Origin of the sequence: Sphingobacterium sp. UBA5789, from assembly GCF_002418355.1 — a bacterium.
Taxonomy (GTDB): Bacteria; Bacteroidota; Bacteroidia; order Sphingobacteriales; family Sphingobacteriaceae; genus Sphingobacterium.
Window position 1 is genome coordinate 230143 of sequence record NZ_DIDX01000003.1, and the last position, 57201, is coordinate 287343.

Here is a 57201-nt window from a genome sequence, read left to right on the forward strand (position 1 = left end):
CTTAAATCTTGATCCAAAGATGGCAGATTTACTTTTCAAAGGTAATGCAACTTCAACCGCGACGACCAAATTTGAAGCGGCTATTGATAGTACTACAGCAGTAAATCTTGCTGTTCGCGTTACAAGTAAACCTTGGGATGGGTTTAAGATGGTTTTTGTAATTCTTAATGGATCCGTAATTGGAAGAATTGAGAATGCTCTTACCAAAGATGGAGATGCATTCCTGGCTTTGGGCTTCACTGCAGAAGCACAAGCTGTAAGTGATACTGATGGAGATGCTGTTTCTCCATGGTATTATGAAAAAGTAGCAGTTGCATAAAAATACAACCCCGAAATCCACTTTGGTTAGCTGGAAAGTAGGGGTTTATTCATCTAACCAAAAAGAAAATGACACAACAAGAAATTGCTGATACATTTATCGATTCTCCTACTAACATTGGGTCTATTGTATTGCCCAAAGGGGGATTACTTAATAAAATATTGAAACGAACTCATTCAATTAATATTGAAGTGGGACCGATTCCTGTTGGTAAAGTGCAGCAGATAGGAGTTTTGCTTAAGCAAATGACCAATTTTGAATCAATTCAAAAGTATTCCCAGGCAGATCAGATCAACATTTTATTATCAGATAATATCAATCCCATTCTACAAATTATCGCGATCGCGATTAGTAAAACAAGACGATTCGAAGTTGAAACTTTGACAGCTATTTCTGAGCAATGGAGTATGTCGTTAATTTATAAAGCTTTTATTGAAGTCTACCGGAGGTTAGACTTATCGTCTTTTTTCGACATTATGGCTTTATCCAAGAATCTGACTCTAAACCTTTTCCCGGATCCGGAAGCCCTTGGGCAAGTGTAATTAGCGCTGCAATAGCAAGTAAAGGCTGGGATGAGGATCACATAAAATGGAAGATCTCATATGTAAACTTAATGTTATATGGGTTATGCATACCATCTTACTCAAAAGATGAAAATACACCTAACAGTCAAAAGGAAGTTGATATGTTCCAAATGTTTAGTAACAGATAAGAGGATGTTGACAATTGTCAATTGTCAATAACAGTTTCTGTTTTACGCATATAAGAAACTTTATTTTTGAGCTATCACATCTGAGGATAGTTCATGGCTGATTTAAGATATAAAGTAGTATTAGACGATACAGAAGCTCGCAAAAAATTACGCGAGCTTCTGTCGAATACTGGTGTGGGATCTTCCTCCAATCCTAAAGAAGATTCTAAAAAATCAACTACTAGCGTAGATGATGTTCGCAATGCCACCTTGAGATTAAAGGTGGCGCAGATTGCAAACATTGAAGCTATTAGACAGGCTCGTTTAGAACAGGCAAAGCAGAAACAAGAGCAATCTGAGTTAACAACGAAGTTCAAAGAGGGACAACTTACTATGCAAGAGTTTCGTCTTGAACAAGGGAAGCTTAATGCTGCAAGAAAAGAACAATCAAGAATTGAAAGGGAGCTAAAGAAGAATCTTGCTGATAATAGTGAATATGCTCAGCTCTCAAAAGCATTAAATAATGTTAGAAGAGAAACCAAAGATCTACTTGCTGAGATGTTTAAATTAGAGCGTCAAGGTCGATCTAGTTCCGCTTCTTATGAAATGCTCAAAAGGAAATCAGAAGCATTAACAAAGCAAACTCAATATTTAGATAAAGCAATAAAGCGTATTGATGCTACAGTCGGCCAGCATCAGCGTAATGTTGGTAACTATGCGCAGGCATTAGAAAATATGTCTCCAATCATAGCCCGACTAAATATGAACCTTGCGCTGATGGGGACTTCAGTAAGTGAATTAGCTGCTAGGGGAGCTGCCGGGTTCAGCACTTTGCTATCAAGCGTAAAATCATTAGGAGCTGGACTTGCATCTTTTCTTTTAACTCCTGTAGGAGCAGTTATTGCATTGCTTGCTACGTTGTATAGTTTAATTCGCGCTGGTGGATCAGTAGTTATTGGATTCAATTCTCGTCTAATGTCTGTTTCTAAGACTACCGGATTAGCAGGCGCAGAGCTTAATAAGTTTGGTGATGCAATAGTAGAGTTATCAAGAAAACTGCAGGTTGTTAGCACAGATAAATTACTTGAATATGCTACTGTCGCCGGGCAACTAGGTGTTAAAGGTAGAGCCAATCTACTGGCTTTCGCCGAAGCATTAGCAAAGTTAGAAACAGCTTCTGATATAAAAGGCGAAGAAGGAGGTACTTCTATAGCAAGAACATTGACGCTTGTAGATGGTGGTGTTCAGAATGTGAAGGACTTTGGTGATGAAATTGTAAACCTGGGAAATAATTTCGCAGCAACTGAAGCTGAGATCCTTTCAAATGCCGAATCAATTGCACAGAATACTGGGGTATATAAAGTTGGTAGAAGGGACGTTCTTGCGTATGCTGTAGCTACTAAAGCTGTTGGGCTTGAAGCTGAGGTTGTTGGCTCTACCTTCTCTAGAACTTTAGGAGAGTTTGAAAAGATGATCAGGACAGGAAAAGGTGTCGCTGATCTTTCTAAAGTTATTGGTAAATCTTCTCAAGAAATCTCGGATCAATTTAAAAAAGACGCTTCTTCTGTTTTTAAAGATTATATAAACGGACTAAACAGAATATCGCTTTCCGGAGGATCAGTAAACGAAGCGTTGGAAAGAACAGGGGTAATCGCTGTTCGAGATCAAAGGGTTATTGCCACTCTTGCAACTAATGGTTATGCTACTTTAAGTGACGCGTTAGTGAAAGTTGGAGAGGCAGCAGGGGCAATGGATAGGGAGTTTGAAACCGGAGCAAGCAAACTGGAACAACAATTAAATAGAATTGGAATAGCCTGGGACAACTTCATCCTATCAATTGAACAAGGGGATGGTGTACTCGGCAAAGCTGCGGTAAGTATAGCTAATCTCGTCGCTAATTATGCTGACTATATGTCAAAAGTCATTACTCCCTCTTCATTTCAAGAATGGACATCAAGAATATCTTTTAACAATAAGGAAGCAGATGCTATTAGAGAGGTGACATTAGGTTATAAAGATGCTGCAGAAACTTTTGCAGGTCTATCTGGTTTCAATGTTTCTACGGCTAATTATGATAAACTCAAAGAAAAATATGAAGAAGTAGGATCATCCATTCAGGCTTTACAAGTTACTACTGAAAAATATAAAGCTTATGTAAAAGACGGATTATTAACAGAGGGAGGTAAGAGAAAAATTGAAGACTATACTAAGTTAATTCAAAACCTTAGCGGTTCAATGTGGCAAATTGAACTTTTCATGAAATCAAAAGCTCCTCAGGCTACAGAAAAAATAGATTTTGAACAATCAGAGGAGGAGAGAAGAAAAGCTGAACGAGAAGCAGAAGCAGCACGAAATAAAGCGGAACGAGAAGCAGAAGCCCGTCGCCAAGCTATGGAAAGGCAGCGAGCATTGCAGTTGTCTATTGATCAACTTAATGAGCAATCGCTACGAGGGCAGTTGTCTCGAGATGAACAGGAAGTAGCTTCTATTCGTGATAAATATGCTAAGATCAGAGAAGAAGTCAGAAAGTTTTATGCTGATCCTAAAAATAAGGGTTTAAGAGTTGATACAGGGAGTCTTCAAGGGAATGAGGATTTTGAAATCTCTGAAGCTAACAAAAGAATCGACACAAGATATCTGATTGATAATCTCAATCAGCAAAAATCTCTATACGAGCAATTCGAGCAGACAAAACTTCAAATTGGTGAGGAAAAAGCACGTGAAAGATTTTCAAAAGAACTTGATCTGAGTAAAACGTATGGTCAGTTAATTGAAAAAGAGATGGGTGAACTCGCTTCAATAGATACTTCAAAAAGAACCGCAGCAGAAAGGGAAAGACTTGATTACTTAACAAATGAACAGATCGCTTACGAAAAGAAATTGAGAGATGCTGATTTAGCTCGATTTATTCAAGCTATGGATTTGGCTAAAACTCATTCTGATAAGTTGAAGGAAATTGACAATAAATATCAATTAGCTTTCAAGCAATTAGAAGAGAATAAGACAAGTATTACCCGAAAGGAATATGAGGAAAGAAAAGCTATCCTTTTAAAAGGATTAGAAGAGGATAAAAAAGAATCAAACCGTCAGTTCATAGAATCAAACTCTGATTTTAAGAAATCTATGAAATTCATAGAGGAAGCTGGTGCATTTGTTTTGCCACAAGCACTAAAACTTGGAAGAGAAACAATAAAAAACATTCTGAACGGTATGCAACTTACCTCATCCCAGAGGAAGGAATTAGAAAAATTATTGGATGAACCTCTACGTAAAGCTAGTGTTGAGGCAGATATGGGCCTATATGACAATGTTGCAAATGCACTACAAGGTTTCGATCAGTTAATAGAATCTGCCTTACAACTGGAAGGATCTCTTGGCAAATCGCTAAAAACTATAAGTAATATGGTTCTACAAGCTGGTCAATTATCCCGAACCTTAGGAGAATCATTAAAAGGAGAAAAAGAATATGAAAAACTGAGCCAAATCTTAAGTAAGGTTGGTAAGGTCTCACCTCTTGTTGGAACGGTTGTAGGTGTATACTCCACCCTCACAAGTATGTTCGATAAAGCTAGAGAGAAGCGCAATCAGGATAGACAGGAAGAAATTGAAAAGCAAAATGAACTTCAATTAAAATCTACAGAAGCAATTACTAAGCTACTGGAAAGACAGCTTGAGTTGATTAATGACATTTATGGAGTTGCCCGAATTGAAAAGTATGCATCCTCATTAAATTCTATTAAAGACAACTATGCCGAGATAAATAAACAATTATCTGGAAGATATCTGATGAATTATGATGACTTCACAAATGATATTCTTAGACGAGTAAATAATGGTGAGTCTGCTAAAGAAATTCAAAAGTCGTTTAAGACAGCTTCTGTAGAAGGGGTAAAAGCCTATGAGGTTTTAAAGAATCTTTCAAGGTATGCAAAAATAGATTCTATTTCTGACTTCACTAAAGACATTTCCAAAGCCCGGGAAGAACTCCAAGCATTACAGCTACAGGCCGATTTAGGAAAAACTGATGACTTTACTAGAAGTCTGATTGAGCAGCTTCAAAATCAAATTGACTTATATGTCAACACTATGAATAAGCTGCGCGAGGAAACCACCGGTACATCTTTTCAGAGTTTATTAGGCGATGTTAAAAATCTATTTCTAAATAGTGGGGAGGATGCTGCAGAGGCTTGGTCGAAAGGGTTTGATAAAATTATGGAAAACTACCTGATGCAAAGGTTTTCTCGTGAATATCTTGAAGAGTCTTTACAGGGATGGTATGAAGCGTTTGATGTTATGGCTAAGGATGGAATCACATCTGATGAAAAAGATGCTTTAAAGCAAGCTTGGGACAAAATTAATAAAGATGGCCAAGAAAGATTAAGTGCAATTAAGGATGCAATTGGTTTCGATTCCAATAAAAATGAAAATTCAAATTCCCTAAGCGGAGCTTATGCCAGAGCAAGCCAAGAAAGTATTGATCTGCTTGCTGGGCAAACGGGTGCAATGAGAGCACATTTGTCAGAATTAATTCAGCTTCAAAAAAACACGGACATGACCTTAAAGCAATGTGTAGATGCAGCTCAATCTCATTTGACACAGCTGATTCTCATTGAACGAAACACACGTGTTACAGCAGATAATGCAAGTAACTATTTACCCTATCTCAAAGGTATTGAATCTAACACAAAGGGAAACTTAGACATGCAGTTAAGGGCTGCAGGAAAATTTGGATTTTAATGGAAGAGCTTAAAAAATACATATTGGCATCATTGAGTTGCGACTTTGGAGTAAATGGGGTGAAGATCGCAAATAGCGTTCAGGATTTAATTTCATTACTCAAATCTCCGCAAGGGATAGAGTTCTGTATGGAAAATAGCTTTCCATCATTAGAAATCCTGAAGGCATATGAATCAGAACTACTTGCTTCCGGAGTATACCTGCAAGGTAAATACAGTCTTGATAATCCAAACTTAGTAATTGCCTTTGGAGGTACAATAGGCATTCATTTAGATGGTTACACCGTATGCCAGGTATATGGCACAAACGATGTTCAGATAAATGTATTTGGAAATGATAGTTCTATAGCAATGGTGGAAATTCACGGTGATGCCAATGTATTTGTGCAGCAGCTTGATGAGTCTTCAATTAATGTATTTCAGAAATAATGACCTCACAATACAAACTAAATAATAACGACCTGTATACAATCTTCGGAGTTGTGGTTGAAGGAGGAAGTAATTCCTTCCTTGCATATCCTTCTCGGAAAGACTCCATGACTCATGATTTTACTGATAAGAATGGGTTGGATATTGATTTGCAGGACCCGCGGTTTAATTCGCGTGAGTTCACGCTAAATTGTGCGTTAACCGCAAGTTCGGTTGAGGACTTTTGGACGAAGTACAATGCTTTGTTTACTGAGCTTTCCAATAGTGGAACTCATAAACTATCAATCACAGATCTAGGTAAAGATTATAGGGTGTATTATAAAGAGCAGCGTAACATTCGCAAGCTCACTCCATTATCCGGAAAACCGGAAGTATGGATAAAGTTTGATTTGGTGTTTGGAGAGGCTAACTGGACAGACAACATTGAAGCTGTTTACCTGATTGATCACGATGGCAACTACCTAATTCAGTAAGACATGATAACGATTAAAAGAGGTATATCAATTATTGCTGTGGTAGAGCCGATGGATACGGTTACTCAAGAGAAAGAAGTATCAGGAGGAAATTTCATTAATCTTTCTTTTGAGCTGCCATATTATAGAGAGTTCAAAAGGATGGACTATGCAGAGATCCTTGGAGAAACATATTACTTAACTCAGATTCCAGCAGTTAGCAAAGAAGGGAAAAGGGATTACCAATATACGCTATCTATGGAAGGTGAACAGTGTAAGCTTGGCCGGGTTGAATTTCTCCAAAGCAATCTGATTGGTCAGTACTTCAAAAATCCATTTTTCATTAATGATAAGGCAGAAACATTCATGACTTTGCTTTGGAGAAATATAGAAAGAGTTTTCCCTGATGAAGGTTGGAAACTTGGGTATGTTGTAGATAGCGAAATAAAGAATATTTCCTTTGATAATCAAAACTGCCTTGAAGCCTTATCTACCCTGGCGGAAGCGTTCGATACAGAATGGTTAATTGAAGGGCGGACGATCCATCTATACAGAAAACAAAGTGCAACTGGCTTAGTGATGAAACAGGGAGAAGGAGAAGCTCTCTATTCTCTTGAAAAGAAGCCTCAGGATAACAGCAATATTGTAACCCGGTTATATGTATATGGCTCAGATAAAAACTTACCTAATCCATACAGAAGAGGTCTGACAAGGTTAACCGTTGGAGATCTTCCTTATATAGAAAGACAAACAGAGCAATATGGTATCTGGGAAGATAGTATGACTTTTGATGATGTATTTCCAATGAACTTAGGGACAATCACGTCAGTGGATTCGGGGAATATCCTAAGGTTTACAGATGCTAATTTTCCTTTTGATATTAACTCTCAATTGATCTCGGAAGTTAAAGCTAAGCTTTCATTTCAAACAGGGCAGTTGGCGGGATATGAGTTCGAAATCAGTAGCTATAATCATACCTCCAAAACCTTTACGATAAATAAAAATACACAGGATAAAGCTTGGGAAGTTCCAAATGCTGATATAAAGCCGGAGGTAGGAGATACTTTTTTTGTATTCGATATCAGAATGTCAAACGCATGGGTTACCGCTGCGGAACAGGCGCTGAGACAGAAAGCTATTGAATATATGGACCAACGTAATGATCCATCAGAAAATGATACATACTCTGTAGTCTGTAACCCTCTTTATTTCAAAAGAACAGGGAAAACTTTAAGAATTGCAGACAGCGTTACAATTGAAGAACCTGATATGGGAATATTGACACAAAAGAGAATAGTAAAGTTATCGAGAAATGTCAGACAGCCTTTCATATATACATGTGAACTGGCTAATAAACCTAAGAAAAATGTAATGGTAAAACTTTTACAACAACTATAAAATGGCAGATGAACATGTAAAAAAGAAGCTCATTGAGCTGGAACCATATCCATTAGACCAAAAAATCAAGTCTGATGACATGATCTATGTCTGGAATACAGACTCTGCAAAGCTACAGAAAGCAAATGTTAGTCAAATGCCTTTCGGATCAGGCGGAGGTGGCGGTGGCGTCACAACTTTAGTCGGCAGTCCTTTTAAAGTATCTCTTGGAGATGACCAGGTAACTATTGAAGGGTCAAACACCATCATATCAGATGTTCGTTTGCTGGGTAAAAAGGACTATCCAATTAGCACCACACAACTTCAAAATGCGACCTTCAGAAAAGGTGAAGTAGCATATAATGAGATTGATGGAACGGTTACTATCCTTGATTTTAGATTAAACGCAGGAGAGGAAGTTGTTTTATACCCTGATGGCATGCAAGGATCCGGTGGTGGTGGTGGAAATCTTCAGCCAATCATGGATAGGCTTACAGAAATAGAATCTATAGTGTCAGTTTTTAAACCTACAGTTAGTGGGACTAATAATGCACGGATATGGTGGGTTGGTGGTTTACCGCTTCCGGCCGGATGGGAAGAGGACGCCGAATGGAGAGATTACCTTCCACTAGCTGTAGCTCCATCCGAGTCAGGAAAAGTATATGGATCAAACTCTGTGACTTTAAAGTCTAATCAGCAAGGCAGTTTTGGAGTTAAAGCTGTAAGTGATCGATCTGCAGGGAGTTCACGAAATAACACAATTTGGAACTTATCATTTCTTTCTAATGGTATCTGGAGAATGTTAACAGGTGGCTCAGGAGCTAATGTTGATATAGGGCCTATTACGGTTAATCTATCGGATGCATCCACGCCAATAGATATTAGACCTAAGAGTAAAGGTGGAATGTGGATTAAATATGTAGGAGGATAATATGGCCTTAGAAGAATATAATAGATTTTCAGATCAGGACAGGATTGCAAGAGATGCCAATTTAGAAATAACAGAAGCATTTTTTCCACCTTATTTTGAAAGCTTGCAATTGTTGGATATCGGTGATAACGATCCGGCCAAAGTAGGCGCAATAGCTACATTCAAAGACGGAACAGCCACGAGTCTAGCTATATATCAGGGTGCTGGTTTTTGGAAAGTCGGCACAGGATATACAGACGCTGAGATCGATGCAATGATTACAGCAGCTAAAAATCGGGCTAATCACACAGGTACTCAGGCCATCAATACGATTGAGGGGCTCGAAGCTGCATTGGCTGCGAAAATATCTACAAGCGAAAAGGGAGTTTCAAATGGGGTCGCTACTTTGGATGGCGGCGGAAAAGTCCCGGCTAATCAACTTCCTAATTCAGTAATGACAGTCGAGGGACCATGGAATGCTGCGACTAACACACCAACGTTAAGCAATGGTACGGGCAATGCAGGAATGGTGTATGAAGTTACAACTGCAGGTACTGTTAACCTAGGAGATGGAAATATTACTTTCAAAGTTGGGGATTGGGCAGTATACGGTGCCGATGGCAAGTGGTATAAGTCCGTTAACAGCAATGAGGTTACATCTGTTAATGGTAAGACTGGATCTGTTATTATTGCACCTGGAGATCTTGATGTTTCCAATGGACTTTTTATTGTGGGTAATTCTTCCGGTAAAGGCGGAACCAGGAAGATATTACCTAGCGACATGGGTTTAACATCAGGAGGTGTATTATACGCTCTTAGTCCTTCAGTCTGGAGCGAACTATTTGCATCAGATAATGCTACGCCCAGCACTGTTGCTATTCGATCTGCAGCGTCATCAAGTTCCCCTGGAGAAATAAAAGCAGGTCCCGCTATCAATCCGGAAGGTCTTGTTCGGTTAGATCAGATGAATACGGCACTGGCTGGGAAAGCCAATTCAGACGGTTCTAATGCATCAGGAACATGGCCGATTGCTATCAGTGGTAATGCGCCAATTTGGGGAGGACAACAATATTCATCAGATGAAGTGCCAATTAACAATTATATACTTGCATATGGTGCAGACGGCAAATGGCATCCTTCTAATAAAGAGAGAGTGAATGCTTTTCTTGGAGCTCCTTCGACTGGTGAAACGCTCCAATCAGTGACTGATAGAGGCGCTGCTACAGATAAAGCATTAAAGAGCTCTGGTTTAGGAGTTAGCAATATTCTTAGTTATACCGGTACAAGTGGTGTTATTGGAACAGAATCAAATCATGACCTTGAATTATGGGCTAACGCTACCGCTCAAGTCAAGATATTAAAAAATGGAAATGTAGGTGTTGGAACTACAGCACCATCAACTAAATTAGATGTCAATGGAGTCGTGACAGCAACTGGTGGTAATTCAACTCAATGGAATACAGCGTATACAGACAGGGTTGATTTAACAGCTAATCAAACAGTTGATGGCAACAAGACCTTTGTGAACTATTTGCGATCAAATCAAGGGTTTACAGCATACGCCTCTGTAAACAGTCAGGCCACGTATAGACCAACTGGCATAACATTTAACCCAGCAGCGAATACATACGCTACTATAGATGTTAACACCAGTGGGGGGCTAACTATCCGCACAGCTGATGGTTCTGCAACCGCACAAATTCGTATGACCTTCTTGACTCCTAATGGAGCAACCGCAAGATCAGTAATGCTTTCGGGGCGTGCTTATTATGGAGGCGATTATACGGGTGCGTTTGAAGCCAACGATTTAATTCCAAAAAAATATGTTGATGATAAAATTCAGCTCATCACATTGCGTGCAACAATTAGCGCTGGTGTGGCCGTTTTGGATGGAGGTGCTGTTGCTTCGGGATATAGATATATCGTTCAAGGAGCATGCTTATATAACGGTACAACGCCTGAATTTTTATCGCTTTCAAAACTTGCTATTCATGCAGGAACAACGGGTAATATTGTAGCGCAATATGAAACCACATCCGTAGACAATGGGAAAGATGTAGAGGTATTGATTTTGAAGATTAAAATATAAGGAGTGAACATGGCAGATATAAGATTGCAATATGCGGATGAGATAACCTTAGCAAGAATTGAGCTTATGCATCCAAAAATTAGAGAGGAGGTAAGAGAAATATATCTCCAGATTAATACAGCCTTACCAAAAGGGGTTAGATTAAGATTGTCTCAGACTCTCAGGACATTCAAAGAACAGGATGAATTATTCAGCAAACGTCCTAAAGTCACTAATGCAAAAGGAGGACAGAGCATTCATAATTACGGATTAGCCTTTGATATAGTTATTCTATATGACAAGGATAATAATGGATCTTTCGAAACCGCAAGTTGGGCTTTAGACATAAATTTTATGAAGGTTGTTAATTTTTTTAAATCAAAAGGCTGGACATGGGGTGGAGATTGGAAAAGCTTTAAAGACTACCCACACTTTGAAAAGACATTTGGTAATACATGGCAATCTTTGATTGTGAAAAAAAGTGCAAAAGATAGTAATGGTAATTATTATGTGATTTTATAATGAAAGAAAACGAAGACTACATCGGGAATAGGGTAAACGACTTAGGTAAGATTTATAAATGGATTAAGGATAATCCTATGGCTTTCTTGTGTTCTGTTATGACGGTAATTGCTTTCTTATTCATTTGGCTATTCGTAGACGCTAAGAATGAGAATATCCGCATAACACAGCAGATGAGCAAGCAGATAACCGATGAAGTCAGAAGACAGGTACCTATATCTGTGAGGGAGCAATTGCAGCCGATTAAAGATAGCGTGGATAACACCAAGTCTAACATAGATAAATTAATAGAAAGGGTGACAAAATGAAGAGAATAGCATTGTTTATAATCGTAATGGCAGCCACTACGGTAATGATATCATCTGGAACTGCTGGTGAATTGGAAAGAAGTTCTAATGTAGAGATGATAAAAAGTATGAATGAGCTTAAAAACTCTGTTGATTCATTAACTAGAATATTGAACCATGAGTAGTAAGTTATTGATATTATTGGCCATGCTCACACTTTCAGGGTGTGGCCTATTCCGTAAGTCATCAAAGAAATCTGAAAAGGTATCATTTGAAGTATCTCAAAAAAAGGATAGCATTTCTAGAGAAAGTATTAAGACTGATTCGATAGGCAAGAACTTATCTATCGATAAAGGGACGATAGTTACTGAAACTGAGAGAACGACTATTACCGAAAAGAAAGGCGGCACTATCAAAGGATCAATTCCATTAGAGAGAATTCCTAAGGGCTTAGAAATATTACTGAAAGATTCGGCTGGCACAAAAATATCATTAATGTTAGATTCAATATCAAATCAATTGAATGTCCGAGTTGATCAGCCGGGAGAAAAAACAACAATATCTGAAAAGATTCACCACACTGAGAATAAAAATAAAACAGATCAACAGGAAAGCAAAACTAATAATGAAATCAACAAGGAAGCTACTGTGAATAGCCAAGACAGAAAGAAGGTGTCGGTATCACAGGTTAGTAAAGAAAGTGAACCGGATAACTGGAGTTTTATATTTTGGTGGATTGGGATAAGTTTAGGGGTTGTAGTTGTTGTTTGGGTTTTGAGTAAGAAACTATTTGGTAATTGATAGTTTTAATTATATATTAATTGATCTTGAAAAATCACGTAAATCTAATGATATAGATCTTTTTCAAGATCAATTAATTCTAAATCTCAGTTATTAATTCTGATTTTGTTTGACGGTATTTTTTTAACGGAAGTAACCAGTCCTCATCAGCTTTGCGTTTACCTAAAGCTAATAATAAAACCGATCTCAAACCTTTTTCTTTTAATCTTAAATACTCCTCTATTCCTTGTTTATCAAAACCTTCCATAGGTGTTGCGTCTACACCTAATTGTGCTGCGGCTACGATAGCAACTCCAACTGCAATGTGAGCTTGCTTGGCAGTATGATGATATTGCTCTTCCTCAGAAAATGTACTAAACAAATTTTTGAGATTTAACTCCGTCTGGCTAGTTGTTTCTATAGGTAAATTGCGTAGCTCATTCATAGCTATATGTACTCTTTCTATAGTTTCATTAGTTATCTTATTCCATGATGTAAACACCAATAAATGAGAAGATTCTACAATTTGAGGCTGTCCCAATGCAAGAGGTAGAATTTCTGATTTAACTTTAGGATCAGAAATTACATAAATATGTATAGGTTGTAAGCCGGCTGAACTTGGTGCCAATCGAATTGCTTCTATTATCTGATCAATTATATCTTTTTCCAGTTTTTCTCCGGTCATTCGCTTTGTCGCGTATCTCCAATTCAATGCTTCTATAATATTCATTTTTTATAGATAAAACTTATTTTAATTTTTGTATTCGATTTATAGCAAAAAACAATATAATTTACAAACGCTTATCTAAGCATTATTTCTCTAATTTCTATGCTTCCACCTGCTTTTAAGATAGGGTTAGAACTGGCAACTTCTTTTGCAGACTCTAAATTCTCGGCTTTAATGACTAAATAGCCGGTAAGAAAATGGCTTATTTCTGAGAAGGCTCCTTCTCTAATCGAACCATCAGCAAATATAGTTGTAGCCATAGATGGAGAAGGAGGCATTGTTCCGCCCAAATTAACAACGATATTTTTTTTTTGGATCTCTTCAAGCCATTCAGCCCTTAATTTGATTTCTTGAGAATCGAAGAAAGCTTCAGCTGACATATTTGTATTGGCTCTGAGTAATAAAACAAAGTTTTTCATTTCGATAAGTTTATATTTAAATTTTAAATAATTCTGTCATAAAAGAATCCAAAGACGCTGTCTTCCTTCCCAAAAGTTCTTCTAAAGTTTTGCTTTCTATTTCATACTGGTGCGTTTTTATATCGTAAATTGTACCTGAATGTAAGAAAATAACAAAATCAGGTAATCCAGTTTCCTTCAAGTTTGACTTGAAATTGTCATCTGTGATATTATTATATAAAACTGTTTTACCACTTAACTTAGAAAGTTCAGAAGCAACCTCAGCATAACTAAAGCTTTTTGAACCTGTGAAATCGTAAGTTCTGTTTCCAAGTCCTTCTTGCAGTAGTAAGTTGGCTGTTGCTTCGCCCATTTCCCGACGTAAAGCATAAGGTACTTTTCCATTTCCTCCAGGAATATTAATTCCTTTTTCTAAAACATTAGGTCCTAGTATTTGAAGTAAAGCATCAGCATACATAGTATTTCTCAATATAGTATACACCAACCCACTTTCTTTAATATAATCTTCTGTTTGAAAATGGCTAATCATTAAATCTTTAACTCCAGAAGTTTGTATATCTCTTATTGCCAGACTGGTATATACTATGTGAAGTACGCCTTGATTTTTAGCTGCATCTATAACTTTTTTATGTTGTTCAAAACGAGATTTATCCATTGTTGAAATCAGCAACAATTTCGTTATACCTTTAAAGGCAATATCTAATGTTTTTTGATTATTAAAGTTTGCCAAACGAGCTTTTAACCCTTGAGAAGTAAGTAATTCTACTCCTTCTTGATTACTTGATGTAACAATGAAATCTTCATTTGAAATATGTTTTTTAAGTTGTTGTACAACACTACTACCTAAATTTCCTGTCGCTCCAGTTACTAATATCATATGTATAATTTTTATTGTGGATCATTGCCTCCGTACTCCTCCGGTAGAGCAGAGGTTGCAAATTCTTCCATTTTTGATATTAAACCATTTGTTACTGTATATATTTGTACCCATGAATTTTTAAGGTGTTGACCATTTTCTTTGGTGATGAAATGTTCATTGCCAATAATTACAACATTATTATCTTGTTCTATAAATTTATTTGCATTGAAGAATACAACTTCCAATGCATTGATATTAAATTCGAAAAACATTTGAGCTCCATCTTTTCCTTTAAATCTAGCTGCAGGCATTGTCTTTGTTCCATGATATATTAATACTGCGTCCTCCGAAAATGCATCTACTACTTCTGGAATGTTTTTTTTGCGAAATGCTTCAAGCATCTTGTCAACAATTTTTCTTGTGTGTGTTGCCATAGTTATTATTTATTTTAAGCTAATTACTGATGACAAAACTAGCAACATGTTATTTTACGATTACTATCACTTTCCTATTGGAAAGTACTATCTTGTTGGAAAGTAGGTGATTAATCGGTCGATCTTTAAGGTATATTTGCATAATTTTAAACTATGAAATCAAATAATCAAGCTCCTGCATTTTGTCGATTTCGAACAAATGCAGTGAAAGATAGCATGTCAATAATTAATGGTAAATGGAAAATTCATATACTTGGTACTTTACTGTACGGAGGTAAGATGCGATTTATGGATCTTCAAAGAGAAATCGATGGAATTGGTGCTAAAATGTTATCGAAGGAATTACAAGATTTAGAAATTAATCAGCTTATAACACGGAAAGTCTTAAATACAAAACCCATAACAGTTGAATATGAACTTACAGAATTAGGACGTACTCTAGAGCCTACTATTGATGCTATTGCTCAATGGGGGATTGATTATAGAGAACATCAATTCGGTCAAAAAATTGATAATTTAAAATAGTTTTGATAAAACGTAATTTAAAAAATAAGTTTATCAATTAGCTATAACTTATCCGAATGGTGTTCATGGAGCCAACTAATCATTTGATCTACTATTTCATTAAGTCCATCAAGCGGGAAAGTACTGTACTCAAACAACATAAAATGATTTGTTCTATTGAAATTCAGTTCTTTGAATTGACAATAAACTCCTGAATCTGGATGAATGCAAATCCACAATCTATCTGTCGTATTGTATTCAATTATAAAATGTTGCATATAAGAGCTTTTTTAGGCTAAAAGCTCTTATCAAAACTATATTAGACATAAAAGTTTATATAGTCCCATTATCGGACATTTAGAATATGCTGGCAATATAGCATAATTAAAACGTAATTTATAGAATTTTTATAATAATAGCGAAGTGGGCGCCTCGCTATTAATGTAATCAATAAAAATGCTAAATTAGGTAGATGTTACATTAAGTAAGATATAAACAATTCTAATTTAATAAAATTTTACCTTTTCTCCAATGCTTCTTTCAACTTGATCAACATCAAATAAGAAGGGCATCTTTCTATTTCTTTTTTCCAACTTTCACAAGCATTAATACTCACTCTTAGGAATCCAGCTACATTAGTGACATACATGTGCGGTGCAATTCTGATCTCTGTAGGGAGATCTTGGGATTCGAAGTATTGTTTAAGTTCTTCTAAAGATATCATAATATTAAAGGAAAGCGAGGAGGGTTAGATCCTCGCTTAAACACTAACTATAAGCCTCCTAGGACGGAGATATTAAATTTCCACTAATATATAAAAAAAGCGAGATATTTATACCTCGCTTAAGTGTTAACCGTTATTGCAATAAGACTTTATAAAATTAGTATTAATATTAATATTTTTTTAAGATATAAATACTCAAAATGATAAGTATTTATACTTGATTTTCAATAGTATGAAGATCCACTAAATTCTTATGCATACCTTCGATAAAATTTTCAAAACATATGGTATTCGTATTACTTTTATTTGGGATTATCATTGTTATCTGTTTAGTTGGAATTCTAGTGTTGTTAGTTCAGTCGTATAACAAGCATGATTATTAAAAAGTATTATTCTCTCCATTCATTAACCTAAGTAAAGGCAGTTAATTTTTTTGGCTGCCTTTTATTGTAACATTTTATTCTGCCTCTTGCATAAATACTAAAAAACTTAGTAATTTTGATGTGCCATGAATAATTTTATGTTGAACAAGCAGAGGGAAGATGCTGCGATGCCTGCTAATTTTGAGATTCTAATTAAGGAGGCAAGGGTTAGTGGATATTGGATATATCATAAGTCAGCTGGCAAGTGGTATACTCCGGAGGAGTTTCAAGAGGTTGCAAGGGAATTGTATTCACGTGAGAGGGATGGAAAACGTAATAATTCAAGTGATTTTGCAGTTCGAGATCCATATTCAGGTATTAATGACCGGGTGAGGTGGATGGATCAAATGAATACTGAGCTTCAGACCTTCAAAAAGAAGATTGATGAGTATTTCCAAGTGCAATTGAAAAAGAAAAAGTGATGAAAGACTTGACTCCTTATCGCATTAACGCCATGCTCAATTATAACAGGACTCAGCGCACTGTATTAGTTGAAATAAGGCCAGGGAATATGGCCCCGAATACCTATACTTTATTTAATAAGGAAAAGACTTCAATGTATGTTTTTCGTAAGGATGATGACGAATGGTTACAGCATTACGGACAGCCTTTTGAAACAGATCTATTTTATGCCATAACGCAAATGCTGGATGAAATAGATCAAGAGATTAATGGAATTGGTATAGATGTTGTTAGCTAGAATTTATCCTATAAATCTTACTTTTTGATATTTATTTTTTTTGTATAAACTATGAAAAAGATTGATTTAACTTTTACTGAATTTCAATACTTAGTTTTGGATGGAGATGACCTCCCTTTATTTACTTTTTCGGACAGAATGGTGGCGGAAAAATTTAAGGACGAGTGCTCTAATCCAAATGATTTTTATACTATTCTAAAAATACCAGTAAATCCAAACTGGAAGGTTATAAAATAAAGAAGGTCGTTAAAAAACGACCTTCAAACTAGATAAGAGAGAAACAATGGTTATGAAGGTACTTTTCTAGTATTTTCCCTTTCCCATACACGATGGCCTTTCATTGTTTTAATAAAATCTTCAATAAGGTTTCCGTCGGATTCAAAAATAACTCCTGAATCTTTATTTTTACTAAGATAAGTTTCGTCAATAAGTTTTTCAGCACCAGTGGCAAAAGCTATTGCTTTACAGTGGCGGAAGCCCTCGTTAATAAAATGCAAATAATCTGGTTCGTCTTGTAATACACTTACAGAATCTCCTTCAGGTGTATAAAATGCATCATAACACACAGAGACCTCTGTTAAATATGAAAATTCTATATCTGCAGTTCCACCTTCTTTAAACTTGACCTTTCCTACATTTGTGGAAATTAATACAGCTTCAGCTCCTTCTTCTTCAAGTGCAGTTTTCATCTTATCGATAGATTTTTTTGATACCCCATCCGCAATTAGAAATGCTACTTTTCTAGTTTCAATGGTTCCCTCTCCTGGTTTGGTTTTCATGCTTAATGCAGCAGATTTTTCAACTTCCGGTTTAGGAGTTTTAATAGGATATTCCGGATGATTTTGTCTTGCAAATTGCAGAGTCAGTTCATCCAATTCAGAAGCAGGTTCAATTCCCAAATTAGCACCTACACGTGCAGCTAATTCTTTATCAATTTGATTAAGTATTGCTAATTCTCTTTTGCGAACATCAACGGAATTAACTTTAGACAATTCAAAACTATAAGCATTAATCATGTGTTCCTGCTCTGGTTTCGATTGAGAATTAAAGAATAATCTAGCTTGGGTAAAATGATCTGCAAAAGAAGTAGATCTACGTCTTACTTTTTTACCATCAACCTTTTCTTCATGACTTTTAAATCCATCTTCCCCTTTTAACATGGCGTGATAAGGACAACCTCCACCAAGACTATTAGGAAAATAGCTAACATTTCCTTTAAGAATATCCTGTCTTCCAAAACCATCCTTTTGATTGTTAAATTTACCATTCACTGAACGATTAATAGGAATCTCATGAAAATTAGGTCCACCAAGACGGTAGTTTTGAGTATCAGCATATGAAAATACTCTACCTTGTAAAAGTGGGTCATTTGTAAGATCTATTCCGGGAACGATGCGACCTGGATCGAAAGCAATCTGTTCTGTTTCTGCAAAGAAGTTTTCCGGATTTCTGTTTAAAGTCATAGTTCCGATTATTTCCACCGGAACTAATTCTTCGGGGATAATTTTCGTAGCATCTAATAAATCAAAAGAAAATTTATGTTCATCCTCTTCAGGGACAAGCTGTACACCCAAATCCCATTGTGGAAAATTTCCTTTTTCAATATTCTCCCATAAATCACGACGATGGAAATCGGCGTCAAATCCCGATATTTTTTGTGCTTCATTCCATGCCACTGAATGAACTCCTAATTTTGGTTTCCAATGAAACTTTACAAATGTTCCTTTACCTTCAGCATTCACAAATTTAAATGTGTGAACTCCAAAACCTTCCATCATACGAAACGATCTTGGAATAGCTCTATCAGACATGGTCCACATAACCATGTGAGCCGCTTCCGGCATCAAGGATATAAAATCCCAAAAAGTATCATGAGCAGAAGCAGCTTGAGGCATTTCATTATTCGGTTCCGGCTTAACTGCATGAACAAGATCTGGAAAATTCATAGCATCCTGTATAAAAAATACAGGAATATTATTTCCTACCAAATCATAATTACCATCTTCAGTATAGAACTTAACAGAAAAACCTCTAACATCTCGAGCTAAATCAGTAGACCCTTTAAATCCTGCAACTGTTGAAAACCTAACAAATAGTGGTGTTACAGTACCTTTCTTAAGAAATGAAGCTTTAGTATATTTAGAAATATCTGCTGTAGCTTCGAATATTCCATGAGCTCCAGACCCCCTTGCATGAACTACTCTTTCAGGGATTCTTTCTCTGTCGAAATGAGCCATTTTGTCCTGATAGATGAAATCTTCTATCAAAGCAGGCCCACGCTCGCCTGCTTTTAGCATATTGTTGTTGTCCTCTATTGGAACACCATCATTTGTGGTGAGAAGGCGCCCATTATTATCGATGACATGATCATCAATTTGCTGTACTTTTTTGTTCTCTCTTTGGTTTTTCATAGTTATTATAATTAGCCTTTATGATAGTAGACCATTTATAAACAATCTATGAAGCGTAAAGTTTCCGAGTTAGGGTATTATATAGAAGTTCGTATAAAACTTCTATTGATTCTGATTGTTTAGAATTTATGTGTAAATACTGAAAATATTGCAGATATTGAAGAATTTGAGGTGTAGCTTTAATAGCTGAAATGTCAGTATGAATATACAATTTAAATAAAAAATGAATTATGCAAGAAATTACTCGAGATCAGATTAAAAGAAAAATAGAGGAATTGAAGGAGGATTTCATTAAGTTAAATCCTAAGATGAAAGGATTATCTTCTGATGAGATTTACAATTCATATTTATACGAAAATCAACTTGAAGTTCCATTATCTGGTAATGGAGAATCTGCAGGATGGCGGATTGAAAGTAGAATTGAAATGGAGGAATTGCAACCTGAAAAATTTAAAAAATTTTTAAACAATAAGGAGTAAGACTTAGCTTACTCCTTACCTTGGTAATTACATTCATGCATGTAGAGTTTTTCTATTGCATTTATCTACATTTTTGCATCCATAAGTTTTTGGGATTTATAATTTGACTTCCCAAGTTTCATTTTGATAACAAATGGATTTGAAGACTGAAATTCAGTAGGTATTTGGATATCGAAATAATTGTTTTCATCAAGATCAATACCAATGTCAGAATGAGATATTTTTAATAGTTGATTTTGCCCCAAAATCACTGCTTCGACAGGAACTTTAGTTAATTTATTTGGAATTGATATTCGTGCGATGTTGTTAACTGGCCGATTAAAGACAGTTAAGTAAAGTATTGAATCTTTCTGTGTATAATAACCAAGTTTAGGCTCTGGTAGTTCTACATGTCGCACTCCATACACAGCTTCGTTATTTACTTTCATCCATTCACCGATTTGCTTTGCGATTTTATCTTCTTCAGGGTGCATATTTCCGTTCCCATCTGGTCCAAAGTTCAAAACCAAATTACCATCCATGGACACTGAGCGCATTAACATGTCTAAGAGATCATTTGTTGTTTTGGTATAAATTCCTGTCCAGTCTTTCATATAGCCCCAACCATTTGGTGGGATTGTCATTACTGCATCCCAATCATTTCCATTTAGCCATTCATATTTTGCGGGAAGTTTTCTTTCCCATCCTTGTTCATAATCTCCAAGGAGATCTCCGTTGCTGTCAAAGTGTCTTTCGCCAAATTCATCATTTCGAAAACGGCTACCGATAATTAGGCCGGGATGTTTTTCACGAAGTTCTTTTTCAAGATTATAGGTGAATTCATATGAATTGATCCATGAATCATCCCAAGTTCCATCAAACCAAAAACCTTTTATCTGTGGATAATTTTCAAGTAACTCCAATAGTTGATTTCTGGTATATTCTAAAAACATTTTGAATTTCTTCTTCTCCTCAGGAGTTTCAAGAGCTTTATCAATATAATTGGGATTGTTCCATTCTAATACAGAAAAATATAAGAATACATCTATTCCTTCAGCCGTATATGCTTCGACAACTTCTTTAACAATATCTTTTTTGTAAGGAGATTTTGAAATATTATAGGTGGAGTATTTAGTAGGCCATAGAGCAAATCCGTCATGATGTTTAGTTGTAAATATCATGTACTTTGCTCCCATATCTTTTGCTTGCTTTGCCCATTTCGATGGAGCGAAATCTTTCGGATTGAATTGTTTATATAGATTATCATATATATTTAACCAATTTTTTGGAGTGGTTGGGCCTTCCCAAGAACGGATCCATTCAGAAGCGGGAGCACCTTTTCTTGCACTTACTCCTTGCCATTCATTTCCTGGAATAGCATATACGCCCCAATGTATAAATTGTCCCAATCCATAGTTCCTAAAAGCATTCATATCATAATCTTTTCGGTTTTTAGGAGTTATTGGACCATATTTCAACTCTTTTCTTTCTCTAGGCTTTTCTTTTGGTCCTGTCCACTGTGCATTTACAATTTTGGGACTAACAAAATGAATTATCATTATTACTAACAAGACAAATTGATTTCTACTATAGATTTTCATAATATCGAGGTTTAAACGATATCTAATTTAGATCAAACTATTTAAACAAATTTCATCAATCGATTGCGAAAAAGACGAAAACGTTTTAGTGTTTAGATTAAATTTTATTATTGTGAAATAGGGATTTAATAAACTTGTATTTCTCAAATTGCTGTCCGATTTTTATGACACATATTCCCTCAAATAGTACCCAAACCAAAACCAGTCTTCCGGCTTGATCGTTTCTCCTGACTTAGGTGTGAATTCAATATATGCCCTGCCTTTATTAGTCCCTTTGATAATATCGCAGCGCATAGCTAAGCCCTGAGCATATATATTAGTAGCTATTGCTTCGTCGATTATTTGGACGATCTTTTCTTCTGATATTCTCATTTTAATAATTTAATTTAAGATTTTGATAAGTGGTTACGGGTAACCGGATTACTCAGAAAACTCAATTTCTCTGATCTCAACTTCTACTCCATGACTAATTTGAGCCAACTTTCTTAGATCAGCATTATTTAATGCGTCTCCATAGTAACTATGTGTTGTGGCTTCGATGATATTTGAGCCATCTAAATATCCGACAGCGAATGTTTTGTTTTTCTTCTGGGCAATTACGATGGTTACCATATGAATATTCCTCCGTAAATAGACCATGCGAGGATAAGAATCACTCCATAAATGAAACCAGACAGATCCAATCCGGATTCTGATTCGTTGAATATTCTGACTATTAAAATTATACTGATGACTATCATCAATAATAAGTGCCATGTTAGTGTTATTGTCATTGTTTATCGGTTAAGATCATTTTATTAGATGTTAAATTTTCATTTTCGCTTCTGTCAGCTGAGCCCAATCGATACGGGCTTGGGGAATTAAGTTTGCTTTGTTTGACTTCAATTATCCCCTCCTTCCCTCTATATCCTAAGTAATCCATGTACCAGCGAGAAACAGTACGAATTCCGCACCCTATTTTATGTGAAACCTCAACAATAGTGTTGCTTTTGTGCAACAGTTCCATTGCAAATGCTCGGGTCTTTAGAGGATATTTATGCTTCATATATTTTCAAAATCTCTATAGGTAATGGAACAGAATATTTCATATTTAAATCCATGATTCTAAAATTTGAAGTGCTAAATAAAGACCTATAGCTAATAATAGGAGTGAAGCGAGTTTTACAACATCAATAACTTGCTGAACCAAAAGACTCTTTTGGCCAAACTTTTTGTAAGTAATCTTTTGCATAATCCGGTAATTTTAATCGTTTAACATTTTTATAATCATCTGTGAATTCATATTCAGTCCAGCCTGCATCTATAAGTTTCATCACGGCCATCTTTAGACTATTTTCTCCTCCTTTTTTTGTTACTAATTCAGAAAGTGAAACAGATTGACCTTCTGGAATTTTTTCCTGTAAGATCTTTAATGCCTTAGCTAAAGGATCTTTAAATGTTTCTGAATATTTCATTTGCGCAACTTTAAGGATGCATGAATTGAATTGATATATTGAAAACAAAATTATATAATGTTTCTTAAAGTTGCAAATAAGAAACAACTAAATTTTACTTTTTTTTATTTTTAATAAGTTACAAAGGGGTGTATATTTGCTTTGTCAAGGTGTGCAAATAGATGTTTCTTAACATGTTTTTACAGAAACTTTTGTTGTTATGCAAGTTGAAAACTTTACAAATGATTTACAATTTTACTTTTTGTGGATTTTTACTTATTGTAAATAAGCACTTTCTGTAGGTTAGAGCGCAGGATTCATAACCCTGAGGTCGGCAGTTCGATCCTGCTCCCCGCTACTAAAAAGCAGATACGGAAGTGTCTGCTTTTGTTGTTTTTGGAAGGGTTATTTATAGTTCGATATTTGTACCAAGATTTTAGCCTATTGTGTAGTATTGCTTGAAAAACCTATTCCTTGATGTTGTTATGGCCTTTTTTTCAAAGTTCGATTTCTCCTTAAGGATTCGGCTACTTGACCCTCTTCCGGTTTGTTGTAGTTACATATTATACATTAAACACGATCTTTGACTATAAAAAGGTATAGTCAAAACAAACTGAATTCCGTTGACTAAGATTATTTTTAGTAAATTTGATGTCAGCTATGACAATGAAAGATTACAAAGCAGGAAGTTTTAATAAGCAATATGGTTATAGAAGTTTTAATCCAAACCCTATAAATAGAGAATGGACTGTTACAAGTCCTGAAATAAATACGTTGTTGGAGGAAGCCAATTTAAGACTTGGTGAATTGAATGCCTTTTCCTCCTTCGTCCCAGATGTGGATGTTTTTATTCGAATGCATATTGTAAAGGAAGCAACGCAATCCAGCCGTATTGAAGGAACTCGGACGAAGATGGACGAAGCGATCATGGAAGCAAAGGATATAAGCCCTGAACAAAAAGATGATTGGCAGGAAGTGCAAAACTATATTGAAGCGATGAACCTCTCCATCACAAGTTTGGAACAGCTACCACTGTCTTCCCGACTGATACGGGATGCCCATCGGATTTTATTGAAAGGAGTGCGGGGCAAAAATAAGCTACCGGGTGAATTTCGCACCAGTCAAAACTGGATTGGTGGTGCAACCATCAATGATGCCGTATTTGTACCTCCACATTATAGCCTTGTCTCTGAAAGTATAGCCGATCTGGAAAAGTTTTTGAACAATGATGAGATACAGGTTCCTCATTTGATAAGGATTGGAATAGCTCATTATCAATTCGAAGCCATACACCCATTTTTGGATGGGAATGGGAGAATAGGAAGACTACTTATCACTTTATACCTGATCAATAAAAAAGTGTTGAGTAAACCCACTCTATATTTATCCGATTTTATTGAGAAAAACAGACAACATTATTATAACAACTTAATGGCCGTTTCCTTGGATAATAAGATTGAACAATGGCTGAGGTTCTTTTTGGTTGGTATCATTGAAACGGCTAAAAGTGCCATAGACACATTCACTAAAATTATCGCATTACGTGATAAAATGGAGAAAGATACTATTGTGTCTCTGGGTAAGAGATTACCGAATGCAAAAGCATTACTGACCTATTTATATAGTAAACCTGTGGTTACCGTCGCTGATGTAATGACCCAACTGAAAGTAACGAAACAAACTGCAAACACATTAATAAAAGATTTTGATAATCTTGGAATACTCAAAGAACAAACTGGGTATAAGCGTAACAGAATATTTGTTTTTGAGGAATACTTAAGGTTATTCGAAAGGTAAATATCTAATATCAGTATTTTGGGACTGTTGCTTTAGCTATTCGAAAAGATCCTCAGCATTCATTATGGCTTCGTAATCTTCTAATAGGTTAGACTTTCCGGAACTGCACCCTACTAAAAAGCAGATACGTAAGTGTCTGCTTTTGTTATTTTCGGCGGTTTTGGAAGGGTTATTTATCCTATACCAACTCCACTGCCTGTAATTCAGCGGCAAGCCGATGAAGTCCTTCTTCGATTTTTTTCAGTTGAGTTTGGCGAGGCTTTTTTAGTCCGGAAGAATAATGCTGTAACTGGCGTTGGTTGATTCCTGTGATTTTTTCCAAAGCTGAGTTGGTAAAGATTCCTTTGTAGTAGTTTAATAGGCTCTCGACATCAAAATGATATATAATTTCATAATCACCTTTTAGTATAGCCGGGATATTTTGTGGAGTAAATTGTTCTTTGATAATATCTATAGCATCCAAAATGGATTGTTTTGCTTCTTCCACGGTATCGCCTCCACCATAGATACCTTCGGCATTCTCTGCATAAGCACTGAACATATCAGCACTGCGTTCAATGACAATTCTTAAGGTTTTCATAATGTTGTGTCTTTTAGTTTTCATTAGGATCCGGAGCTTATTTAAGCCCCAGATCCTTCATGATCTTTTTGCGAAGGCCCTCTCCAATTTCCTTACTACCATGATAGGGAATGGAATAAGTTCTCCCATCTTTCTCATAAATGTAGTGAGATCCACTAATGCGGATAGGATTCCAGCCATTATTACGCAAAAATCTGTGGAATTCACTTGATTTCATAACAAAATTAGTTTAAATGTGTCTGGAAAATTTATGCTTTAAATCGCCATACACATCGCTAACTCCACAATGCAAAGGTAGTATATTTACTACTGTTATGCAAGTGTCTGCTTTTGTTGTTTTAGTGGGTTTGGAAGGGCTAATTGGACAACTGATATTTAGCAATCTTCAGTTATTATTTCTTTTCAAACAATTCAATGCTTTTTTGTAGTGTTTTTTCGGTTTGAAGAATATCCAGGAGCAACATTTTTAAAGTCTGTTTTTTGTCTTTATCCGTATTGTTCAGGTTTGAATACAGGAAATTCATTAAAAATTCGGTTTTGTTATTCAATGTTCCTTTTAGTTCTTCAATATTTGAAAGGGATGTTATTTTATTGTAGTCAATTAAGTCAATTTTCGCACTGGAAACAGATTTCCATGCATTAATTTTGATTTGCGGCATGTAAATCCCTTTTGATTTCATAACAACATCTAATACTGAGGCATTTTTGTCGGAATAAAACTCTAAGGAATCAATTAACGATTCTTGTTTAGGAATAGTTGCTTTAATATCTTCTTTAGTTTCTTTCAGTTCATTATCTATAGTTGAAAATACCTGATTAATGTAGATTTTATCTTTTCGTTCGGAATTCCAATTGTCTATAAACAAAGCGATTAGAATACCTGCAATTACCGGAATGATTTCTTTAATAAATTGAATCGTATATGTTTTAAATTTTTCTTTTATAAGTTTGGATTTAGGCATAGCATTGGGGATAATTTTTATGAAGCGAAGATACAAAAAGTTGTGTCAATCCATACCTCCAGGTATATTTGGCTTTTTAATACATCGCTTAGATTTTCTGATCTTTACAACGTACTTATTCATTTTGACAGATACTTTTTTTTAAAGGAAGAAGGAGTTTCACCGATAAGTTTTTTGAATATTTTGTTGAAATAGGATATGCTTTCATATCCCACTCTATAACACACCTCGGCTATGGTTTCTTCCTGCAATAACAAGGTTTTAGCCAGATTGATGCGGTAGTGATTTACAAAATCTGTGAATGTCATGTCCGTTTGTCTTCTGAAATATCTGCAAAAAGATGATGGATTCAAGTGTACTAATCCGGCGATTTCGTTTACATCAGGCTGCTTATTATAGTTGGTGCTGACATAATCATAGATTGTCCCCATACGCACTTTATCATTCAGAAACCATTTTACCCGGGTATTCTCTTTATTCAATACTTCCACTTCTTTTGAATTGGCCAGCATTTGGAGAATCTCGATTATTCCCAAAAGAGATTTAAAGGAGTCCGTATTGTCAATACCTTTAAGTCTTCTGGCTACCTCAGCCTTGGTGTCTCCATGAAAGGCAAGTCCTAGGTAAGAACGTTCCAGCATTTGTGTGATTTTTTCAAATTCCGGAACTGACTTTATGAGCACGTCAGGAAAGTCATCTCTGAATTGAACTACTGTCTGTTCATACTCCGTCTTAATCGCATAATCAAAATTCAGGTGAGGCACATTTGAACCGATCAACACCAGATCACTGTCCATAAAGTCAGAAATATGCTTCCCGACATGTCGGATACCGTTTATTGCTTCTACATATACCAGTTCTATTTCAGCATGATAATGCCACATAAAATAGCCTCTAAAACTAGGTGTAAACAATTTGAACGAACGACCAGACTCAAACTTTACTTCTTCTTTTTGAATCTTCATGGCGCTTTATTTATTATATATTTTCTAAAAATAATGAATAATGGTCAATACAGAGCAATAAATGGCAAATATCGATAAAGAAACAGGGCTTATATCTCTTCATCTTTGGTATATGTTTAATCGCTTATAAAATTTACAAATGATGGAAAAGAAAGTTCTGTCCAACCCATCGGTTGGAAAAACAAGTGAAATCAGGTTAAATGACCGCAAAGATGGAGCACCACTTCGCATATTGTCAGAAGAGGACTGGAGCTTCTGGTCTCACAATGGGTATATTGTTATTAAAAATGCTATCCCAAAAAGTCAGGCAAAAAGACTTGCAGATTACCTTTGGGAGTATGAAAACAAAGCTCCTGATGATCCGGAGACATGGTACAGAGCGAGTGCACAGATAGAAATGTCCGAGCTCATCAATACAGGTATGGTAGAAATTTACAATCATCAGTATCTGTGGGATAATCGTCAGTTTCCAAAAGTTCATCAGGCTTTTGCGGATGTCTGGGGGACAGAAAAGCTGTGGACAACCATTGACAGAGCCAATCTGAACTTCCCTATTCGTCCGGGACACGAGTACAAAGGTTTTATCCATTGGGATTACGATCCTGAGACAGATCCTCAGAATGTACAGGGTGTACTTGCTCTTGCTGATCAGACAGACGAAAATATGGGTGGCTTTCAATGTATTCCGGAGCTATTTCGGGAATATGATACGTGGAAACTGACTCAACCTGACGACAGGGATTATTTCAGGCCGGATACTACAGGTTTTACAACGACGAAGATCAAGATGGAAGCTGGAGATCTGTTGATATTCCACAGCAGACAGCCGCATGGTATACGTCCTAATAACAGTAATAATAAGGTGCGTATAGCGCAGTATATTTCGATGATGCCTGCAGAAGAAAGCAATGAGAAGATGAGAGAATGGAGAATCCGTTCATGGAAGGAAAAAATCATTCCCCGTGGTTATGCCTTTCCGGGCGATCCGTTAGAGCGGGAGAAATCCCAACCTGTGGCAGAACTGACAGAACTTGGAAAAAAATTATTAGGGTTAGAAAAATGGTAAAAAAAATTATGTAAAGTTTCAGTAGTGCCTCATACCTGTGGCACTACTTTTTGTTTAAGGTTTTATTTCACCTGTACTCAGATACCGAACCATGATCTGCGTAAAAAGGGCATTGTACTTTGTCTGTATAAGCTCACTTTCTAAGGTGAGCAGATTTGATCGTGAGGTGCTCAGATCGTATATGCTGATTCTTCCTGCTTCATAACTTTTCAGACTTAACTCAAATGCTTTTCTGGTTACATCCAGTACATTTGCAGCTAATTTATATTGAGTTTGATAGTTATCCAGATCCAGTAACTTTTTCTCTAAATCCTGCTTGATCGTAAGTTGCTCTAATTCTAATTGCTTTGCATTTTCGGCCTGCTGTATCTTATTCTTTTGGACCGCTATTTTTACGGTGTTCTTATTGAATACAGGTATGTTAATCGTTAAACCTATCTGCTGAGAAAAATTATTCTGGAGCTGATTAAATAAGGGAAGTTTACCAAAGCCGGTAGACAGATTACTGAAATAAAAACTTCCCAGTGTCAGACTTGCATCTAAGGTCGGATACAGTTGCGCTTTTATAGCTTTTTGATCAAATTTCAGTGCTTCATTCAATAAGGCATATTTTTTCAATGCCGGATGTTGTTTCAAAAAGGATGCGTACAAAACTGCACTTTCATAATTCGACTCCTGTAAAGACGATAAAGCCAGAAGTTCTGTATTGATCTCAAAATTCTGATCCTGTTCCACCGCCATGATCTGTTTGAGTTCCAGTATTGCTTTATCTACAGCATAGTGTGCCCGTCTTTTCTTTTCGTTTTCACGCTCATAATTCGCTTTTGCTTCATATAATATCGTCAGTGAAGTAGCGCCAAGGTCGGTTGATTTCTGAACTTTCTCAAACTGTTGCTGAGCGAATGTCAAAGCTGTATCGACAGCTTTACAGATTTCTTTTTGTAACAATACATTCAGATAACCTTCGATAGTTTTGAGGGTTATTTCTCTTTTCAATAAGGCCAGATCCTGTCTGCTGGCTTCCATTTCTTTCTGTGATCTTTTAATGGAATTTTTCAGTTTACCATTATTCAGAATCGAATAGGATGAAGACAGGCCAAGGGTACTGTTAAAATTATCATTTCTCGCATTATTCCCGAAAATATCCTGTGATTGCCCAAAATTGCTGAACATATTTGTAAATCCGTTTAAATTAGGCAGTCTTTCATTTTTGTAAGTTTTTACATCCAGAGATTTGTTGTCAAGAGCTAACATTGCTTTATCTACAGCTATATTTTTTTCAAGAGCAATAGCAATACATTGATTTAAGTCAAGACGCTGTTGTGCAGACAGAATCTTGCCCGAGACTGACATAATCAAAAGTGTCAGCACTGTATATCGAAAAAATATAAACATTAGTTATCCTGGTATTTAAGTAAACTCCTTAATTGACTCAATATCCTTTCTGCAAGGGTCAACTCTTCTGTGACGATATCAGCTGTTCCACTTAATTCTTTGTCAAATGCAAGAGTTTTATCATAAGAGGTTTGTAATCCCTCAGGCAAACTTACCTCGACATAGTATTTACTGTCTTTATCCTGAACCATAGCGATAGACCTGATTTTCCCTTTTACTATTCCATATTCCTGATATTTATAGTTATCCAGCTTGATCAATACTTTCTGATTTATTTTTATCTTTCCCTGGTTCTGTGCACCTATATGCATTTGCCCTATTGTTACCTGTCTGTTATTCGGGAGTACACTTAGCAATGTAGTTCCGGCTTTTACAAACTGTTTTTCTCCTAAAAACTGCAGGTAGCTTAATGTTCCGTCTATAGAAGCATAGATCAGGTAATTTCTTTCCCATTGACGCAGGGATTTCTTTAGTTTTTCAAGCAACAGGATAGACGCAGATGAGTAGGATGTTTTCTCTTTAACAATATTCACATCTGCGCCGGATTTCAGTTTTCTGAAATTTAAAATGGTCTCTTCCAGCTGAGCGATGGAGATTTCTGTATTCTTGAAATTCTTCTGAGCTTCTAATAATTTTAATTTTTCGTTTTCAAGTTCCAGAGCAGATATTACGCCTTCGCGATGTAATGATTCAGAACGCTTGTAATTTTTTTCGGTCAACTGATATTTACTTGATTCCAATATATGTTGTTGCTTCAGATTTGCGATACGTTCTTTATAATCTGTAATCCCTTTTGTTGCAGTGACTTCTTCTGCAGCATAAGGTTGCAGGCTGTTGAACAATATTTCTTCTTCCAGCGCTTTGGCGAATGCATTGTAATCTTCCTGGACTTCTCCTAATCTGAAACCTGATACAAGATGTAACGGGAATTTGGAAAGGTGCTTTGTAGAAATGGAATCAAGAATTCCTTTCAATTGATGTATGTCTTTATCATCTGCCGATGATTCTAATACCATGAGTAAGTCTCCTTTCTTCACTGTTTGCTGATCCTTTGCTATCAGCTTTTCAATCCGTGAATCTATCCTGATTTCGATTTTCTCCGGTGGATTTTGGGAGGAGATAATGATAGGTGATGTAATAAATTCCGGATATTTAATGATACAGGCCAGTGAAAAGAATAAGACGATTATGCCTAGAATAACCATGCTTCCCCAACGAATAAGCCAATTTGGTGGTGTTTCCAATACCTCCTGAACCTGCTCTGACCGCAGATTGATATTTTCTAATATGTTGCCTTTAGTTTCCAAGTTCCAATTGATTTTTTACTAACCGATAATATTCTCCTTTTAAGGATACAAGCTGTTCATGATTGCCTTCCTCTACTACTTTACCTTTATCAAGTACGATTATTTTATCTGCATTTTTTACTGTAGATAACCGATGCGCTATAATAATAGCTGTACGCCCTTTCAGGAACTGATTCAGATTATCTGTTATTACCTTTTCAGTATTTGCATCCAGTGCAGATGTCGCTTCATCAAAAAACACATACTGAGGTGATTTATATACTGCCCGTGCTATTAACATCCGCTGACGCTGACCTCCGCTTACACCTAATCCTTCGTATCCTATTTTTGTATTGTAACTTAGAGGCAGGGATTCAATGAAATCTTTAATATGTGCGATTTCTACAGCATGCTTTAGCTTTTGCTTATCCACAGTAATATTTCCTATAGCAATATTATTTGCAATACTTTCATTGAAAATATAACCGTCCTGCATCACGACCCCACAGGAAGCACGCCACATGCTTGGTGCTATATGACGTATATCGGTATGACCTATCCTGATTTCACCTTCGTCTGCATCGTAAAATTTAGTTAAAAGCTTCATCAGCGTCGTTTTTCCCGATCCGCTGGCACCTACAATAGCGGTAGTTTTTTCATATGGAATCACGAGGTTTAACTGTTCGAATACAGCAGTAGTTGATCCTTTATATCGGAATGTCAGATTGGAAACGGAAATATCCTGCTCCGGAATCTCAGACACATAACTGTTGTCCACGAGTTCCTCATCTTCCTTGCCATGAATTTCATTCAGTCGCTCCAATGCAATTTTTGCATCCTGAGACTGTCTGATAAAGTTCATAAATTGGGTTAGCGGACTATTCAGCTGTCCGATGATGTATTGGACAGAAAGCATCATACCTAAAGTCAACGAGCCATCTACGACTAAGCTTGCCGCAACAAAACTGATGAATACATCTTTGAGTTGATTGATGATATTTCCACCGATTGTCTGTACCTGTTCAAGCTTTAGGGCCTTGATTTTAATACGGAAAACTTTTATCTGAATGCCTTCCCATTGCCAGCGTTTATTGGTTTCGGCATTATTCATTTTGATTTCCTGCATGCCGTTGATCAGCTCCATGACCTGACCTTGCTCTTCGGCTAACTGGGAGAACTGTTTATAGTCTAATTCTCTTCTTTTTTTCAAAAAGAATGCAATCCAGAAGAAATAAAGAATAGCACCAGCCACATAAATTAAAAAAAGCTTATAGCTGTATAAAAGCAGGACAATACCAAAAATCAAAAAGTTGATCAGTGAGAATACTGTCTGTAAGGAATTATTGGTGAGCAACTGTTCGACACGACCATGATCGGCTATCCGTTGCATAATATCTGCTGTCACCCGCGAATCGAAAAAACTAATAGGCAGGCGCATTAGTTTAATAAAGAAATCAGAGACAATGGATATGTTGATCCGGGAAGAAAGATGTAACAGAATCCATCCTCTGATAACTTCTATTCCCATTTGTCCGATATACAGCATAATCTGTGCAAACAGCACCAGATAGATGAAATTTAGGTCCTGATTCTGAATCCCTATATCAACTATACTCTGTGTCAGGAATGGAAATACCAAAGATAGCAGACTTCCTCCGATCAGTCCCAGAGCCAGTTGAATGATAAAGGATTTATACTTGAAAAAATAGTGTTTCAGATAGTTTGTAATCGAAAAAGATTTATCTGCAACATCCTGCTGTTGATCAAAGCGTGCTGTAGTTTCCAATAAGAGCACAATACCTTCTTCTGTAGTATCTGTCGCACCTCTGCCGATCCAGTGTTGCAAAAATTCTTCTTCTGAATAACTGATCAACCCGTAGCTTGGATCCGAAATATGTATGCGATAGCCCTGGCGATTTTTTTCGATCTTATAGACAACAACAAAATGTTGTTTCATCCAGAATACCACACAGGGCAGAGGAGCTTCTTCCACAAGAGCCTTAAAATCTATCTTTACAGAAAGAGTCTTAAATCCGATGGACTCAGCAGCTTTACTCAATCCCAAAAGACTTGAGCCTTCGCGGGTCGTCTCGGACAAATCGCGGAGCATCTGCAGCGATAAGATTTTTCCGTAATATTTACTGATAATACGGAGACAGGTTGGTCCACAATCTTTGGAATCGGGTTGTTTATAAAACGGAAATTTGGGCATGTCTATTTTTCAGCTAATTTTTCAAAACCATAATATGTTATTGCGATTTCCTTTAATGGATTTAATGACCATTCTGTCCATTCATTGCTGTAGGGGTCATATCCGCATTTCAAAGGTTTGGAGATATCCAAGCCAGATTCATTGTAATGTGAGCGTTCTGTAAAAGCCCTGCAATCGGTACATACATTTCTAAATTCGCAATCTCTACAAACTGTAATCTCATCTTTTGTCATGTTCCAGTATTGCTGAACAGCACCTTGCTGCAGCACTTCTTCTAAAGTCATTGTGTTTATATTACCGAAAGATTGAGGCATTACAGGGCAATTCCTGATATTACCATCTATATCAATTCCCAGTTTTTTGTGAAGGCAGGAATTATGGTTTATGGCTTCCAAAACCTTCGGCATATTTGTATTGAAATAGTCAACATTTACTTTTCCACAGGAATGGATCGATAGCGAATCTCTTTTAAAATCCAGGGTAAATCTGTAGCCTGTATTTTGCAGCACCGGAGTCTTCTCACATTGAAAAAATACCAGATGATAAATGCGCTGAGTCTGATTGTGAACATTCTCAAGAAAATCTGCATTGAGTTCAGGTGAATAGGCTGAATACAGCTTCAAGCCCTCCACTGCTGTATTGTCAAAAGCCTTTTCAAAATCGATCAGTTCCTGCGCAGACGCTGCACTTCTGCAAAAAATAACCAGATGACTGATCCTTAGGTTGGCGATAGACTGTATTAACGTTGCCGGTATTTCTAATTTTTCAACTTCTATAAACAGATTAGAGATCTGTTGATGATCGTGGTACTCATAAGAAAGAGGGAGGAAGTTTTTATCCCAGTCGCCTTCTGTTACAAAACCGTATTCCTTTTCCAATAAATAACCGATGTATTCCTCTACAATAGTTTTAGATTCGAGATCATAATTTTCAAGCACTGATTCGATAGAAGACGATTTTAATTCTTCTATAAGTTCGTGTAATTCTAAGGGATATAATTTGGAAATACTTCTTCCTAAATCAGAAATCAGTATACGGTTATATCCTTTAGTTATATAAATGTCACTGTACAAATTAAAGAATCTCATAGCAGTCTCGTCAATGGTTTGAATGGTTTTGTGCGTAATAAATAATCTGTTTGATACGATGAACATTTCAGATAATCCGATGAAGTTGAATCTGAATTCTCCGATCGTTTACTGCCAAAAAACTCCATGTATTCGAAGGTCAATGGCAATTTATTCTTCTCTTGCTTTATCAGGTCTTTTACTTTGTCTTCCATATTATAAGTATGCTGCTATTTCTTTTTCCAAACCATAGTTGCAGGTATTTGACATCCCTAAGAACTGACCAATGGCATTAATTTCCAGAAAGAAAAATTTATCCCCGGATTTGATAAAATCCAGAGAACCGCTGTTTAAGTCTAAGGATTGCATCAATACATTAATTTTGTGTTCTACTTCTGCCGGAAGTTTATATCGTACATTTCTATTGGGGGTCTGCGTATTGTATCTTCTATGATCTATTTGGGTCTTTTCATCGTTTTGTGAGATAATAGCTGTCGAGTAAATTTCTCCGTTTAAAAAGAAGCTTCTTACTTCAAAATCTTTTTCGATCTTCTCCTGAAAAAAAGAAATATAGAAATCTGATTCTTGCTTTTGCTCGATCAGCGATGTATACATGATTCCACTCTGGTTTTCCTGAATATCATCTATTATCGGTGTTCCGGAGATGGGCTTTACAATAGTCCGATTGAGGATAACATCTTGCATATCCTCCGCTAAAAAGTAGTCCGGTACATCCAATCCTGCTTCTTTTGCTTTTTCCAAAACCAACAGTTTGTTTACATGGCTGTTGCTTTGCTTGTTCAGGTGTTTCTTTCCTTCCAGAGTCTGGATTACATAATCCGTTAACCAATGTTGTACCTCAAACATGTAGCGATCTACAGCTTGATTATGATATTTTAGTTCATTAAATACCATACCTCCCCGTCTATACCATACCGCGCTTATTTCGTCCAGAAAAAATTGATTCCGCTGACTTTTTAAAACAATTCTTTTTTTAGAAGTATGGATTTCAAAAACCTCATCTTCATGAATGCGGATAAAGGGCTTATGTAATGCCTGAAGCCATTTTATGACCGTTGTGGTCGTGGTTTCATTGTTTTTTGAGATGATTAAAATCATACTTTTAAATGGTTTGGTATATTAAGGATTATGCTTTTTTAATGTAAGCTGCTTTTGCAAGCAGCCTACACTTAAAAAATGTGTGAAAAATGAGATCGGGTTTAATCAAAGTGAGGGAATCGTCCGTCTTTGATCCATACTCTTGATAAGTATGCACCGCCATTTCCATCATACACATCTACATCGTGGCAACCATGTGCATCTACGAAGTTTGATTGGATTTCATAGATACCCTGGTTCATCGACATGGCTAATCCACCGATGACATTCAAGTCGACTTTCTTCTCTTCTAAAGCAGAAAAGTCCTTCATTCCTGTTAACTTTTTCATTTCTTTAAAATTGAAGGATTAACAACCTGAACAATCGTAAAATCTTGCGCGCCATTTACCACCGTGGTAGTAGTCAACATCTCTACATCCGTTTTCATCCAGAAAATTAGACATGATATACTTAGGGCCTTCCAAACTACCTAATACTGCTGTAGAACTGTTCAAATCCAGTTTTTTGTTTTCTAATGAAGAGAAACTCTTCATTCCATTTAAATTTTTCATCTTTTAAAAATTTAGAGATTAGTGAATAATGTACACCCCATGTGTACATGTTAAGATTAATTAGTAATGAGAAATTTCACAGTTTGATGTATCCCATCCACGGCCCACAAACCGGCCACCAACGTACATGTCATAATCCCGCGCACCGTCAGCATTTAAGAAATTAGAAGTGACTTCGGAGAAACGTTCCTGAGCACGACCTCCGGCAACACCTTCCTGGTTTTCAACATCTAATTTTTTGTTTTCTAAAGAAGAGAAGCTCTTCATTCCATTTAATTTTTTCATTTTTTTAAAAAATTTAAAGATTAGTAAATGATGTGCACAACGTTTGCACATTTTAAAATTAGTCATTAAGTGAAAGGTCTTTTGGGACAATACATATTCGACTGGTACTGGTATATTTTTGCAGATTTCTGAGAAATATTCGTTTTCACCATATTTCATAGACTGTTACTTTTGGGAAGTCGCTATCATTGTCTGGTTTTATGAGGTATATTGAGCGAGTGATTCTCTGGACTTTCCTTCATTTGCAAAGTTTTGGAATCTATTAGTTGAGACTCTTTTACAGTGGGATTGCCCATAATCATTTTAATGCAATCAGGATTTTAATTGCCGAGTTTCATCTGAATCTTTTAATTTTAATAGGTATGAAAGATAAGGTAATGTATAATACAATACAGGAACATTGGCTTCTGTCTGAACTGGTAGGGATAGATTCAATAGTTTTTTCAGATGGAAGTATGAAGTTAATTGATATCTCCTGGAATGAAAACCCGGAAATAAGCAATACTTTCGGAAAGGAATACCATTATAATGTTTCAGGAATAACTTCCTTAAATGAAATCATTGAAAAATATGACAATGACATCTGGTCCGTTTGCCAGATCAATGATCAGATTACAATAGACAGCGCACATAATTTTGTTTGTGGCGAAGGGGAGATGGGAAATGAAGGTTTTATAGCCAAGTTGGATAGAGATGGAAATATAGTTTGGTCTCTCTACAGTACAACATCAAATCCTTTCTACAAATTTGAGTATTCCGACGGGCGGTTGCGGGCTGTTTCAACTTCTAATTTTGCAATAATAGTTGATACTTGCGGTGACGGGATGGCAATAGATAATTTTTTATGATTTGTTTAATTTAAGCTTCTGTATTCATTTGGCGTATACCCAACCCTTTGTTTAAATAATCTGCTGAAATGCTGAGGATATCTGAAGCCTAATTCATAAGCAATTTCACTGATGGTTTTATTGCTGTCGAATATTTTATCCTTCGCAATATCAATAATTTTATTCTGAATATATTCCTGAGCGGATTTTCCCGTTTCCTTTTTTATAAGGTCTCCAAAATAATTAGACGACAGATTCAGTTCGTCTGCAAAATATGCTACAGAAGGTAAGCCTACACTGTAAGGTTTTTCAGAAGCGAAATAACTGTTCAGCGATTCTTCAAATCTTTCTAGGACACCTTTATTTACATTATCTCTTGTAATAAATTGCCTGTCATAGAACCTTTCACAGTAATTCAAAAACAATTCAATATTGGAAACAATCAATTGTCTGGTATGCTTATCGATACTATGTTTCAGTTCGTATCGGATTTTTTCAAAACAATCAAGAATAATCTTTCGCTCCTGTTCAGACAGGTGCAAAGCTTCATTTACCGCATAGGAAAAAAAAGTATAGTCCCGTATATTTTTTCCAAGGGAGGTACCTAGAAGTAAGTCCGGATGAAATACCAGAGCTGTGCCCTGAGGTTGATAATAGGTATCTCCGTTTTCACCTATTACCTGACCGGGAGCCAAAAAGATCAAAGTACCTTCTTCGTAATCATAATTATTCAGACCATAACGCAGGTCTCCGCAATGTATTTTTTTAAAGAATACAGTATAGAAATCATATTGCAATCTTCTAAGCTGACGTGGCTCAGCTTTATCAAGATCAACAATACTTACCAACGGATGCAACGTCTCATTGTTATTGAATACGTTGTATTCATGGATGTTACGAAAATTAATGATATCTTCCATGGCTTTCATTTATCTATACAAAAGTATATTTTACAAGATAAGAATACCAATTGACAAACCCTTACAGGTAATATTGGTAGTACAATCCGTAATCTGTATACAATTTCATTGCAGATCATACCAGACCATTGTACTATCTGACGAAGAATATCATAGTAATCCTAAGCATTAAGAATTTTAGAAAAGCAGACAATTTTCTTTTGGTATTTCACATTTTTATTAGGACAATAATTAACTTTGCCTTGAAAAGAATTGAAATCATTATTAATGCTAAATCTAAAACTAAATGGCTGAAAACTGTAGTAATTGCAATGCGCTTATTGCCGGTAATTATTGTTCAGACTGTGGGCAAAAAGTGAAATTGGAACGGATAAACGGTCATTATATTAAACACGAAATTGAACACGTCTTACATTTTGAAAAGGGAATTCTTTATACGATAAAGGCATTACTGCTTCATCCCGGAGCAAGTGTTCGTGAATTCATCTCAGAAAACAGAAACAGACTTGTTAAGCCGATCATTTTTATTGTCGTCACTTCACTCATCTATTCGCTGACAGCCCATTTTTTTCATATTGAAGAAGGTTATATAAATATTGAGGAAGCGCAAAAGGCATCTGCTGTTAACTATCTAAATCAATGGGTACAGGGGCATTATGGTTATGCGAATTTAATTATGGGTATCTTCATAGCAGCATGGGTAAGATTGTTTTTCAGAAAACATGATGTCAATTTTTATGAGATAGTCATCCTTTTATGTTTTGTAATTGGGATCGAAATGTTATTGTGCGCACTATTTGCACTATTGGAAGGAACCACTCATCTGGCTCTTTTACCGATCGCTTCAGTGGTAGCGTTAATATATACCACATGGGGAATTGGTAACTTCTTTGATGGCAAAAAGGCTGTTAATTATGTGAAAGCTTTTTTTGCCTATGTTTTGGGTACGGTTTCATTTTCTGTGGCCATTCTTATTATCGGTACTGTAGTTGACTTATTACTAAAACATTAAATTGACAGACTGTTCTCGTCTGAACCAGTTACAATACGGTATCTTTGCACAGTAAAAGCTCAAAACAGTATGGGAAATATTATTATAAATAAAGTTACGCTTAGTGATATAGACCAATTGCAACAGATTGGTAAGCGGACTTTCTCGGAAACTTTTTCTACAGAGAATTCAGAAGAAAATATGCTTAAATATCTGGATGAAGGATTCGCATTGGATAAGCTGAGCGCTGAACTGCAGGATCCGGATTCTGCATTCTATTTTGCTGTGCTCAATAGTGAAGTGATCGGTTATCTGAAGCTGAACTGGGGACAATCTCAAACAGAGCTTAAAGATGATAAGGGGATCGAAATTGAGCGGATCTACGTATTGAAGGAATTCCATGGTCAGAAAGTCGGTCAGCTGCTATACGATAAAGCGATACAAGTTGCACAGGAAAATAATGCTTCTTATGTCTGGTTAGGAGTATGGGAGGAAAATCCACGGGCAATACGATTCTATAAGAAAAATGGTTTTGTGGAATTTGATAAACATATCTTCAGATTAGGCGATGAGGAACAAACCGATATTATGATGAAACTGCAACTGGTATAGAATAACAATCAGTTTATCAAATAATAAAAGAGGGTGTATAAAAAGTCAAGTCAAACCCTTTGAGAATTTCATATCTGAAATGATGCTGTAGGGGTGTACGTATAAAAATGGGGCTATCCACTTTTTGGATAGCCCCATTTTTATTGTAATGACCTTGTTATAATTTTTCTCTCCTTCTAAAGGAGAGATGCCCGAAGGGCAGAGAGGTTAATTATAAAACTGCAAAACCTCACCCTAACCCTTCCGACATGTCGGAACAGGTTCTCCTTAAAAATAAGAGGGAATCTGTTTGGACTACCCTTTTTTTTCTTACCCTGTTTATTTATTCAGCACATATTTATTCAGAATATATAGAGTTACCGGTTTTAATCTTTTCTCCGGAAACAGCGGGTGAAATCCACTGCTCGTATAGAACTCTGCACTATCCACGGTTATTTTAGTATACCAGAGATTGTTCAGGGAACTTATTGTCAAGGTATCGGGAACATTTATTTTTTTAAAGTTGAGCAGTTTTGCGGAATCTAAAGCCAATACTGTTGCACCCTCCACTTTTTCCTGACAGGGAATGGATTTGTAATGGTCACCCGTCCAGTACATGCAACCCTGACTTCCATTGTATGCGACTATATATGTACCTCCACATAATGTTGTTGCTGCCACAAGACTCAATGCTGTTTGCTTAATATTTCGTTTAAACCATGTTTTCTTAGGAGGAGTAAAGAAAGTTGTTTTCGGAATGTTTGATGAAGAAGATGTTGCTATAGTGTCAGGGACCTGTTCATTTTCTTCTTTTGTAGGATCTATTTCAGACTGATAATTTGTTTTTTCTTCGGAATCTTCTATTTCATTATTATCTGAAATCCTTTCGCTTTCATTTTGATTTGAAGGGGTTAATTCCAGAAGTATTGAATCGATTGGAGTTTCAGTTCTATCTGTAGTATTCTCACGGTTATTTGATCTGCTTTCTATTTCCCACTTACTGTAAGGTCTGGGGGTGAAATCAATTATCCAGGCGAGGAGTTCAATGTTGTAACGGTTCGTATAGTCAGTTCTCTTATTTAAGAAATTAATGAGTGGTCTGAATTTATCAATTTTCTTTTTTTCTTCTAGTATTCTGATATATGCCGCCATATTTTCAGCAGCACCCAAAAAAGAACGTAGCATAGGTAGATCCTTATCATCAGGTCTCTCATGACAAATCATGATGCATTCGTCGCGCAATTTACCCGGAGTTAGTTCTAACAGACCTAAAGGTAAACTGCCGTTGTTTTTTTTCTCTTCATAAATAGAGATAACAACCTCTTGATAATTAGCGAATGTATAATTAGCAGACATCATTTCAAAAATTTAGGAATAAAAGTACACCGGAATTTCCGGAATTTTTACGGTTTTCCGGAATTTCTTATGAATCGTCGTAATCGACGGAATTATTTAGTTTTTAGGTGTTTACGTCAATAATTTTGTTTCAGCAATCAGATCAAGCTTTGATTCAATAGCTGAATAAAGATACAAAACTGATTTCAAAAAAGAGAAGATAACACGGAGGTTAGTAGCCGGTTTGGGAAGCAGTTACCCGCTTCCGTGTTTGAATCTCACCCACTTCCCAAAAATTTCAGAAGGCCTTCTGATTTACAACGTGTAGCAATCGCCGCGATCGGTTTCGCGGTGAACTACAGAGTATTTCACTTTTAAAATTTTTGACTTATGTTATCATTTTTTATTGCTTTATTATTAGGACTTATATCTCCTTCAGGCACACCTACAACTCACAATAATAACGGTACAGCGACAACCTATAACAGTGTAGATGATCCGGATGACGGAGATACTGGCGGAGACACAGGGCAGGTTCGTCCTAAATAAGAATAGAAAAGTAGGGCAGGGGTGACCGCCCTACTTCCTTTAGAACATTTTCTTAATTAGATTTAGAATATCAGATTTCTGATATTACTTTGAAGACAAGAGTGTGCTATAGAAGAATACTTCACGCAACACAAATAAACCAAAGGGATATACTCTTTGGTTTATTTTTTTGTAATTTAGAGGAAATTATACTTGTCTTGAGACCTCTTTTTTTATACTTGTTGTTTATATCTTTTTTATCCTGTAGCAAAGAAGCAGATGATGACGAGAAAGTGGTTGTTAACCCTTATTTTGATAAAGCATTTGAATTTGTTGAAATAAACAAACTAGACAGTGCTTTTATTTATTTTGATAAAGCAAAAGAACTATTCTTGGCTGTAAATGACAGTTTGGGAGCGGGTAAATGTTTGATAAATAATGCAATCACGCTAACAGAGCAAGGTGACTTTTTTGGTGGACAAGAAACATCCTTAGAGGCAATCAAATATTTAAATGAAAATATAAAAAAACACCAATATTATCTCGGCTCTAACTATAATAATCTTGGAATTGCCACATATAATCTAAAAGACTATAGTAACTCTTTAAGGTTTTATGAATTGGCGGTTAAATTTTCAGAAGATTCTTTGAATACACGTGTTTATCTGAACAATATGGCGAAGATTTATCAGGAAATTGGTAACTATACAGAGTCATTAAAATTGTATCAGCATATTCTGGCAGGAGCAAGTAAAAATAAAGTTGAATATGCTCGTGCACTAACTAATATTTCCTATACAAAATGGCTTCAAAATTCAAATTATGATGCCAGACCTGAACTTTTTAAAGCGTTAGCTATCCGTGTGGAAGAAAAAGATCTTTGGGGACAGAATTCAAGCTATGCACATCTTTCTGATTATTATCATAAAAGGATTCCTGACTCTGCTCTGTTCTTTGCAAACCGTATGTATACCGTAGCTAAGGAAATAAAAAGTGCTAATGATCAATTGGAAGCCTTGCAAAAACTGATTAAGCTCAGTCCGTCCACTATATCAAAACATTATTTTGAAATCTATCAGACACTAGATGATAGTGTACAGACAGCCCGCAATGCAGCAAAAAATCAGTTTGCATTAATACGGTACGAAACTGAAAAACATAAGGCAGATAACCTGAAACTGCAACAGGATAATACCAAGAAAGGATTCCAGCTTGTCAGTCTAATTTTTGTGACTTTATCAGGGGCAATTATAGTCATAATCTTGTATAGAAAACGAAAGCAACGTCTGGAGTTGAAAGCTGAAACTGCGATCCGGGAGAATCAGTTGCGAACTTCAAAAAAGGTACACGATGTAGTAGCGAACGGATTGTATCGGGTGATGACCGAGATCGAGAATCAGGAAGATTTAAACCGGGAGAATGTACTGGATAAACTGGAAGATATGTATGAAAAATCCAGAGACATATCCTATGAAAAAATTGAATTTGAACACCAGAATTTCCATGAAAAAATAGCTGCTCTGTTAAGATCTTTTGCTACAGATCAAGTCAAGGTTGTATTGATCGGAAATACGGAGGAACTGTGGAAGAAAGTGGATGCGAAGGTTAAGTATGAAGTAGAACATATTCTCCAGGAATTCATGGTGAATATGAAAAAACACAGTAGAGCCAGTAATGTTGCTGTGAAATTCGAAAGGAATGATAATCGAATCCAGATCTCTTATTCTGACAATGGAATAGGCATAAAAGATACTCTCCAATTTAAGAATGGTTTGAAAAATACGGGAACCCGTATTGAGAATATTCAGGGAGCAATTAACTTTGAAACTCAAACGGAAAGAGGATTGAAAATACAGTTTTCCTTTCCTGTATCTTAAATTGACAAAGGATGTTTAGAAAAGTATTAATTGCAGAGGACCATGAAAGTGCCAATATTTCAGTACGGAAAACACTGGCTGATCTAGGAATACAACATACAGACTATGTGTATTACTGTGATGACGCCCTGACCCGCATAGAAAAAGCTTTGAAAGCAGATCATCCATATGATTTGCTCATAACTGATCTTTCTTTTGAGGAAGATCAATATCGGCAACGGCTCCCTAATGGTGATGATCTTATCAAAGCTGTCAGACAGGAACAACCAACATTAAAAATCATCGTATTTTCTGCAGAAGATAAGGCTCAGATAATCGATACTCTTTTTGAAGATTTGAATATTGATGCCTATGTCAGAAAGGCACGTAATGATGCTCAGTTTCTGAAAGAAGCTATTAATGCCATCTATCAGAACCGGAAATACCGTTCTCCTAATCTAAAGCCAATCGTTAAAGAACGAAATTCTTACGAATTTGCTGATTTTGATATCACAATTATTTCCCTGCTCTCTCAGGGAGTTATGCAAAAAGATATACCCTTCCATCTGCAGCAACGGAATATTAAACCTTCCGGACTGAGCAGCGTGGAGAAACGTCTTAATCATATTAAAGAATCTCTAGACTTTACAAAGAATGAGCAACTCATCGCTTTTTGTAAAGACATCGGGATTATATAAGTTCCTGATCTAAATCATAACTATATTTTCAAGTACAGATCTGTTCCGGATAAAAGGAATAGCGGGGGTTTCTGTTGCTTTAGCTAAACTTTTTTGCTGTGCTGTAAAGTTTTTATTATCAGTCTTCTACTGTTTTTTTTGTGATGTTTTGGGGATATAAGGGAATAGTTTCTATTCCCTTCCCTTTTTAAGGATAGTCTGCTTTTTATAGTTATAAAACTCTCTGTCAGAAATTTTTAAAATACTTCTATGCTTTACGGGTTCCCGTAAATAAAGCCCCTTCACCCTTTCTACTTTTGAGGAGTTAAATAATTAAAAAAATCAAAAATGGGAAAATTTATACTAAAAAAAAGAAGCAACGGAGAATACCAGTTTAACCTTGAAGCGGTAAACGGTCAGGTCATTCTCACCAGTGAAGGCTATACGACAAAAGCATCCTGTCAGAATGGGATAGCATCTGTAAAGACCAATGCTCCTTTGGACAATCGTTACGACAGAAAAGAAGCTAAAAACGGAAAATACTATTTCAATCTCAAAGCCGGAAACGGAGAGATTATAGGCACCAGTCAGATGTACGCCAACAATGCCGGGCGTGACAATGGAATCGAATCCGTGAAAACAAATGCACCAGCTGCCGAAATAATAGACGAATCGATCTAACCTGATGAATATGGAACTTAAACTCAAACTGGAGCAACTGCACCAACGGGTCAATGGTCTGAAGGATCAGATCAATACCGAAGAAGCTACAAAGAATGCTTTTGTATTACCCTTTATTCAACTATTGGGGTATGATATCTTTAATCCTACCGAAGTAATACCGGAGTTTATCTGTGATATCGGAACCAAAAAAGGTGAAAAAGTAGATTATGTAATCCGAAATAATGATGAGCCTATTCTCATCATAGAATGCAAGCATTGGAAAGAAAGTGCGGATGCCCACAACTCACAGTTGCATCGCTACTACCATGTTTCCAAATCCCGATTTGGAGTGTTAACCAATGGATTGAAGTATAATTTTTATACCGATCTGGAGAAGCCGAATATTATGGATGAAAAACCCTTTCTAACCATTGATATCGAAGATCTGAAAGACAGTTCTATCAAAATTCTGGAAAGCTTTGCTAAGAATCAGTACAATCTCGAAAATATTCTGGATTCGGCAGAAGCCTTAAAATACATCAAAGCTATTCGAAAAGAATTTGAAAAGGAAATTGAGAATCCGTCCGATGAAATGGTCAAGCTATTGGTCAATCGTTTTTTTGACAAATCATTAACGGCAAGCCGTATGACGGTATTTAAGGAGTATACTAAAAAGGCGTTGACAGTTTCTATCAACGAATCCATCAGCGACCGGTTAAAGTCTGCCTTGCATATCAATGAGAAAATCGAGAAACAGGACAACAGTAATCCCATTTCCATTGATGAAAATAAAGACAGTGAAAAGGTTGTTACTACGGACGAAGAAATGGAAGCTTTCCAGATTGTAAAAGCTATTCTTCGGGAGAAGATATCTTCCGAAAGAATTGCGCACCGTGATACCCAGTCTTATTTCGGCGTCTTGTTGGATAACAATAACCGTAAGCCAATCTGTAGATTTCATTTTAACACTTCAAACAAATACTTAGAGCTATTCCATAACGGAAAAGATGCCGGAGAAAAAGTGTTACTGACTGATCTGGATGAAATCTATAATCACCGGTCTGAGTTACACCTCACAGTGGATAATTACTAATAGTCCTATTATTATGATTACAATTTATTCAATCCTAAATCAAAACTAATGATCTCCACAACACCACCACTTGATCAACAAGTATTGAACAATAATAAAGAGATATTTATACGAATAGTATCTGAACTTACTCGTGCAAAATCTGAAATTCTAATTGCAGCTGCTTGGTTTACAGATGATGAACTTTTTGATATTTTATTGTCAAGACTATCAGATGGCGTAAATGTCGAATTAATAATTGCAGATAATCAGGAAAATGAAAAACTGGACTTTTCACTATTGACAACAAAGGGGGCTACAGTCACCAAAATTAAAAATTCAGGTTACGGAACAATGAATCAGAAGTACTGTATCATTGATAGAAGAATCGTATTACACGGCTCTTATAACTGGTCTGTTAATGCAAGAAAGAATAATCATGAAAGCATTATTGCAACAGATCATAATGAAACAGTAGAAAGCTTAATTACAAATTTTAATAATTTAAAAGAGAAAGCAATAGCGATTCAAGCGGGTCTGCCACCGATTGAAGATTCTCCTCCCCAGGTATTGGATAAAGAAGTAAAGAAGCTAGGAGAAGATCTGAATGTAAAATCAGAATACGAAAAAATTCTGAATGCTATGATCGCGGCTGAGGTTAGCTCATTCAATCGTGAAAGTTTAAGAAAGCAGGGATTTGACCGCTCTTTAGCGAATAACGGAGATCATAATATCCTTGATAAAGCTTTAGATACGCTTTACAATGGCTTTATAAACGATATAGATGTTATTGAAGACAAAAAACGTAGATTATTGTCTAAAATTGATGAGCAAAAAGTTAAATCTGTAAGTCAGCTAAAAGAACGGTATGATACACAGATTGTAACTATAGAAACAGAAGTGGAGGTTACAAAAGAGACTTTAAGTAATAAACTTGTGAATCTCAAAGCAGAAATTCTAATTAATGAATCTGCTGTAAGTGATTTAAAGGATAATAAACTCAGACCACTAAATCAAAAAAATTCCGTACTAGAAGCTCACATCAGGGAATCCTTAAATGCCTTTGTTAAACCGGGGGTTAAATGGTTTGAACTCATCACTACAAGTATATTCGCTGTTGCATTGTTCATATATCTGATCGTATTTTATGCGTCTGCAGCCTATATCCTACTTTATAGTGAAGAGGATGCAATAAAAGCTTTAAAAAGTTCCAGCGAGTCAGTCAGTCCGCAAGTGTTTAATCCTGATGCGTTTAATAAGGCGTGGGATCACGGCAGCATGGCATTTTTATTTGTGTGTCTCTTTGTATTTATTCCATTAATATTTGCCAGTTTGGAAAGAATAATGACCAGTAAAATTTGGGCAAAAATTCTAACATATGGACTAGGGTTAATATTGGTTGATAGCTTTATTGCTATTAAAATAGCACAATCAATTCATGATATAAAGTCCCAAACAGAAATTAATCCTAAGCCTTGGGTATGGAGTGATCTGTGGACGGATACTAACTTTTATTTGGTATTTATATTAGGTGCATTCGGCATATTACTTTTTAAGTTTTGCTTTGAAAAGCTTCATAAAATGGCAGATGATCGTAATCCTGATATAGCAGAGCAACGAAATAAGATAAATATTCAAAATCTGAAAAATGATATTGCAAAAATTGAAAATGAAATCTTATTGATTAATTCTGATATCGAATTAAAAATACAAGAAGCTATCTATAAAAAATCTCAGATTAAAATTAGCGAAGCAGAATTAGAAAACTTACCGATGAAAAAGATAATTGCGCTTGAGCATAGAAAAAATGATCTAGACAATAAATTGCAAGTTATCGAAATAACAACTGATATCTACAAAAGTCACGTAGAGAATGATAATATCCCAGTTTCTCTAGACGCGCTAAAAGATAGAATCAACATCTTTTTAGAAGGATGGAATGATTTCCTGCATCAGGAATACTCTATAATAAAAGCGAGTGAAAAATCTGCTTTTGCAACAGAAGTAGCATTAAACTGGGAAAACAATAAGATTAATAGAAATTCATTAGATACAAGAGTAAAAATTAAATAATGAAACATATCCGATTAATACCCATCCTTATCTTGATTTTAAGTTGTAATACAAAAGCGTCAGAAGAAAATAAAAAAGGAGAAAGAACAGAAGACGAATATAAAACTGAACATTTTAATGTTACTATATCTTCTGATTTGTCTAACAGGTTAAATCAAAAGCTATATCCCAAAGCTGTCTCAGATGTAGATATAGTTGATATTATTGCTGAAAGTATTTACCCAAAAATTTTAAATCATAAGCGTTCCATGAATCAGCTTGACGTATTTAGGATCGGCTTTATAAATAAAAAGCAAATCAACGCGTATAATGTCGATACAAAATTTATGAATATTGATTTTTCAGAATTTAAGACTCAGGCTGAACGTATAGCTTATCTACGAAAATACTTTCAAAACGATAAAAGAAGATTTGTAAATGAATTTAAAAAACTACACGGGCAAGCTATTAAAAAACCTTTTGGTTCTGATATATGGACATACATGCAACAAGGTGTGGATGACTTTGTTGTAAATAAAGAAATAGGTGAAGGAAAAATTGGCAATACTACTTTTAAGAATAAACGTAGGAATATATTGATTCTTCTTACAGATGGTTATATAGAGACAGTTTTCAATAATAATGCGTATGATTTGACAGGAGAAGAAATAAATACATTTAGAAAGGAGTATCTACAAACTGGTGAAACGAGTATTGATAGTTTTCTTCAGAAAAATCCTAAATATAAAATACAGCCTTTGACAAATCCACTACTTGAAGACCTGGAGGTTCTTGTCTTAGAACTATATGACAGATCAGATACCAATGCTGGTGCTTCTGTTCATCCAACAGATTTGGAAATTATGAAAGTTATATGGGGTGATTGGTTGAAATGTTCAAATGTTAAACATTGGGAGCTGTATCCTAAATCATCTAGTAAATCTGAAACAGAAAAAATAATTCTAAGATTCTTAGGTATATAACTTCTGATATATGTAATTAAGGAAATAAAATAAAAATGCTTTTAATCACTGCTCTAATATCAACCATGAAAACCTACTTCATATTCCTCCTGATCTTTAACAGTATCACCTGTACCAATCCGCGTACCGAAACCAATAAAGATATTCCGGTCAATGCCTTTGCCGATACTAAAGGTACATCTGATACGCATGCCGGATCAGCTTCCGAAACACGGGAAAATTCAAAAGATAAAGTCTATATCTGCAGCAGCAAGACTGCCAAAAGATATCATTATAATGAAAATTGCAGAGGCTTGAGCAACTGCGGTTCAAAGATCGTCAAGACTACGATTGACAAAGCAAAAGACAGCGGCAAGACATTATGTGGCTGGGAAGACTAATCCTGCTGATCACATTGCTGACCTGCTTCTGCCCGGTGTACGGACAGAAGCAGATCCGGCAAATAGTGCAGAAAAATCTAAAAGGGCAAACCTTCAGTGCCAAAGTGATCCGTATTATAGACGGAGACAGTATGGAAGTGCTGTACGAAGGTCAACCAGTCAAAATACGGCTGTCGCATATTGATAGTCCGGAGCTAAAGAAATCGCAACCGTATGGAAATGCCGCAAAAAAAGCCTTATCCGATTTGTGTTATGGGCAGTACGTCACAGTGCAGGTAGAAAAATACGACCGCTACGGCAGGGCTATAGCTATTATTGTGAATACCAATAAACAGATCGTCAATCAGCAAATGATCATACAAGGAATGGCCTGGCACTTTAAAAGATACTCCAAAGATCCGCTGTACGCCCGGCTGGAAAGAGAAGCTAAAAAGAATAAAACAGGACTCTGGAAAGATCCTGATGTAGTTGCACCATGGGATTGGCGATCAGTACGAAGATATTCATCAGACAGGGTAAAATCGTATTCCGGCAGGTTCAACTGAACTGACAATTCCAACGGACTTTTATTCGTTTTTTACTTACATATTGTCATGATCTGAATAGTTGATTTGTATCTTTTTTAATACAATTTATTGTGTTTAAAATTCTTGTAGACAGGTTTTTGTATTTGTTTTGTGTGTTCTCGTATGGCTTCCTGAATGCAAACCGTCAGGCATATAAAAAAGTGGTCTGCAAATTGATTATATCTGACTATGATTAGATTATTAAAAATTTTAATGATAGTTGCAGTAGTCGGACTCTTAGGCTGGCTTATTGTTGACAAATTTAGTCCCAAGACCACTGTAGAAAGTAAACACCAGATATTAATAGAACGCATAGAAGCAATGGGTAAACTGGAATTGGTAAAATACCGCTTCAGCGATGTGGTAGAACATAAAAATGTCTCCACGTTTCTGCCCGATGCCAGTGTGTTGTTGATTATTAAAGCTGATGCCGTTGGTTGTATCGATCTTACCAAACTAAAGACAGAAGATATCACAGTCACAGGAGATTCGGTATCCATAAAACTTCCGCAACCGGAGATTTGCTATATCAAGATAGACCACAAAGCTTCCCGTGTATATGATACGAAGATGGCCTTTTTCAGAGAAGCAGATCTGGTAGACGAAGCCTATAAAAGTGCTGAGCAGGAAGTGGCCGAAGAAGTGCGTAAATCTGATATTCTGCAACAGACACGAACAAATGCTATCACAGTTTTCAAACCCTTGCTGACAGGTTTGGGATATAGTAAAATGAGTTTATCATTTGAATAATATGCTATTGCTGCTCCTTACAGAATGGGCAGCAATAGTAACTTTCAGCCTTAAAGATCAGAACTGTTCTTAATCAAATACAATCAGAGCTTTAATGACATCTGCATCTTTGCCGGATAAAGCCCTGAATTTTTCTTTGACCTCATCAAAAGCGACGCGGTGAGTAATAAAGTCCAATGGCTTTATTTGTCCGTCACGAATGCAGCTTATAACAAAATCAAAATCCACCGGAAGAGCATTTCTGCTACTCATCAGTACAGCTTCTCTTTTGTGAAATTCGGGGTGAACTACTTCTATAGTACCTTTTTGTAGTCCTATCATTATAAATTTTCCGCCATGAGCCAGGTATTGAAAGCCAGTATTGATCGCATTCAGATTACCGGTACAATCTATAATAACTGTGGCCATATCGCCCTTTGTAATGGTTTTTATCTGCTCTGATGCATCCATCTTTAGGGGATTGATAGTATGCTCTACGCCTAGTTTTTCTCTGCAGAAGTTTAACCGGTTATCATTTACATCTAACACAATCACATTTCCTCCGGCAATTTTAGCAAAAGCAATTGTCCCCAATCCGATTGGACCCGCTCCTAAAATCAATACATTATCTCCCTTTTCAATCTGTGCCAGACGTACACCGTGTGCACCAATAGCAAGAGGTTCTACTGTGGCGAGTTCGTCCGCTGTCAATCCTTTTCCTGTCCGTACAGAAGAAGTAGGAACCGCAATATATTCCTGCATAGCACCATCAATATGGACACCAAAAACCTTGATGTTAACACAGCAGTTCGTCTTTCCTCTCCGGCATGCTATACATTCGCCACAATAGAAATAGGGACTGATAGTTACCAGATCTCCCGTTTTAAATTCCTTGTCATCCTGTGTTTCCACAACCTCTGCAGCAATTTCGTGTCCTAATATTCTGGGATAACTGAAAAACGGCTGTGTGCCTTCAAAAGCATGATAATCCGTTCCGCATATGCCCAGTCTTTTCATTCGAAGCAGGGTGTAGTTAGCCGGTAATGACGGCATAGAGGCTTCTGCATATATAAACTCTCCGGGAGTCTGACAGATAAGTTTTTGCATTATTAAATCTGGTTTAAGCATGGAGGTCTTTTTTCAAACTGATTAAATCAAAAAAAAACCGATATAAAGATACTCCAAAATATCAGAATTTTTTCTGAAGGTAATGGATCAGGAATGATCTTTGTCAGTTTATTCCTTAATAAATTGTAGTTTTAAATGGTATTATCAATTATTCCAAATATAAATATGAAAATACTCCTTATGATAACGGTGATTCTGTCTTTATGGAGTTGTGGAAACCCGGTTAAAAGCCATCCGTCTGTTAAGGATAGCAGCGCAAATCACCTGGCAGATACCATTCAAAATACCAGTCAGGCGGATACTACAGAAAAAGAAAAACGTGTAAAAGAAGTGTATCCCGAACCAATAGATGAAGAATCCATGCAGAGAGCTGAGATATCGAAAACAGACAGCACGATTCATGTCTATAACAACATAAGAGCGGATTACCGTGTTTTTGGATATAGCAAGCCGGATACAACTTCCCAAAAGATGTTTTTAATATCTGTATTTACCAACGATGTAAAAGACAACCCCTATAAGTGTGTGTATGGGGCTTATTATGATTCGGCAAGTATGCCGGAGATGAGCATTAAGTATCTGGCAGAAGCAGGAGCATTTGTAAAAGCACATCTGTATCGGGATGGTATTTTACTTGCCCCTGTGTATCTGGAAAGGAAGTGGGTAGAATTTGAAGAATAGCAGACGGTAATTTTTTCTGTAGTTCACTCTAAAATGAATTCCCCGAAAGTTCCTTTAACCTGATTTCTGATAATTTTGCCTGATACTGAGCGGTATAGCTTCTGGCCATCGCATTGATATAATTCAATTGCGCTGTACGTACTTCCAATGTTGTAATGGTACCTATTTTGAATTTTTCCAGCGTAATATCCATATTCTCTTTAGCGAGTTCTTCATTTTTCTTTTCCAGGTCTACAAGACCAATATTTGTTATGTAAGTCTGAAAAAGAGTGGTGACTTGCGCGCTGATGGTTTGTTTCTGTTGTCCGATCTGCAATTCTGAATTTTCAATTTCAATCTTCGCAATTTTTTCATTTCTGTTTTGGAGAAAACCATTGAAAATATTAACTGAAGCCGTTACACCATAGTTGAATCCCTTTCCTTTATTTTCCGTAGCAAATCCCAGAGAAGAGTGCGATTCATTAAAATTGTAGCCGCTATTGAGCGCGATGATAGGGTAACGTTCACCTTTAATCTGTTTCAGATTATATTCTGATATACGTTTATTGATCAGAGCCAGCTGGATTTGCGGATTCTGATTTTCAGCAGTCTGTAACAGTTCTCCCAATTTTAGCTGATCATTGATCGCAATGCTGTCCATTACACGAAAAGGAGTGTTCAGATCGCGGGTCATTAACTGATTAAGATACGTCTTGGTATTTGCATACAGCTCCTTTTGCTGTAATAAGGCTGTTTTATCCGTATTGAGATCCACCTGAGCATTCAATACTTCCAGTTTAGCTGCTTTCCCGATCTCAAATCTGTTTTTCGCCATAGTCAGACGATATTCTGAGAGATCTATAGCCGTATCGAGTGCTTTTAGCATTTTTTGTTGCTGCACCAGATTATAATAAGTCGCAATGACTTCGCTCACCTGTGTCAGTATTTCATACTTCACCTCGGTTTCGCCTTGTTTCTGAATTTCACGGAGCTGATCATATCTGGCAAACATCTTGAATCCGTCAAAAACAGTCCAGTTTAATGTCACACCGTAATTCATATTATCATTTTTGGCATTGTTCAGCTCCTGTACCTGTCCGTCAGCCCTTACCTGTCTGGAATTCTGAATGGAATTTGTACGGGTAAAATTGCCTGTTACCCGTGGCAGAATCCCGGCATTGCCTAAACTGAAATTTTGCTGATCAATACGGGTATTATTTTTTGCTATTTTGATATCAAAGTTATTCTCCAGCGTAATTGTCAGCGCATCCTCCATCGTCAACAGCTCCTGAGCGTAGGTGCTGAAGCTGATGCTGCAAAGCAAAGTAAGGAGTGTCAATATATGTCTCATTGTCTATTTTTAAACTTCAATATTATCAAATTCAGGTCTGTGTTTTTTTGCTCTGGACCACATGTAATAAATGGCGGGAATCACAAATAATGTCAGTATAAGAGAGAATATAGTCCCTCCGACAATAACTACACCCATTCCGATTCTACTGGTGGCTGCAGCGCCTAATGACATTGCAATCGGTAAAGCTCCTAGAGCGATAGCCAGACTGGTCATCAGGATAGGACGAAGTCTGGATTCAGCAGAGTGCATAATCGCTTCAAATTTTGGCATACCTTCTTCTCTTAGCTGATTGGCAAATTCTACAATCAGGATACCATTCTTTGTGACCAGTCCGATAAGCATGATGGTTCCGATCTGACTGAAGATATTCCAGGTCTGTCCGAATAACCAAAGACTGATCAACGCACCTGCTACCGCCATAGGTACAGTCAGAATAATAATGAACGGATCCAGAAAACTTTCAAACTGAGCTGCCAGAATAAGGTAAATCAGCAGTAATGCGAGGCCGAATGCAAACATTGTATTGGAACTACTCTCCACAAAATCGCGGGATTCACCACTCAGATCTGTCGTAAAAGTCTCATCCAGTACTTTAGCTTTGGCCCTATCCATGGCTGCTATACCATCATTCATACTCATACCCGGCGCTAATCCTGCGGATACAGTAGCAGACATATACCGGTTATTGTGATACAATTGCGGAGGGCTGCTCTCTTCTTTTAACTGTACAAGGTTGTCAAGTTGTACAAGTTGTCCCAGATTATTCTTAACAAAGATTGCACTCAGATCCAGAGGTGTTGCTCTTTTGTCATCTTCAATCTGACCAATCACCTGATATTGCTTTCCATCCTTCATAAAATAACCAAAGCGCTGACCACTCAGGGACATCTGCAACGTTTGAGAAATATCTAATACCGAAATTCCCATTGTCTGAGCTTTAGCCCGGTCGATAGAAACATGAAGCTCCGGTTTATTGAATTTGAGATTGATATCTGTAGTGGAAAAGGTCGGATCATTGTTGATCTCTTCCATAAATGCCGGAATCTTTTCCCGTAGTTTATCAAAATTCTGCGCTTGTATAATATACTGGACCGGCAGACCTCCACGACGATTTACAGATATCGTCGGACGTTGAGAAACATTGGTTCGTACACCATCATACTGTTTAGTCCATTTTGTTAATTCCGAAGCCACCTCATCCTGTGAACGGGAACGTTCTCCGGGATCTACCAGTGTCATCCGCACCCGGCCATTATTGACAGATCCGGTTCCAAAAGTAGGAGAGGTCATCACAAGACTGATTTTGTTCTCCGGGACAGAGTCCGCAATCAACTTATCAAATTCCTGCATATATCTGTCCATGTATTCAAAAGTCGCTCCTTCAGGACCTGTTACACTGATATTCACATTGCTGCGGTCATCATATGGAGCAGTTTCTTTTTTGATCGATCCGAAAATAATACCGATGACTACAAAACAAAGAATCAGGATGGGAAAACTGATCCATTTTATTTTCATAAAATGGCCGAGTATCTTCGCATATCCGCTATTCATTTTCTCAAAAAAGGGCTCCGTCCAGATATAGAATTTAGATTTTTCATGACCTGTCCCTTTGATCAGATAAGCATTCAGCATCGGAGTCAATGTCAGGGATACGAAAGCCGACACAAGCACCGCTGAGGCAATGACGACTCCAAATTCCCGGAAAAGCCGGCCTACAAATCCCTGTAGAAATATCACAGGAAGAAATACAGCCGCTAAGGTCACCGAGATCGAAATCACAGCAAAGAAAATCTCCTTTGATCCCTTCAATGCAGCCTCGATAGGCGACATCCCGGCTTCTACCTTCTTAAATATATTCTCAGTGACCACTATACCGTCATCCACCACCAGACCTGTAGCTAATACAATAGCCAAAAGGGTTAGTACATTGATGGAAAAACCAAAGATATACATGATAAAGAAGGTCGCTATCAGTGATACGGGAATATCAAGCAAAGGTCTGAGTGCAATCCCCCAGTCTCTGAAGAAAAAGTAGATAATCAAGGTCACCAGTGCAATTGAAATCAATAAAGTTTCCGCTACTTCAATAACAGACTGTTTAATAAACGTGGTATTGTCTGCGGCAACATTGAGCGTGATATCTTCCGGGATATCCTCTTTCAGCTGGTCGAGCAATTTGTAAAAATCATTGGCTATATCAATGTAATTGGTTCCGGGCTGAGGAATAATTGCGACCCCCACAAGTTGTTTTCCATCGCTGACCATTTTTGTTTCCAGGTTTTCGGCCTGTAATTTGGCATAACCGACATCGCTGAATTTGACCATCCTTCCACTGTCTGCCTTGATGATAATATCTTCAAATTCTTTTTCTGTAGAAAGGTTTCCAACCGTTTTTACGGTAAGTTCTGTATTGGCACCCACTATTTTTCCGGATGGAAGCTCTACATTCTGTGCACCTAATGCTGCTCTTACATCATCGACTGTTACACTGTAAGCTGCTAACTTAGACGGATCAAACCACAGCCGCATTGCATAGCGCTGTTGCCCCCAGATCTGCACACTACTCACTCCGGGTATGGTTTGCAGACGCTCACCGATTACATTTTCAGCATAGTCACTAAGTTCCAGCTTATCCCGGGTATCACTTTGCATCGTCAGCGTAATGATAGGTTCTGAATCGGCATCCGCCTTAGAGACTACCGGTGGAGCATCTATATCCTGAGGAAGGCTTCGCAGCGCTTGTGATACCTTGTCCCGGGTGTCGTTGGCCGCTTCTTCCAGATTTTTTTCCAGTTCAAATTCTACAGTAATATTACTTGCTCCCTGACTACTGGACGAGGTAATATTACGGATGCCATCAATAGAGTTGATAGATTTTTCTAATGGTTCTGTAATCTGCGACTCAATAATATCCGGATTGGCCCCCGCATAATTTGTACGCACTGATACGATAGCCGGATCAATCGAAGGGTATTCCCGGACACCCAGAAAGCTATAACCGATATAGCCAAACAGAATGATTGTGACGTTAACTACGATTGTCAGTACAGGTCTTTTAATAAATATCGCGGAAAGATTCATCTGTTCTATTTCTTTAATGTGACCTTCACTTCAGCACCATCTTTCAGGGTTAGCACACCTGTTGTAAGTACGGTGTCGCCAGCCTTTAATCCGGATAGGACAACGATATCCTTATCTGTACGGCTTCCTGTCTTCACTTCTACCTGTTTTGCTTTACCATTCTCTATTATAAATACATTCTTTCCATCCTGCACAGGGACTATGGCCTGAGAGGGAATAGAAATAGCTGTAACACTGTCATTAAGCGGAAGCAGTAC

62 protein-coding genes (2 of these 62 cut by a window edge) are annotated in these 57201 nt (G+C 36.6%); 33 read left to right on the forward strand and 29 right to left on the reverse strand.

Translation table 11 applies throughout. From position 1 onward, the window contains the following. From B4B65_RS07300 to B4B65_RS07355, 12 genes are all read left to right on the forward strand, one after another. Positions 1-319, forward strand: partial view of a hypothetical protein gene (locus B4B65_RS07300; RefSeq protein ID WP_293914691.1) — the 3' portion only. 227 nt of this gene lie to the left of the window's left edge; only the last 319 of its 546 coding nucleotides appear in the window; its start codon lies beyond the left edge, outside the window; its stop codon occupies positions 317-319. A 68-nt stretch (positions 320-387) separates the two neighbouring features. Beyond that, positions 388-861, forward strand: coding sequence for a hypothetical protein (locus B4B65_RS07305; protein WP_293914692.1), 474 nt, complete (start codon positions 388-390; stop codon positions 859-861). 263 nt (positions 862-1124) lie between these two features. Then, positions 1125-5747 (forward strand): phage tail tape measure protein, encoded by a 4623-nt coding sequence (locus tag B4B65_RS07310; RefSeq protein ID WP_293914694.1) that lies wholly within the window; start codon positions 1125-1127, stop codon positions 5745-5747. Then, positions 5747-6175, forward strand: coding sequence for a hypothetical protein (locus B4B65_RS07315; RefSeq protein WP_293914696.1), 429 nt, complete (start codon positions 5747-5749; stop codon positions 6173-6175). The genes B4B65_RS07310 and B4B65_RS07315 overlap by 1 nt, the downstream gene beginning before the upstream one ends. Then, entirely contained in the window at positions 6175-6648 is a 474-nt protein-coding gene (locus B4B65_RS07320) for a hypothetical protein (RefSeq protein ID WP_293914698.1), read from the forward strand. Before B4B65_RS07315 ends, B4B65_RS07320 begins: the two co-directional genes overlap by 1 nt. A gap of 3 nt (positions 6649-6651) precedes the next feature. Continuing rightward, complete coding sequence (locus B4B65_RS07325; RefSeq protein WP_293914700.1) at positions 6652-8025, forward strand: phage tail protein; 1374 nt, start codon at positions 6652-6654, stop codon at positions 8023-8025. 1 nt (position 8026) lies between these two features. Continuing rightward, positions 8027-8935, forward strand: a complete 909-nt coding sequence (locus B4B65_RS07330) for a hypothetical protein (protein WP_293914702.1) — start codon at positions 8027-8029, stop codon at positions 8933-8935. Between the two features lies 1 nt (position 8936). Then, positions 8937-11003 (forward strand): hypothetical protein, encoded by a 2067-nt coding sequence (locus tag B4B65_RS07335; protein ID WP_293914704.1) that lies wholly within the window; start codon positions 8937-8939, stop codon positions 11001-11003. Positions 11004-11012: 9 nt separating this feature from the next. Beyond that, positions 11013-11504, forward strand: a complete 492-nt coding sequence (locus tag B4B65_RS07340) for a M15 family metallopeptidase (protein WP_293914706.1) — start codon at positions 11013-11015, stop codon at positions 11502-11504. Further along, positions 11504-11812 carry a hypothetical protein gene (locus B4B65_RS07345; protein ID WP_002992985.1) on the forward strand — a complete coding sequence of 103 codons (309 nt, stop codon included), beginning with the start codon at positions 11504-11506 and terminating at the stop codon, positions 11810-11812. The genes B4B65_RS07340 and B4B65_RS07345 overlap by 1 nt, the downstream gene beginning before the upstream one ends. Continuing rightward, positions 11809-11976, forward strand: coding sequence for a hypothetical protein (locus B4B65_RS07350; RefSeq protein ID WP_293914709.1), 168 nt, complete (start codon positions 11809-11811; stop codon positions 11974-11976). The genes B4B65_RS07345 and B4B65_RS07350 overlap by 4 nt, the downstream gene beginning before the upstream one ends. Beyond that, the gene (locus B4B65_RS07355) at positions 11969-12592 is read left to right on the forward strand and encodes a hypothetical protein (protein WP_293914711.1); all 624 of its coding nucleotides are present in this window, start codon (positions 11969-11971) and stop codon (positions 12590-12592) included. The genes B4B65_RS07350 and B4B65_RS07355 overlap by 8 nt, the downstream gene beginning before the upstream one ends. Positions 12593-12671: 79 nt before the next feature. On the opposite strand, the gene B4B65_RS07360 is transcribed toward B4B65_RS07355, so the two are convergent. The 4 genes from B4B65_RS07360 to B4B65_RS07375 form a co-directional block, all read right to left on the reverse strand. After that, positions 12672-13301, reverse strand: coding sequence for a nitroreductase family protein (locus tag B4B65_RS07360; RefSeq protein WP_293914713.1), 630 nt, complete (start codon positions 13299-13301; stop codon positions 12672-12674). 71 nt (positions 13302-13372) lie between these two features. Next, entirely contained in the window at positions 13373-13717 is a 345-nt protein-coding gene (locus B4B65_RS07365) for a YciI family protein (protein WP_293914715.1), read from the reverse strand. Between the two features lie 16 nt (positions 13718-13733). Further along, positions 13734-14594, reverse strand: a complete 861-nt coding sequence (locus tag B4B65_RS07370) for an SDR family oxidoreductase (RefSeq protein WP_293914717.1) — start codon at positions 14592-14594, stop codon at positions 13734-13736. Positions 14595-14605: 11 nt separating this feature from the next. Next, entirely contained in the window at positions 14606-15010 is a 405-nt protein-coding gene (locus B4B65_RS07375) for a nuclear transport factor 2 family protein (protein WP_293914719.1), read from the reverse strand. A gap of 153 nt (positions 15011-15163) precedes the next feature. Between B4B65_RS07375 and B4B65_RS07380 the strand changes: the two genes are divergently transcribed. After that, positions 15164-15535 (forward strand): winged helix-turn-helix transcriptional regulator, encoded by a 372-nt coding sequence (locus tag B4B65_RS07380; RefSeq protein ID WP_293914721.1) that lies wholly within the window; start codon positions 15164-15166, stop codon positions 15533-15535. 496 nt (positions 15536-16031) lie between these two features. On the opposite strand, the gene B4B65_RS21685 is transcribed toward B4B65_RS07380, so the two are convergent. Further along, on the reverse strand, positions 16032-16238 hold the full coding sequence (locus tag B4B65_RS21685; RefSeq protein WP_409590513.1) for a DUF6965 family protein: 207 nt from the start codon (positions 16236-16238) through the stop codon (positions 16032-16034). 520 nt (positions 16239-16758) lie between these two features. Here B4B65_RS21685 and B4B65_RS07385 point away from each other — a divergent pair. The 3 genes from B4B65_RS07385 to B4B65_RS07395 are packed head-to-tail and all read left to right on the forward strand — an operon-like array spanning position 16759 to position 17597. After that, positions 16759-17082, forward strand: coding sequence for a hypothetical protein (locus B4B65_RS07385; protein WP_293914723.1), 324 nt, complete (start codon positions 16759-16761; stop codon positions 17080-17082). Beyond that, positions 17082-17360: a hypothetical protein gene (locus B4B65_RS07390; protein ID WP_293914725.1), complete on the forward strand. Its 279-nt coding sequence runs from the start codon at positions 17082-17084 to the stop codon at positions 17358-17360. The genes B4B65_RS07385 and B4B65_RS07390 overlap by 1 nt, the downstream gene beginning before the upstream one ends. Before the next feature lie 51 nt (positions 17361-17411). Next, positions 17412-17597 carry a hypothetical protein gene (locus tag B4B65_RS07395; protein ID WP_293914727.1) on the forward strand — a complete coding sequence of 62 codons (186 nt, stop codon included), beginning with the start codon at positions 17412-17414 and terminating at the stop codon, positions 17595-17597. Positions 17598-17647: 50 nt separating this feature from the next. Here the strand turns inward: B4B65_RS07395 and B4B65_RS07400 are convergent, their stop codons facing one another. Further along, on the reverse strand, positions 17648-19771 hold the full coding sequence (locus B4B65_RS07400; protein WP_293914729.1) for a catalase: 2124 nt from the start codon (positions 19769-19771) through the stop codon (positions 17648-17650). A gap of 230 nt (positions 19772-20001) precedes the next feature. Between B4B65_RS07400 and B4B65_RS07405 the strand changes: the two genes are divergently transcribed. Beyond that, positions 20002-20250: a peptide ABC transporter gene (locus B4B65_RS07405; RefSeq protein ID WP_293914731.1), complete on the forward strand. Its 249-nt coding sequence runs from the start codon at positions 20002-20004 to the stop codon at positions 20248-20250. A gap of 65 nt (positions 20251-20315) precedes the next feature. On the opposite strand, the gene B4B65_RS07410 is transcribed toward B4B65_RS07405, so the two are convergent. The 4 genes from B4B65_RS07410 to B4B65_RS07425 all read right to left on the reverse strand — a co-directional run bounded on the left by B4B65_RS07410 (position 20316) and on the right by B4B65_RS07425 (position 23284). Continuing rightward, positions 20316-21830 carry an alpha-L-fucosidase gene (locus B4B65_RS07410; RefSeq protein WP_293914733.1) on the reverse strand — a complete coding sequence of 505 codons (1515 nt, stop codon included), beginning with the start codon at positions 21828-21830 and terminating at the stop codon, positions 20316-20318. Positions 21831-21992: 162 nt separating this feature from the next. Beyond that, entirely contained in the window at positions 21993-22202 is a 210-nt protein-coding gene (locus B4B65_RS07415; RefSeq protein ID WP_293914735.1) for a hypothetical protein, read from the reverse strand. A gap of 48 nt (positions 22203-22250) precedes the next feature. Then, entirely contained in the window at positions 22251-22586 is a 336-nt protein-coding gene (locus B4B65_RS07420) for a hypothetical protein (protein ID WP_293914737.1), read from the reverse strand. Between the two features lie 413 nt (positions 22587-22999). Then, entirely contained in the window at positions 23000-23284 is a 285-nt protein-coding gene (locus B4B65_RS07425; RefSeq protein WP_293914739.1) for a hypothetical protein, read from the reverse strand. A gap of 645 nt (positions 23285-23929) precedes the next feature. On the opposite strand from B4B65_RS07425, the gene B4B65_RS07430 reads away from it, so the two are divergent. After that, positions 23930-25060, forward strand: coding sequence for a Fic family protein (locus B4B65_RS07430; RefSeq protein WP_293914741.1), 1131 nt, complete (start codon positions 23930-23932; stop codon positions 25058-25060). A gap of 178 nt (positions 25061-25238) precedes the next feature. On the opposite strand, the gene B4B65_RS07435 is transcribed toward B4B65_RS07430, so the two are convergent. From B4B65_RS07435 to B4B65_RS07450, 4 genes are all read right to left on the reverse strand, one after another. Beyond that, on the reverse strand, positions 25239-25640 hold the full coding sequence (locus B4B65_RS07435) for a type II toxin-antitoxin system HicB family antitoxin (RefSeq protein ID WP_293914743.1): 402 nt from the start codon (positions 25638-25640) through the stop codon (positions 25239-25241). Between the two features lie 37 nt (positions 25641-25677). Then, positions 25678-25857 (reverse strand): type II toxin-antitoxin system HicA family toxin, encoded by a 180-nt coding sequence (locus tag B4B65_RS07440; protein ID WP_293914745.1) that lies wholly within the window; start codon positions 25855-25857, stop codon positions 25678-25680. A gap of 175 nt (positions 25858-26032) precedes the next feature. Continuing rightward, positions 26033-26602 (reverse strand): hypothetical protein, encoded by a 570-nt coding sequence (locus B4B65_RS07445; RefSeq protein WP_201680301.1) that lies wholly within the window; start codon positions 26600-26602, stop codon positions 26033-26035. 119 nt (positions 26603-26721) lie between these two features. Further along, on the reverse strand, positions 26722-27567 hold the full coding sequence (locus B4B65_RS07450; RefSeq protein ID WP_293914750.1) for an AraC family transcriptional regulator: 846 nt from the start codon (positions 27565-27567) through the stop codon (positions 26722-26724). A gap of 142 nt (positions 27568-27709) precedes the next feature. On the opposite strand from B4B65_RS07450, the gene B4B65_RS07455 reads away from it, so the two are divergent. After that, a complete protein-coding gene (locus B4B65_RS07455) occupies positions 27710-28633 on the forward strand; it encodes a phytanoyl-CoA dioxygenase family protein (RefSeq protein ID WP_293914752.1) in 924 nt (307 codons plus the stop codon). Between the two features lie 54 nt (positions 28634-28687). Here the strand turns inward: B4B65_RS07455 and B4B65_RS07460 are convergent, their stop codons facing one another. The 9 genes from B4B65_RS07460 to B4B65_RS07500 all read right to left on the reverse strand — a co-directional run bounded on the left by B4B65_RS07460 (position 28688) and on the right by B4B65_RS07500 (position 36599). Continuing rightward, entirely contained in the window at positions 28688-30028 is a 1341-nt protein-coding gene (locus B4B65_RS07460) for a TolC family protein (RefSeq protein WP_293914754.1), read from the reverse strand. Then, positions 30028-31335, reverse strand: coding sequence for an HlyD family secretion protein (locus tag B4B65_RS07465; protein ID WP_201680297.1), 1308 nt, complete (start codon positions 31333-31335; stop codon positions 30028-30030). Before B4B65_RS07465 ends, B4B65_RS07460 begins: the two co-directional genes overlap by 1 nt. Then, positions 31325-33526, reverse strand: a complete 2202-nt coding sequence (locus B4B65_RS07470) for a peptidase domain-containing ABC transporter (RefSeq protein WP_293914757.1) — start codon at positions 33524-33526, stop codon at positions 31325-31327. Before B4B65_RS07470 ends, B4B65_RS07465 begins: the two co-directional genes overlap by 11 nt. Before the next feature lie 2 nt (positions 33527-33528). Then, positions 33529-34614 (reverse strand): grasp-with-spasm system SPASM domain peptide maturase, encoded by a 1086-nt coding sequence (gene gwsS / locus B4B65_RS07475; protein WP_293914759.1) that lies wholly within the window; start codon positions 34612-34614, stop codon positions 33529-33531. Beyond that, positions 34611-34808 carry a hypothetical protein gene (locus B4B65_RS07480; protein ID WP_293914761.1) on the reverse strand — a complete coding sequence of 66 codons (198 nt, stop codon included), beginning with the start codon at positions 34806-34808 and terminating at the stop codon, positions 34611-34613. The genes gwsS and B4B65_RS07480 overlap by 4 nt, the downstream gene beginning before the upstream one ends. A 1-nt stretch (position 34809) precedes the next feature. Next, positions 34810-35712, reverse strand: a complete 903-nt coding sequence (gene gwsG, locus B4B65_RS07485; RefSeq protein WP_293914763.1) for a grasp-with-spasm system ATP-grasp peptide maturase — start codon at positions 35710-35712, stop codon at positions 34810-34812. Positions 35713-35813: 101 nt separating this feature from the next. After that, positions 35814-36041: a TIGR04139 family peptide modification target gene (locus B4B65_RS07490; RefSeq protein ID WP_201680293.1), complete on the reverse strand. Its 228-nt coding sequence runs from the start codon at positions 36039-36041 to the stop codon at positions 35814-35816. A gap of 18 nt (positions 36042-36059) precedes the next feature. Continuing rightward, positions 36060-36263, reverse strand: a complete 204-nt coding sequence (locus B4B65_RS07495) for a TIGR04139 family peptide modification target (RefSeq protein WP_293914766.1) — start codon at positions 36261-36263, stop codon at positions 36060-36062. Positions 36264-36323: 60 nt separating this feature from the next. Then, complete coding sequence (locus tag B4B65_RS07500) at positions 36324-36599, reverse strand: TIGR04139 family peptide modification target (protein WP_349681231.1); 276 nt, start codon at positions 36597-36599, stop codon at positions 36324-36326. Positions 36600-36910: 311 nt separating this feature from the next. Between B4B65_RS07500 and B4B65_RS07505 the strand changes: the two genes are divergently transcribed. Further along, positions 36911-37396, forward strand: coding sequence for a hypothetical protein (locus tag B4B65_RS07505; RefSeq protein ID WP_293914768.1), 486 nt, complete (start codon positions 36911-36913; stop codon positions 37394-37396). Positions 37397-37401: 5 nt separating this feature from the next. Here the strand turns inward: B4B65_RS07505 and B4B65_RS07510 are convergent, their stop codons facing one another. Next, on the reverse strand, positions 37402-38295 hold the full coding sequence (locus B4B65_RS07510) for a helix-turn-helix domain-containing protein (protein WP_293914770.1): 894 nt from the start codon (positions 38293-38295) through the stop codon (positions 37402-37404). A 286-nt stretch (positions 38296-38581) separates the two neighbouring features. Between B4B65_RS07510 and B4B65_RS07515 the strand changes: the two genes are divergently transcribed. Together B4B65_RS07515 and B4B65_RS07520 are read left to right on the forward strand one after the other, a co-directional pair. Continuing rightward, a complete protein-coding gene (locus tag B4B65_RS07515) occupies positions 38582-39307 on the forward strand; it encodes a DUF3667 domain-containing protein (protein WP_293914772.1) in 726 nt (241 codons plus the stop codon). 69 nt (positions 39308-39376) lie between these two features. Continuing rightward, positions 39377-39898 carry a GNAT family N-acetyltransferase gene (locus B4B65_RS07520; RefSeq protein ID WP_293914774.1) on the forward strand — a complete coding sequence of 174 codons (522 nt, stop codon included), beginning with the start codon at positions 39377-39379 and terminating at the stop codon, positions 39896-39898. A 318-nt stretch (positions 39899-40216) separates the two neighbouring features. Here B4B65_RS07520 and B4B65_RS07525 read toward each other — a convergent pair whose 3' ends face one another. Beyond that, a complete protein-coding gene (locus B4B65_RS07525; RefSeq protein ID WP_293914776.1) occupies positions 40217-41233 on the reverse strand; it encodes a hypothetical protein in 1017 nt (338 codons plus the stop codon). Positions 41234-41602: 369 nt separating this feature from the next. Here B4B65_RS07525 and B4B65_RS07530 point away from each other — a divergent pair, with 369 nt between their 5' ends. The 10 genes from B4B65_RS07530 (at position 41603) to B4B65_RS07575 (ending at position 50739) form a co-directional block, all read left to right on the forward strand. After that, positions 41603-41761, forward strand: a complete 159-nt coding sequence (locus B4B65_RS07530; protein ID WP_002993045.1) for a hypothetical protein — start codon at positions 41603-41605, stop codon at positions 41759-41761. 218 nt (positions 41762-41979) lie between these two features. Continuing rightward, positions 41980-43617 carry a tetratricopeptide repeat-containing sensor histidine kinase gene (locus B4B65_RS07535; protein WP_293914779.1) on the forward strand — a complete coding sequence of 546 codons (1638 nt, stop codon included), beginning with the start codon at positions 41980-41982 and terminating at the stop codon, positions 43615-43617. 11 nt (positions 43618-43628) lie between these two features. Further along, a complete protein-coding gene (locus B4B65_RS07540; RefSeq protein ID WP_293914781.1) occupies positions 43629-44294 on the forward strand; it encodes a response regulator in 666 nt (221 codons plus the stop codon). Between the two features lie 327 nt (positions 44295-44621). Further along, positions 44622-44954, forward strand: a complete 333-nt coding sequence (locus tag B4B65_RS07545; protein ID WP_293914783.1) for a YegP family protein — start codon at positions 44622-44624, stop codon at positions 44952-44954. A gap of 10 nt (positions 44955-44964) precedes the next feature. Further along, complete coding sequence (locus B4B65_RS07550; RefSeq protein WP_201680282.1) at positions 44965-46029, forward strand: type I restriction endonuclease; 1065 nt, start codon at positions 44965-44967, stop codon at positions 46027-46029. 48 nt (positions 46030-46077) lie between these two features. Continuing rightward, positions 46078-48081, forward strand: a complete 2004-nt coding sequence (locus B4B65_RS07555; RefSeq protein WP_293914787.1) for a phospholipase D-like domain-containing protein — start codon at positions 46078-46080, stop codon at positions 48079-48081. Continuing rightward, the gene (locus B4B65_RS07560) at positions 48081-49043 is read left to right on the forward strand and encodes a hypothetical protein (RefSeq protein ID WP_293914789.1); all 963 of its coding nucleotides are present in this window, start codon (positions 48081-48083) and stop codon (positions 49041-49043) included. Before B4B65_RS07555 ends, B4B65_RS07560 begins: the two co-directional genes overlap by 1 nt. 65 nt (positions 49044-49108) lie before the next feature. Then, a complete protein-coding gene (locus B4B65_RS07565) occupies positions 49109-49423 on the forward strand; it encodes a hypothetical protein (RefSeq protein WP_293914791.1) in 315 nt (104 codons plus the stop codon). Further along, complete coding sequence (locus B4B65_RS07570; RefSeq protein ID WP_293914793.1) at positions 49405-49968, forward strand: thermonuclease family protein; 564 nt, start codon at positions 49405-49407, stop codon at positions 49966-49968. Before B4B65_RS07565 ends, B4B65_RS07570 begins: the two co-directional genes overlap by 19 nt. Before the next feature lie 210 nt (positions 49969-50178). Then, positions 50179-50739 carry a DUF4230 domain-containing protein gene (locus B4B65_RS07575; RefSeq protein ID WP_293914795.1) on the forward strand — a complete coding sequence of 187 codons (561 nt, stop codon included), beginning with the start codon at positions 50179-50181 and terminating at the stop codon, positions 50737-50739. 69 nt (positions 50740-50808) lie between these two features. Here B4B65_RS07575 and B4B65_RS07580 read toward each other — a convergent pair whose 3' ends face one another. After that, on the reverse strand, positions 50809-51825 hold the full coding sequence (locus B4B65_RS07580; protein WP_293914799.1) for a zinc-binding alcohol dehydrogenase family protein: 1017 nt from the start codon (positions 51823-51825) through the stop codon (positions 50809-50811). A 186-nt stretch (positions 51826-52011) separates the two neighbouring features. Here B4B65_RS07580 and B4B65_RS07585 point away from each other — a divergent pair, with 186 nt between their 5' ends. Beyond that, complete coding sequence (locus B4B65_RS07585; RefSeq protein WP_236582264.1) at positions 52012-52527, forward strand: hypothetical protein; 516 nt, start codon at positions 52012-52014, stop codon at positions 52525-52527. 28 nt (positions 52528-52555) lie between these two features. Here the strand turns inward: B4B65_RS07585 and B4B65_RS07590 are convergent, their stop codons facing one another. The 3 genes in view from B4B65_RS07590 to B4B65_RS07600 are tightly spaced (at most 9 nt apart) and all read right to left on the reverse strand, a layout consistent with a single transcriptional unit that may run on beyond the window. Further along, a complete protein-coding gene (locus tag B4B65_RS07590; protein ID WP_201680274.1) occupies positions 52556-53857 on the reverse strand; it encodes a TolC family protein in 1302 nt (433 codons plus the stop codon). A 9-nt stretch (positions 53858-53866) separates the two neighbouring features. Continuing rightward, a complete protein-coding gene (locus B4B65_RS07595; protein WP_293914801.1) occupies positions 53867-56944 on the reverse strand; it encodes an efflux RND transporter permease subunit in 3078 nt (1025 codons plus the stop codon). A 5-nt stretch (positions 56945-56949) separates the two neighbouring features. Next, on the reverse strand, positions 56950-57201 hold the 3' portion of the coding sequence (locus tag B4B65_RS07600; RefSeq protein WP_201680272.1) for an efflux RND transporter periplasmic adaptor subunit. It continues 810 nt past the right edge of the window; 252 of the gene's 1062 nt are visible here — the last part of the coding sequence; its start codon lies beyond the right edge, outside the window; its stop codon occupies positions 56950-56952.

What these genes read in the sequence shown, in the direction of transcription:
- B4B65_RS07355 (WP_293914711.1), top strand. Translation starts at nt 11,969, where the DNA reads ATGAGTAGTAAGTTATTGATATTATTGGCCATGCTCACACTTTCAGGG.
- gwsG (WP_293914763.1), bottom strand. Translation starts at nt 35,712, where the DNA reads ATGATTTTAATCATCTCAAAAAACAATGAAACCACGACCACAACGGTC.
- B4B65_RS21685 (WP_409590513.1), bottom strand. Translation starts at nt 16,238, where the DNA reads ATGATATCTTTAGAAGAACTTAAACAATACTTCGAATCCCAAGATCTC.
- B4B65_RS07525 (WP_293914776.1), bottom strand. Translation starts at nt 41,233, where the DNA reads ATGTCTGCTAATTATACATTCGCTAATTATCAAGAGGTTGTTATCTCT.
- gwsS (WP_293914759.1), bottom strand. Translation starts at nt 34,614, where the DNA reads ATGAGATTCTTTAATTTGTACAGTGACATTTATATAACTAAAGGATAT.
- B4B65_RS07520 (WP_293914774.1), top strand. Translation starts at nt 39,377, where the DNA reads ATGGGAAATATTATTATAAATAAAGTTACGCTTAGTGATATAGACCAA.
- B4B65_RS07310 (WP_293914694.1), top strand. Translation starts at nt 1,125, where the DNA reads ATGGCTGATTTAAGATATAAAGTAGTATTAGACGATACAGAAGCTCGC.
- B4B65_RS07590 (WP_201680274.1), bottom strand. Translation starts at nt 53,857, where the DNA reads ATGAGACATATATTGACACTCCTTACTTTGCTTTGCAGCATCAGCTTC.
- B4B65_RS07420 (WP_293914737.1), bottom strand. Translation starts at nt 22,586, where the DNA reads ATGGCACTTATTATTGATGATAGTCATCAGTATAATTTTAATAGTCAG.
- B4B65_RS07550 (WP_201680282.1), top strand. Translation starts at nt 44,965, where the DNA reads ATGGAACTTAAACTCAAACTGGAGCAACTGCACCAACGGGTCAATGGT.
- B4B65_RS07340 (WP_293914706.1), top strand. Translation starts at nt 11,013, where the DNA reads ATGGCAGATATAAGATTGCAATATGCGGATGAGATAACCTTAGCAAGA.
- B4B65_RS07435 (WP_293914743.1), bottom strand. Translation starts at nt 25,640, where the DNA reads ATGAAAACCTTAAGAATTGTCATTGAACGCAGTGCTGATATGTTCAGT.
- B4B65_RS07345 (WP_002992985.1), top strand. Translation starts at nt 11,504, where the DNA reads ATGAAAGAAAACGAAGACTACATCGGGAATAGGGTAAACGACTTAGGT.
- B4B65_RS07370 (WP_293914717.1), bottom strand. Translation starts at nt 14,594, where the DNA reads ATGATATTAGTAACTGGAGCGACAGGAAATTTAGGTAGTAGTGTTGTA.
- B4B65_RS07575 (WP_293914795.1), top strand. Translation starts at nt 50,179, where the DNA reads ATGATTAGATTATTAAAAATTTTAATGATAGTTGCAGTAGTCGGACTC.
- B4B65_RS07400 (WP_293914729.1), bottom strand. Translation starts at nt 19,771, where the DNA reads ATGAAAAACCAAAGAGAGAACAAAAAAGTACAGCAAATTGATGATCAT.
- B4B65_RS07490 (WP_201680293.1), bottom strand. Translation starts at nt 36,041, where the DNA reads ATGAAAAAGTTAACAGGAATGAAGGACTTTTCTGCTTTAGAAGAGAAG.
- B4B65_RS07405 (WP_293914731.1), top strand. Translation starts at nt 20,002, where the DNA reads ATGCAAGAAATTACTCGAGATCAGATTAAAAGAAAAATAGAGGAATTG.
- B4B65_RS07315 (WP_293914696.1), top strand. Translation starts at nt 5,747, where the DNA reads ATGGAAGAGCTTAAAAAATACATATTGGCATCATTGAGTTGCGACTTT.
- B4B65_RS07440 (WP_293914745.1), bottom strand. Translation starts at nt 25,857, where the DNA reads ATGAAATCAAGTGAATTCCACAGATTTTTGCGTAATAATGGCTGGAAT.
- B4B65_RS07470 (WP_293914757.1), bottom strand. Translation starts at nt 33,526, where the DNA reads ATGCCCAAATTTCCGTTTTATAAACAACCCGATTCCAAAGATTGTGGA.
- B4B65_RS07565 (WP_293914791.1), top strand. Translation starts at nt 49,109, where the DNA reads ATGAAAACCTACTTCATATTCCTCCTGATCTTTAACAGTATCACCTGT.
- B4B65_RS07560 (WP_293914789.1), top strand. Translation starts at nt 48,081, where the DNA reads ATGAAACATATCCGATTAATACCCATCCTTATCTTGATTTTAAGTTGT.
- B4B65_RS07365 (WP_293914715.1), bottom strand. Translation starts at nt 13,717, where the DNA reads ATGAAAAACTTTGTTTTATTACTCAGAGCCAATACAAATATGTCAGCT.
- B4B65_RS07335 (WP_293914704.1), top strand. Translation starts at nt 8,937, where the DNA reads ATGGCCTTAGAAGAATATAATAGATTTTCAGATCAGGACAGGATTGCA.
- B4B65_RS07555 (WP_293914787.1), top strand. Translation starts at nt 46,078, where the DNA reads ATGATCTCCACAACACCACCACTTGATCAACAAGTATTGAACAATAAT.
- B4B65_RS07515 (WP_293914772.1), top strand. Translation starts at nt 38,582, where the DNA reads ATGGCTGAAAACTGTAGTAATTGCAATGCGCTTATTGCCGGTAATTAT.
- B4B65_RS07305 (WP_293914692.1), top strand. Translation starts at nt 388, where the DNA reads ATGACACAACAAGAAATTGCTGATACATTTATCGATTCTCCTACTAAC.
- B4B65_RS07510 (WP_293914770.1), bottom strand. Translation starts at nt 38,295, where the DNA reads ATGGAAGATATCATTAATTTTCGTAACATCCATGAATACAACGTATTC.
- B4B65_RS07430 (WP_293914741.1), top strand. Translation starts at nt 23,930, where the DNA reads ATGAAAGATTACAAAGCAGGAAGTTTTAATAAGCAATATGGTTATAGA.
- B4B65_RS07375 (WP_293914719.1), bottom strand. Translation starts at nt 15,010, where the DNA reads ATGGCAACACACACAAGAAAAATTGTTGACAAGATGCTTGAAGCATTT.
- B4B65_RS07360 (WP_293914713.1), bottom strand. Translation starts at nt 13,301, where the DNA reads ATGAATATTATAGAAGCATTGAATTGGAGATACGCGACAAAGCGAATG.
- B4B65_RS07540 (WP_293914781.1), top strand. Translation starts at nt 43,629, where the DNA reads ATGTTTAGAAAAGTATTAATTGCAGAGGACCATGAAAGTGCCAATATT.
- B4B65_RS07580 (WP_293914799.1), bottom strand. Translation starts at nt 51,825, where the DNA reads ATGCAAAAACTTATCTGTCAGACTCCCGGAGAGTTTATATATGCAGAA.
- B4B65_RS07380 (WP_293914721.1), top strand. Translation starts at nt 15,164, where the DNA reads ATGAAATCAAATAATCAAGCTCCTGCATTTTGTCGATTTCGAACAAAT.
- B4B65_RS07570 (WP_293914793.1), top strand. Translation starts at nt 49,405, where the DNA reads ATGTGGCTGGGAAGACTAATCCTGCTGATCACATTGCTGACCTGCTTC.
- B4B65_RS07495 (WP_293914766.1), bottom strand. Translation starts at nt 36,263, where the DNA reads ATGAAAAATTTAAATGGAATGAAGAGTTTCTCTTCATTAGAAAACAAA.
- B4B65_RS07445 (WP_201680301.1), bottom strand. Translation starts at nt 26,602, where the DNA reads ATGCCTAAATCCAAACTTATAAAAGAAAAATTTAAAACATATACGATT.
- B4B65_RS07505 (WP_293914768.1), top strand. Translation starts at nt 36,911, where the DNA reads ATGAAAGATAAGGTAATGTATAATACAATACAGGAACATTGGCTTCTG.
- B4B65_RS07330 (WP_293914702.1), top strand. Translation starts at nt 8,027, where the DNA reads ATGGCAGATGAACATGTAAAAAAGAAGCTCATTGAGCTGGAACCATAT.
- B4B65_RS07390 (WP_293914725.1), top strand. Translation starts at nt 17,082, where the DNA reads ATGAAAGACTTGACTCCTTATCGCATTAACGCCATGCTCAATTATAAC.
- B4B65_RS07545 (WP_293914783.1), top strand. Translation starts at nt 44,622, where the DNA reads ATGGGAAAATTTATACTAAAAAAAAGAAGCAACGGAGAATACCAGTTT.
- B4B65_RS07460 (WP_293914754.1), bottom strand. Translation starts at nt 30,028, where the DNA reads ATGTTTATATTTTTTCGATATACAGTGCTGACACTTTTGATTATGTCA.
- B4B65_RS07325 (WP_293914700.1), top strand. Translation starts at nt 6,652, where the DNA reads ATGATAACGATTAAAAGAGGTATATCAATTATTGCTGTGGTAGAGCCG.
- B4B65_RS07595 (WP_293914801.1), bottom strand. Translation starts at nt 56,944, where the DNA reads ATGAATCTTTCCGCGATATTTATTAAAAGACCTGTACTGACAATCGTA.
- B4B65_RS07530 (WP_002993045.1), top strand. Translation starts at nt 41,603, where the DNA reads ATGTTATCATTTTTTATTGCTTTATTATTAGGACTTATATCTCCTTCA.
- B4B65_RS07385 (WP_293914723.1), top strand. Translation starts at nt 16,759, where the DNA reads ATGTTGAACAAGCAGAGGGAAGATGCTGCGATGCCTGCTAATTTTGAG.
- B4B65_RS07585 (WP_236582264.1), top strand. Translation starts at nt 52,012, where the DNA reads ATGAAAATACTCCTTATGATAACGGTGATTCTGTCTTTATGGAGTTGT.
- B4B65_RS07425 (WP_293914739.1), bottom strand. Translation starts at nt 23,284, where the DNA reads ATGAAATATTCAGAAACATTTAAAGATCCTTTAGCTAAGGCATTAAAG.
- B4B65_RS07395 (WP_293914727.1), top strand. Translation starts at nt 17,412, where the DNA reads ATGAAAAAGATTGATTTAACTTTTACTGAATTTCAATACTTAGTTTTG.
- B4B65_RS07350 (WP_293914709.1), top strand. Translation starts at nt 11,809, where the DNA reads ATGAAGAGAATAGCATTGTTTATAATCGTAATGGCAGCCACTACGGTA.
- B4B65_RS07480 (WP_293914761.1), bottom strand. Translation starts at nt 34,808, where the DNA reads ATGGAAGACAAAGTAAAAGACCTGATAAAGCAAGAGAAGAATAAATTG.
- B4B65_RS07320 (WP_293914698.1), top strand. Translation starts at nt 6,175, where the DNA reads ATGACCTCACAATACAAACTAAATAATAACGACCTGTATACAATCTTC.
- B4B65_RS07500 (WP_349681231.1), bottom strand. Translation starts at nt 36,599, where the DNA reads ATGTGCAAACGTTGTGCACATCATTTACTAATCTTTAAATTTTTTAAA.
- B4B65_RS07415 (WP_293914735.1), bottom strand. Translation starts at nt 22,202, where the DNA reads ATGAGAATATCAGAAGAAAAGATCGTCCAAATAATCGACGAAGCAATA.
- B4B65_RS07410 (WP_293914733.1), bottom strand. Translation starts at nt 21,830, where the DNA reads ATGAAAATCTATAGTAGAAATCAATTTGTCTTGTTAGTAATAATGATA.
- B4B65_RS07455 (WP_293914752.1), top strand. Translation starts at nt 27,710, where the DNA reads ATGGAAAAGAAAGTTCTGTCCAACCCATCGGTTGGAAAAACAAGTGAA.
- B4B65_RS07450 (WP_293914750.1), bottom strand. Translation starts at nt 27,567, where the DNA reads ATGAAGATTCAAAAAGAAGAAGTAAAGTTTGAGTCTGGTCGTTCGTTC.